Raw genomic sequence first — 57,209 nt, 5'->3', positions numbered from 1 at the left:
AGAAAATAGTCACACTCTCGGTGATAGTGGATTGGTCATTGTCGGTAATGGTGAAAGTGGCACTGGGAGTCTCACCTAATTGATAGTCGGGACTATTCTCAAGGGTAATAATTACAGTTTCTTCCCCTTCTACTATTCCATCGGCGATTGGGGTGAGCTTGAGATCTACTGACTCCTGACCTTCTGGAATAGTAACGGTACCGGTTAGGATGGGCTTGTAATCTGAGGAGCTAGCGGTGCCACTGACCGTGTAAGTTACCTCTAGGCTTTGACTAATGTCTCCGGTACGGGTGATGGTGATACCACCACTTTTTGGCACAGTTTCGGCTAATGTGCCATCAGTAGGGGTAATGGTAAGTTCAGGAAAAGTAATAACTGGGCCAGCTTCCAGTGCTGGTGTTATTTCAATAACGTCTATTCGTGCTAGTTCATAGGTTTGATTCCCCAAACTATCTGCCACGGCAGAGATTTCAATCTGATCCCCTGGAGCCAGTTCTACGTCTTTAAAGACAGGATTAGGATTGGATAAACCATCAAATATAGAACCAGTCAAGCCGATATAATTACCAGAATTGGGTGTGTCTATGGGTGGATTGTCCTGTTCTCCTGGGTTTTTATTGAAAATATATCTACTAATCGGGATATCGTTGACACGAAGTGTCAGGGTAGATCGGCCATCTAATTCATCAAAATAGGCAATCTTAAAATTATAGTTACCAGCAGGACCGTCATCTTCTGTCCAGGTTAAACGAATGAATCCTTGTTCAGTAGTATTGGTTTTGGGAATCTCGATAGCTTGACCACCGGAAGCAATGTCACTATCAAAAACTATGTAGTTTTCTAAACTCAGCCTAGTTGTGTCTTCTGCCTCAAATGTTGGCATAATTACTATTATCCTCTCCTTTTTAGGGAATAGGGAACAGGGAATAGGGAACAGTAGGAAAGAGATCCGAGTAGTTTTTGGTGTTATGGAAAATTAGTATTGGAGTTTATGCTCTATAGCAAAGGGAGTAGGGAGTAGGGAACAGCAGATCTGGATCCAAAAATTATCACAATTACTACAGGAATTGCTAAATCCCAATTACTAGATTGGATCTGAAACTTTGGGTAATCGAAAGAAATCTTATTCACTTTCAATTAAATAAATTAAGAAATTTCTCATGCTTCTTATTGGACAATAGCTAAAACTAGACTTCATAAGAATTATCTAAATTGTCTAAAAAAAAAATTACATTACTATAGATGACATAATTATGATTCCATGTCACTATAAAACTCCTTGCTTAATCAAATCTTTACAGTTTTTTTTACGGATTTATTAAAGTCTTCACTTTTATAGCAGTCGCCAGGGCAGGCGCGGACATGACAAAAGTCTCAAACCTAAGTAAGCGCAAGAGTTTGACTTCTGACTTCTGACTTCTGACTTCTGACTTCTGACTTCTGCTATAGAGCTCTCGTTTACATCTTTATATGTTGGATAGAAGAGAAGGAAAACGGCCAAGAGGCAGAGTTCAGGAAGGGAGGAATAAAATAGAGACTTTGCGGCAGTATTCAATCGGGTTTGTGATCAATCCCAGGCTACCGGAATTGATATAATGGGGTGATGTAAGCTATCAGCTAATGTGCTATGAACACGCTACTTGAGGTGCTATCAGCTGATAGCTTACGTTGTTTACTTGAGGTCTGATCAACAGACGTTTCTTGTGGCCTTCTTAAAGGATAATGTGCTACTTCTGAGTAATGGGCTGCTGGACACAGTTGAGCATGCGCAGAGTAGCAGCAGCGGCATAGTTCCGGCGTGCTTCAGAATTGGGGAAGAAAGCGTTACCCCTTTCGTTTAGGGGAGATGCAACTTGGCAGTAGGCAGACATTTCAGAAATCAGAGCGACAGCCCAGTGACCTTCGGTGTCGGAAAATTGTGTGACTGACCCATTAGAAACGAGTACCCCTGGCTGACCTTGGAGGTTTTTGGCAAATTCAGCAGCTTTTTTTTGTACTGCCATCAATTCGGCACGAGTTACGGACTTATTTGGTCGAAAGGTGCCATCAGGATAGCCACTAACAATATTATTGTCCCTCGCCCATTGAATTTTGGCAGCACTCCAGCGCCCAGCCTCAACATCTTGATAGGGCCTTCCTGATGCTTGAGTGGGGACAGTAATATTAGCACCTGGCAGTTTACCTAAGCCTTCAATGACCATAGACACGAGTTGTTCTCTGGTGAGAAACCCTTGGGGTCTGAAGGTATTGTCCTGAAATCCAGCAATAAATCCCATTGCTACGGCTTTTTCAATTTCTGAGGCATAGACATCAGTAGCAATATCCCGAAATTTAGAGGTTTCTCGTGGCGGAAGTGGAGGAAGCTTGGATGGATCAGTACTTCCTGTGTTACCTAGGGGTGTGTTAGTAGCAAGGTAGACGTGACCTAGCTCTCTGCCATTGAACATTCTCTTGGCAAATTCCCAACCGGGCTGCAGAAAAATTTTCATAAAGCCCTGGCGAATACCACCAGTTCTACCGATGATTACTTCAGGAGCTTTACGATCAAGGCGGTGCTTACCCACTAGCAACAGTTCACCATTACGCTCAACAATGCTAAGGATGTAATCAAGTCCTAAGTCTTCACCCGCCATGCGCATGGAATAGCCATTGCTATCAGTACTGCGTCCGCAAATGCCAGTAAAGTCAAAGTTCAACAGCAGTGGGTCTACGATCACTGGGTTAGTACCACTCTCGCTCCAACAGGCTCGCTTGTTGGATTTTTGCTCTATGATCAGCAATTGATGGGAATTTGCGCCAAAGGGTTGAGCTACAGCAATAAACTTGCCTTGTTCAACTTGTTTTTGCTCAAAGGTAGCGGCGGAGGTTTGGTTGCCAAGACTGATTGCTGAGAAGGCAGTGGCTAGGGCAACGGTGGCGAAGGTGGCTAGTTTTTGTGGTAATTTTTGTTTTAAAGAACTCTTCATGCTACTTACCTCTGTTTTTCAGCATCTGTACTAGGCTTTTAGGATTTGTCAATTTTAAGACGACTGCTTCAAGCTATAATGATTAACTTTCAGATTAAATGTTTCTGGTTCTAATGGTTTAAGTTTTAATTTTGATTAATAAAATTTGAGCAAAAGTAGCTAAGGACACATAAGCTATCAGCTATCAGCGTGTCGCGTATCAGCTCATGGGCTACAGATGGTGCTACTTCAGGTGCTATCAGGGGCTTTAACTGCACGGGGTCGGATGAGTAAAAGGAGCAGGGTGCATCTCCTAAAAGCTGTTTGACCTGGTGGGTGGAATGGGCATCTTGTTGTGGAATGGGCATCTTGCCCGTGACAATTTTCGGAGCGGACTGTCCCAACACTGGCTACCGAGAAAATGAGGGTGAGTCCGTCCCTAAAGCACCACTAGCAACTACCGACCGTTGATTAGCTGACAGCTGACGGCTGATAGCTGAATACTTACCTAATATCAGTGTGAAGCTAGCGAAACTATCACAAGGTTTTCGAGCCTGAGGGTTATCTCTAAGCATGATGGGATCAAGGCTGAAAATCCGTCGGAGGTCGCTAGGATGTTATTTAATATTGCTGGTGTAGGGACTGGGTTAGGAATTCTAACTCTATTGGTGTTTGGGCTGTTGCAATGGTTGCACATTAGTACTGGTCATTTCCTAGATTGGATAATTGGTGTGGCTAGCTTTTGGTGGCTGTTGGTGATTGTGACAGTTCCGTGGAATGTCCACTTGGAAGCTAGGGAAGTTTTAGCAGAGGGGTCGGCTTCCAGGGCAAATGAGATTGCGGTTGACCCGAAGCAATTAAACTATGTGGAAATGATAGCTAAGCGATCGCTAACCGTAGCAATCGCCCTTCACCTGTTATCTGCTGTGGGTCTGTACATCCTTGCTGCCACTGGGATTAGTGCTGTAGGCTACGTCAGTTCGGGAGCAGCTTTGCTTTTAACTGCTTTGCGTCCAGCGGTACGTTTTTACCAGTATTTAGCAGCCCGGTTAAGGATGATCCGGCAAGAGTTTAAGTATCCTCGCCGAGATGTAATGGAACTACAGAATCGTTTTGAAGCTCTCGAAAGAACTGTCAAAGGTCTAGAAGAGAAACTAGACCCAGAAGAACCTTACTCTTGGGTGGCAACCCATCAGCGTTACTGGGAAGAGACTCGCAAAGGCTTAGCCCAACTTGAAGCATCAATGGCACAACTGGAAGCTAATAACAATGCGGAACACCAACGTTTAGCTCGGGATTCTGAAAATGCGATCGCACAATTAACTACAGATAGTCAATTTCTGGATAATGTCCGAGAAATTATCCGGTTTTTCAAGACAGCTTAGTAGTTATAGCGCAAGTCAGAAGTCAGAAGTCAGAAGTCAGAAGTCAGAAGTCAGAAGTAAACTATGACTAAGTTTTGGAGTTTAGGAATGTCAAACATCTAAATGCGTAGTGCGCTTGCAGCGCTGAGTTAGAGGGCTGCTTGAGGTGGAATCGGGAATCGGGAATCGGGAATCGGGAATCGGGAATCGGGAATCGGGATCAAAGCAAGTTAGATGCTTCATATAAACGCCTGACAACGGCGATAATTCGCTTGCCATAATCTAAGTCAGCTGACCAGCGGCCACTGAGCTGTTCAACTAAGGGAGCAATCCCTCGGGTAACGAAGCGAAACCGGGGATCGACCAAGGGTTGGACTAGGGGTTCCTGACTGGCGTAGGCTTTCAAATGTTGGATATGGGCACGTACTCCAATTCTAGCGCTAGGAAAAGTCGCTTCTTCCTCACTAGTCACTGCTCCCAAACCACCAAAATTATTTTGCTCAGGTCTAAGGCGATCGCTAAAGCGTAGGAAGTTAGTTTCTACACAAGCTTGGGCAAAGGCAATGTCATAGTTGACTCCCTCTACCGAGGCTTCTTCTCGATAGAGCCTAGCTAGGTCAGGAAACTCAGTCAGGGCGTTCTGATTATTGTTTTTAAGAAATATCTGTAACTGGACTTCGGAGGTGCTACCATGACCCATGATCCGGTCAATCAGACCTGGACAGATTTTCTGGGAAATTGAGCGCAAAATCACAGTGCGGGTAGGAGCATCCCAACCGACAAAGATGTTATATTCTCTTAGTTCAATGGCCTTAACATAAACGACTCCCCGATATTGCACACGACGGACATTCTCGGCGGTGGTCAAATCCACTCCTAGGCGATCGGCTAGGTCAATGGGAATGTAAGAATTGCTATTGATTAGAACACCTCGATCATCGTAAGTCTGATTATTGATTTTAATATCAATGATGGGATAAACGGGATTGAGTTGATCGGGTGGCTGTTCACCAGATATCAAACTACTCCATTGGGCAAGTCCATCAGCTATGCCTCTGGCCATGTCACGACGTCGATTCTGGAGCAGAGCACGGTCTTGGGGATTAGTCAGAAAGCCAACTTCGAGCAGTAGGGAGGGCAGGATAACATCACGGCAAAAGGCAAGACGCCCAACACCTGATTCCGTATCGGGTTTTGCTCCTCGATTGGGCAGTTCAGGAAGGCGTGTGATCAAATAGCGCAGCATTAGTTCACCATGCTTCTTGCGCTCAGTGTTATTGAAAATGTAAAAAGCAGAGGCACCTCGGATGTTAGGATTGGAAAAGGCATCAGCATGAATCTCTAGCGCTACATCACCAAAACCAGCACGGTCATTAATCCATTGAATTGTCTGCTTTAAACTCAATTCATCAGGAACAGATAATACTTCATACCGACGCGATCGCAATTCTGGCACCACCATATCTCGCAGCCCAATCATTTCTTCGGCTTCCGTTGTCCCACCGGCAATCGCCCCTGGGTCAAGACCACCACGTTCCATGCCACCGTGACCTGCTGAAATAAATATACGTCCCATGTCTTGCTTTTTGCCCTCAGCCCTTAATTGAGCACTTGCTGTTTCCAGGATAAGGATTTACTTTCCCTATGGCTAGGGGAAGTTCGAGATACTCTTAAACCGTAATTAATCGGGATGAACCCGTACAAAACGGTCAAGGTGCAATTTATTGTTGCCTGAGGGAGGAGTGGTCATGCAGTAATTGGAGTTAAACCTGCCACTCGTCTTTCTAGGCGTTCCTCACATCTCGATGAGGAGTTGGTTGAAAGCCTGAGTTTTAGTATGCTTACAGTCAAGCCAACCAAGTTCAACTGCATCAACTAAACTCAGTCCCATTCCTTTCAACCAACGCGCGGTACGACGCAATAACACCGCCTGTACCTCGGTTTTACTCATGTACCGAGTAATTTCGAAGTCGGTACCGCGAGCAAGGATGTTTTTGGCAGCATTATGGTCAGCCTGCAACACGACCCCATCAAATCCGGTAAAATTGTCCCCAGTCCTTTTGCCCAACAGGGTGCCATTCCTGGAGTCAATTTGCGACGTGTAACTAGGCTGAACTTCTGTAACAACCGAGCCAGTCCAATCAGCCCATTTTTGCAAAGAATCACGCATCACTCCTTTCATCCAACTATTGAGTTTGCGGGACACGGCTTTAGACTGGCGCTTATTTCTGATTGGTTGTGTTAAATCTGAGGCCGTAGGCCACGCTACGCGAACAGCAAAGACCTTTAAAGATTCTCCATTGAAAAGAGACTTAGAGGCTGCTCCTATTATCGCCGTCAACTCTGCTTGATTTTTTCTGTAACGGCGATTTTCCGTTTTTCTAGTTAGGTTGTTTTCAAGTATTCGAGCCGATTTAACTGAATCTATTTTCTCTAGCTTTCTGTGAAGTGCCCAAAGTTTCCCTCTGTTGCGGTTCTTGGCACATATGCGATCTGATTTCTTAGTAGAGACTTTTCCCAGATCTTTGCCGTGTGCCTGACCGTCTGAATCATAGAAAGCCTCCGTGTAACCCTTATCTACACCGAGACTTCGACGTTCAGAGGGAATTTCTACGGTTCCATGGTCTACCAGAAAGTGGATTTCAAATTTTTGCAGGAGTTGATTATGGATCAGTCTGATTTGTCCTTTTATTTTTCGATTAGATCTAACAACTATCCTGTTCCTCTTCCCTCTCCTTAATCCCGCCAATTCTAACTGGTAAGTGTTACGGGAAAGCCTTTTACATTTGTAACCCACTTGTTGATAGACGATCTGGTTTTTAATCCAAGAATGTCCTCTTTGGAAAAACCTTCTAACAAGTCTGTGTAGAAGAGGATTGTCCAGAAAAGCAACGGTCTTAAGCTGTTTGCAAAGCTCCTTTCGTTTATTTTGATTTTCCTTTCCAGGGAACCTTCTGTAGATTCTTTTTGCTACTGCATCTATACAGGCTGCCTGCTGAGCCGTAATGGCTTTTGCTACATCATTAATAGCCCAATCCATTAATTTAGCAGGCAGCCCTAAGCTGTCGGGATTCCTGAAACTCTTTACTTCCGGGATGGCCTTTTTCCAGTCCAGTCCCCAGTGATTAATGCTTCCCAGTTTGTTGTAAGACTCAGATCTGACAATGCCCAATTTTTTCATTGTGAACAACAACTCTGTCTTAACCGACTCAGTCATCCCTACTACGGGGACGATTTGAGTCGATATTTTTCTAGTTGCTCCTATTTTCTTGGGCATCGTTAATTCTGAATCGTATACTTTAATCTTACTCTAGCGCTAGCAAAATGTCAATGTCTGTTTTATGGTATTAAATACCGTATTATCCCTATTTATTGGGGTTTAATCGCGAGACTGTACAAATCATCCCACCAATAGGGAACAGCAAGGAATAACCAAAGCAACATGGACTGATGAAAAATTAACGATGAATACTATCATTTAGCAAAGGGAGTAGGGAGTCGGGAGTCGGGAGTAGGGGTAATACCGAGTTGCATTCAAAGAGAGTAGATTGGTTGGATAGGGAGATAGGGAGATAGGGACCCACCCCTAACCCCTCCCAGGAGGGGAATATGGGGAGATGGGGAGATAGGGAGATAGGGAGATTGGCGGAAGAGAAAGTTGTACCTTTGACCGCAACTTGGTATAAGAAACTTGAAGGTACCTCATAAGTATGATCAACGCTATAGATTGAGCAACCTCTGGAAAATAATAGCTTTGAGCAAACTAAATATCAATGGCTAATCAAACCTTTGGACTAGACAAGCAGCTTTACGACTACTTAAAATCTGTTTCTCTAAGAGAGCCAGAAGTTTTGACCCAGCTGAGGCTGGAAACAGCACAGCATTCCATGGGTATGATGCAAATAGCTCCTGAACAGGGGCAGTTTATGGCCTTACTAGTGCAGTTGATGGGAGCCAAGAAAACTCTAGAGGTGGGGGTATTTACGGGCTATAGTGCTTTAGCTGTAGCCTTAGCTTTGCCACCAGACGGCCAGGTGGTTGCTTGTGATATCAGTGAGAAGTATACTGCGATCGCACGTCGCTACTGGCAACAAGCTGGAGTAGCTGACAAAATTGACCTGCAAATTGCCCCAGCACTGGACACTCTGGAGCGGTTGGTGGAAGAAGGACAGGCAGGTACGTTTGATTTTGCCTTCATTGATGCCGATAAACGGAACTACGAAAACTATTACGAGCAGGCACTGAAACTGGTGCGTAATGGTGGAGTTATTGCTGTGGATAATGTCCTCTGGTCGGGGCGAGTAGCAGATCCTGAGGTAGTCGATAGCAAAACTGAGGTAATTCGAGCATTTAATCAAAAGCTATCTCAAGACCAACGGGTCAACCTTAGTTTGGTACCGATTGCTGATGGATTGACCCTAGCGCTAAAGAAGTATGAAGTATGAAGTCAGAAGTATGAAGGTAAGCATTCAGCTTAAGCGCTACGCGCACGCTACTTGAGGTGCTATCAGCTATCAGTTATCAGTTATCAGCTTAAGCGCTACGCGCACGCTACTTGAGGTGCTAATGCGCTACAGATGGTGCTACTTGAGGTGCTTTTGAATCAAACAGGTAAGCATTGGTTTAATCTCTGTTACGTCAGCTGACCGCTGACGGCTGACCGCTGACCGCTGACGGCTGACCGCTGACGGCTGACCGCTGACGGCTGACCGCTGACGGCTGACGGCTGACCGCTGACCGCTGACCGCTGACCACTGACTGCTGACCGCTGACGTTTATGCTTCTTTGCTGAGATCATCAAAACAGTAAGGGCAACAAATACCTTTGATATATTTAGGGGAATTGAGATCAGCTTGGGAAATTGGATTTCCACAACCGTAGCACATATGGTGGGTTCCAGCTTCCAACTTGTGCTTGAGAGCAATTCGTTGATCGAAAACAAAGCACTCCCCTTCCCATAAACTTTCGTCTTCTGGGACTTGTTCTAAATACTTGAGAATGCCACCTTTGAGATGATAGACCTGTTTAAACCCCTGACTCAACATAAAGGATGAGGCTTTTTCACAGCGAATACCCCCTGTACAAAACAGGGCTACTTTTTTATCTTTGGTGGAATCGAGGTGGTGGCGAACATAATCAGGGAATTGTCGGAATGAGTCAGTATGGGGATTTTGCGCACCTTTGAAGCTTCCGATATTTACTTCATAGGTATTGCGAGTATCAATCAGTACTACGTCTGGATCTGAAATTAGAGCATTCCAGTCCTGGGGGTTAACATAGGTACCTACCTGCTGATTGGGGTCAACCTCTGGCAAACCGATGGTAACAATTTCTTTCTTTAACCGGACTTTCAGGCGGTTGAATGGGGGGGAGTCGGTGTAGGATTCTTTATGCTGTAAGTCGGCCAGACGGGGATCGGAACGGAGGAACGCTAGGACTGAATCAATGGCTTGACGGGAGCCTGCGATGGTGCTGTTAATGCCTTCTGCTGCGAGGAGAATGGTTCCTGTGATGCCTTGAGCTTCACAATGGGCTAGTAAGGAGGGTCGTTTATCCGCAAAGTCTGGCAATTTGACAAATTTGTAAAATGTTGCAACTACCTGGGTCATGATCCGGTTAAGGGGTGAAAAGAGTGCTGAGTTTTGAGTCCTGAGTCGGAAAGTGCCTCACTATTTACTATTCTGACGTATGGTAACACCCCGCACTAACCTGCTATGGTCAGATTACTGTTGCGATGTCTATGGGAAAATTTTTTGGCTATCTTGGTTGACTTTCCAGTTGGATGATGTATAATAACAAAAGTGCGGTTAAGACACTAAGCTTAATTTAGCTTAAGCTGTATTGGCCTGGGGGTATAGCTCAGTTGGTAGAGCGCCTGCTTTGCAAGCAGGATGTCAGCGGTTCGAGTCCGCTTACCTCCACTAGTTAGATCTAATCGTAAATTGGTGACTAGGATGGCGTTGCTGAATCAAACGAATGGATCGGAGTAGAGTGGGCATCCTGCCCGCTCCAAAAAATCCCCGAACAGGCAAGATGCCTATTCCACAGGTGCGACCCGTCACGCTTCGCGATTGACCGTAGGTCACGCTACGCGATCGCTTTTTTTGTATCTCGTTGACATGACTAATAACTAATAACCACTAACTCTTATTTCATTCACGAATTGATTTCTAAAAAATAGACGATATAGTTCGCAGCTAGCTGTGGCTCGATTCCCCTGAATTCTGATCAAACCCAAGCTTTCCAATTTATAGGCAGTTAGTGCTTCTAATTCCACACTTTCTGTGGCCATGACTACTTCCTTAAAAGCAGCGACTAGGTCAGGATGGGGTAGCAAAGCGGCTAGATAGTAACGCAAATAGTTACTATAAATTCCAGTTTGAGTTGGTGCTTCCTCTAGTAATTGTTCTAAGCTAACATCCTGTTTAGTGAGATGATAAAGGGCAAGACGAATTAAACTGGGACAACGACCTACCATAGTCACTAAAGGAGCAAGACGTTTCATGGCTTGGTCACCTTTTGCCCAATCCAAACCATGACGCTGGGCTAAGTCTAGCACTTGCTCATTGGTAAATTCTGGGAGTTTAATGGCTAGGCCAACATTAAAGGGCGATTGATTAAGTTTTAGTGGCACATATACATCTGTAGCATGAGCTATCACCCATCTTACGTTTTGCCAAATTTCCAGTTCCCTAGCATCCTCATACCAAGAGCGTAGCAAAGACAGAAAATCCCTAGAAAGTTCTGGATACTCAAAAATTTGATTAACTTCATCTAAAGCAATAACAATTGGCCTATCGACTTGCTCTAGCAAATAGTCTTCAAAGTAAGTGGTACAACTCACCTTAGAGCCAATGTCAGAATCCCAATAGTGATCGAGTTGGAGGGATAAACCCAATTGCCGACTGACGTTGGCACAAAACCAACGTAAGAACTTATCCAGGTTGCTGAAAACTTGGGAGTCAGCTCGGTGTAAACTTAAACTAACAGTACGAAAGCCCTGTTTCTTGGCATAAGCCAAAATCCTTCGCACTAGGGAAGTCTTTCCTTTCTGTCTGGGGCCTTTAATATGAATCAGGCTACCTGGTTTGCTAACTTCTGCGTAGGTGAGCGCTTCAATGGGAGGACGTTCGATGTATAAATTGGAGTTTAGTGGTACCGGACCACTGGGAAAGTCTAGCTCTGGTACCAGAGCAGGGGATAGGGAATTCCCGACGCTGGTTTTTATCCTGTCCTGATAGCCATAAATCCCTAGAGAGGATAGCTGAGCTCGGGAGTACCGCCTCAAAACTGACCGGACATTACTTTTGGTAACTTTTTGTTTGAGAGCCACAGACAGACGTTGCCAAAGTTTGAATCCTACATCTCTAATGTAACTATGCTCATACCCGCAGCTTTCCGCAATCTCAGCGTAAGTCTTCCCTTCCCAAACTTCACAGAAGACGGTCTCTTGAAGGTTACTGAAGGAGTAATCGGGCAAAATTGTGTCCAAAACAGCTAGGGCTTCTTCTGCCATCATTGACTAGGTTGAAAGCCAACACACCAAACACTAGTTTTACTTTGACATAGAATTGCCAAAATTTCCGTCCAATCAAGCAATTTTTTCCAATTTTTTACGAAAATTACCAGCAAATAGCCGATTCCAATCTAGGTCAAATTCCCGATTTTTTCAGGCAGACAATTTCCATAGGTGTTTTTTCAAATCAACTCAACGTTGTTTAAGTCTGGTATCCCAAGACGATTGAGTGATGAAAAAACAAGTTTTCGGAGCAGTTTCAGCCCTAGCATTCGCCGCATCTGTGCTGCCTATAGCCATCCCCAGTCTGGTGCCAGTAGCTCAGGCTCAAGCCGGTTTTGTGCCGAATGCTCCCTATGTTGCCAGTGCTGGAATTGCTGGAGCTGCAGGGGATAGGCATTTTATTACCGTTGCTGTGGCTGCCTTTCCCATTAATGCTCTTGTGATTGAGTGTACCAATCTCGCTGGTGTTCGCAAAGCAAAGGTTACTAATCAGTTTGGTGAGAGAGTGCCAGCAACCACAGCAGTTTCTAAGAGTGCTGAAGGTGGTACCGCTCTTACGGTGACCTTGAATGAACCTGTTAAACCAGGCAATGTTCTGCGCATTGTGATGGATGGGGTAGAACAAAATCGAGAAGGGGGAGCGATGCTTTATCGAGTGTCTGCCCTGACCGAAAATATATCCTATCCCTTTCCTGTCGGTACGGCAATGTTACTTGAGCCAGTCCTGAGTGACTAAATTCAATAGGGTTAAAGGTTGAATGTTGTTTGGTTAAAGGTTGAACGCGATCGCGTGGCCAATAGGCCAAGGTGGTTTGGTTAAAGGTTGAACGCGATCGCGTGGCCAATAGGCCAAGGTGGTTTGGTTAAAGGTTGAATGTTGTTTGGTTGAAGGTTGAATGTTGTTTGGTTGAAGGTTGAATGTTGTTTGGTTGAATGTTGAACGCGCACCCGTGGCCAATAGGCCAAGGTTGGTTGAACGCGATCGCGTGGCCAATAGGCCAAGGTTGTTCGCGAAGCGTGGCCAATAGGCCAAGGTTGAACGCGATCGCGTGGCCAATAGGCCAAGGTTGTTTGGTTAAAGGTTGAAGGTTGTTTGCTTGAAAGTTGAACGCGATCGCGTGGCCAATAGGCCAAGGTTGTTTGCTTAAAGATTGTTTGCTGATACCTTGCAGCATTAGTATTTTTATGATATAAACTGCGTCAATTCTTCTGACCTATGCCCTGTTCCTTGATCCGAAGTTCCTTGATCTGAAGTTCCCGAAGTTCTTTGTCTTTCGATATCCGAGCCAAGTACTCCAGGATTTTTTCAAAGGAGTTAAGCTAGCATCAACCAGATGGACAACTTAAAGGAGAAATTTTATATGGGAAGCGAAGGTAATCTGATCGAGGCAGCTTGGCAAGCCCTGGAAGATTCGATTATCTATTATCAAGGTCATCCCGTGGGCACAGTGGCGTCGAAAGACTCGGATATGGAAGCCCTGAATTATGACCAGTGCTTTACCCGGGATTTCGCGGTGTCGGCTATGGCATTGCTGATGAGGGGCAAGGGAGAAATTGTGCGCAATTTCCTGATCGAAACCCTAGGGCTTCAAAGCCGTGAAAAGCATATGGATTGCTTTAAGGCGGGTCTTGGATTGATGCCAGCGAGCTTTAAAGTGATACATAAGAAGGAACAGGAGTATTTAGGGGCGGATTTTGGGGAACATGCGATCGCACGAGTTGCTCCAGTAGATTCTGGCTTGTGGTGGCTGCTGGTGTTAAGGGCTTATGTCAAGGCAACTGGTGATCAAGCCCTTGCCCACCAGACAAGGTTCCAACGGGGAATCAAATTAGTTCTAGATCTGTGTCTGACTAAACGATTTGATCTGTTTCCCACGATGTTGGTTCCCGATGGTGCCTTCATGATTGACCGACGCATGGGAGTTGATGGGTATCCGTTGGATATTCAAGCCCTATTCTACACTGCGTTGCAGGCGGCGAGTGAGTTATTGTTGCCAGAGGATGATTATGTTCCTGTGGTCAAGGAGCGCTTGGGTCATCTGACTTATCATATTCGGAATTACTATTGGTTGAATTTAGACCGCCTCAAGGAAATCTATCGCTACGATGTGGAAGAGTTCGGTGAAGCGGCAATCAATAAGTTTAATGTCTATGCTGACACTATTCCTGATTGGCTAATGCAATGGTTGCCAGATTCAGGGGGATATTTTGTGGGTAACCTTGGACCAGGGCGGATGGATTTTCGCTTTTTTGCCCAAGGTAATTTAATGGCAATTATTACTTCCCTAGCTACTGAAGAACAATCCCAAGCCATTATGGACTTGATCGAGCAACGCTGGGAGGATTTAGTGGGAGAAATGCCCATGAAAGTTTGTTTTCCGGCTTTGGAAGGTCGCGATTGGCAAATTATCACAGGTTGTGATCCCAAAAATACTCCTTGGTCTTACCATAATGCGGGGAATTGGCCTTTCTTGTTGTGGGAATTGGCAGCAGCAGCACAAAAAACTGGCAAATCTGAACTGGCTCGTAAAGCCTTAACCATTGCTGCCCAATGCCTGCTTAAGGATAACTGGCCAGAGTACTATGATGGTAAAAATGGTCGCCTGATTGGCAAGAAAGCTAGGAAAGTTCAAACCTGGACAATTGCTGGGTTTTTAGCAGCACAACAGTTGATAGATAATCCGGATCATCTTAACTTAGTAAGTTTTGAGGACACTGCTGTGATGATTTGCTCTATGGATATTGCGGAAATTGTTGCCATGAACAAATAATTTTAAACTAATTTAAACTAACTTAAATTAACTTAAATTAACTTAAAATTGGGACTAACCAAGTCCCAATTTTAAGTTAAAAATTCCCAAAATTCCCAATGACTAATGACTATAGTATTTTTTAGTTTAATGAGGTACAAATAATTTGTACCTTCTTCCCTCTTCCCTCTTCCCTCTTCCCTCTTACCTCTTACCTCTTCCCTGCTCCCTGCTCCCTGCTCCCTGCTCCCTGTCCCCTAAAAAATGTATCTCACCTAATTAAAAACAGTTATAATAACTAATGACTAATGACTTGGGACGAGAAATTTTACGAGCAGCAGTTAATCAACCGTTGGGATGCTACCCATGAGCTCAAAACTACCCCCAGTTGGATCCGACAATTAGTATGGGCGGCTGACCAATTTATAGTCAACCGCCCTTTAGCAGATGCACCTGATGATAAAACGATTATCGCAGGCTATCCTTGGTTTGGGGATTGGGGGTCAGATACCATGATTAGTTTGCCAGCATTGACTCTCTCGACCGGTCCTCCTGACGTTGCTTGCACTATTCTTCCCACCTTTGCCCGTTATATAGATCAAGGGATGTTACCCAATCTCTTCCCAGATGTAGGAACGGAAGCAGAATACAACACCGTGGATGCTAAGCTCTGGTATTTCGAGGCAATCCGTGCCTATTACGAAGCGACGCAAGATCAGGCGTTGATAGCGGAATTGTTTCCAATTCTAGAAGAGGTAATTGACTGGCATCGTCGAGGAGCTCGCTACAGCATTCACTTGGATAACGATGGTTTAATTTATGCAGGGGAAGCGGGAGTCCAGCAAAGCCAACTAAGCGTCAACCAACTAATCTTAAACCTACCCTTCACCGAACGCCAAAGGCGAACAACTAACTAACCTTAAACCTTGGCCTGTCGGCCACGCTAAGCGAACCACCAATTAAGCTTAAATAAAATAACCTTCAACCTTCAACTTTCAACTTTAAAAGCGATGCAGCTGGCCTGAGTTATGACTGAAGAACATCAAAGACTCGAAGAAGCTCGAAATCACATTATCCACTGGAAACGCTGGGGTCCTTACCTAAGTGAGCGACAGTGGGGAACAGTACGGGAAGACTATAGCCCAGATGGACAAGCGTGGGATTATTTTACCCATGACCAGGCGCGATCGCGTACTTACCGTTGGGGCGAAGATGGTATTTTGGGTATTTGTGATGATCAACAGTATTTGTGTTTTGCCCTAGCGCTATGGAACGGCAAAGACCCCATCCTTAAAGAACGGATTTATGGTTTAACGGGCACTGAAGGTAATCACGGGGAAGATGTTAAAGAGTATTATTTCTATCTAGATAGTACTCCTACCCACTCCTACATGAAGGGATTATACAAATATCCCCAAGCTGAGTTTCCCTATACTTGGCTAGTGCAGGAAAACCAACGTCGGGGACGGGAAGCACCAGAGTTTGAACTGCTCGATACAGGGATATTCCAGGAAAATCGTTACTATGACGTATTCCTAGAGTATGCCAAAGCCTCGGCGGAGCAAATTTTAATCCAAATTACTGCGATTAATCGAGGACCAGATCCTCAAACCCTCCATATCCTACCTACTCTCTGGTTCCGCAATATTTGGTCTTGGAATCCTAATTCTCCCAAACCCTTAATTAAGGTTGCTAAATCTGATCAGCAATTCAGTGTCCTGGAAGCCTCCCATCCCACATTGGGACAACGGTGGTTTTACTGTGAGGGTTCACCAGAATTATTAGTTACTGATAACGAAACCAATTATCAGCGCTTGTTTGGGGTAGAGAATCAGTCTGCCTATGTTAAAGATGGCATTAATAACTATGTGGTTCAGGGTGACAATAATGCCGTCAATCCTAGCAGAGTCGGCACAAAAGTGGCTCCCCATTACCGATTTACTATTGGTGCTGGGGAGACTCGGGTGATTAAGCTGTGGCTGAGTGATGCTCCCAATATCCCCCAACCCTTTGGCAGTGAGTTTTCACGGATTATTGCCACCCGTCGCTCAGAAGCAGATCAGTTTTACCATGCGATCGCACCACCCGGAATCAATGACGATCAGCTTGACACTCCCCGTCCTGTAAGAACGGGGATTCTTACTTCAACGAGCCGACTTGCTCAGCCAGGTCGGAACCAGAAAGAGTAGAGGCCGATTCTTCATAAGCGTTTTGATCTAAGATCTAGGTTTCGGTGTGCCCCACCGTACCTTTACTTTTTTTTAGAGATAGATACTTTTTTATATCTAAATTTTTCATAGACGTTAAAGTCGTTAGACCAAATTACGCAATATGTATCTTTTACATATTTTTTACGTTGTCTATTTATTTTTTAGATAATATCTATCCTCAATTCATGGGTGTACGTTTATATATCCATACTAGCACACTTAGTACAGAACCGCCAAAAAAGCCGTCCGTTGTTCGCGTTCGCCTTTGGCGTGGCCATAGGCCAAGGGTGGCCATAGGCCAAGTTACCGCTTCGATAGGGTCGCCTTTATAGTTGGCAGGCTATGCGTAAAAGAGGTGCGACCCGTGGCGAATTTAATTCGCCGAACGCGCCCCGCGTCTCCTACGGAGAAACGCGCCCCGCGTCTCCTGCAGAGAACGGAAAGCGCACCTTTGGTTAAAACTTATTGATTAAGGCTCCACAATAAACAGGTTTCTATCCAGCGAAGGACGGGGCTTTAAACCCAAATCTTTTGGTAAACAGTATTACTACTACGATGTAGAAACCTGGCTCAAGGGTGACCCCAATCAACCGCCACCTCCACCAGAACGGCTAAAAGTCAGGAATCAGCAATGGAATCATCTCAACAATGCAGATATTATTTCTATGCCCGATAAATGGGAATATCCCTGGTTTGCGGCCTGGGATTTGGCATTCCACTGCATCCCCTTAGCAATGATTGATCCAGATTTTGCTAAGAATCAACTTGACTTAATGACGCGGGAGTGGTATACGCATCCCAATGGGCAAATTCCCGCTTATGAATGGAACTTTTCAGATGTCAATCCTCCCGTGCATGGGTGGGCAACCTGGCAAGTTTATCAGCTAGAAAAACAGTTCCATGGAACAAGCGATCGCCAGTTTTTAGAACGGGTCTTTCAAAAGCTTCTGCTTAACTTTACCTGGTGGGTTAACCGCAAAGATTTCGACGGCAACAATGTATTTGAAGGGGGATTTTTAGGCTTAGATAATATTGGAGTATTTGACCGCAGTTCAGAGCTTCCAGTCGGCGGGTATATTGAGCAATCTGATGGCACCAGCTGGATGGGAATGTACTGTCTCAATATGCTCACTATTGCCCTAGAATTAGCTTTAGAAAACCCTGTCTATGAAGACATGGCTACTAAGTTTTTTGAACACTTCCTCTACATTGCCGCTGCTATGAATAATATTGGGGAAGATGAGACGCAATTGTGGGATGAAGAGGATGGCTTTTTCTATGATGTGCTACACTTACCTAATCAGGAACAGTTGCGCCTGAAAGTACGCTCCATGGTAGGGTTAATTCCTCTGTTTGCCGTCACTACTATAGAACCAGAGACGCTCAATAAACTTCCGGGTTTTAAAAAACGATTGGAGTGGTTTATTCAACATCGCCCTGATCTCAAACGCAATGTTGCTTGTATGGAAACTAAGGGAGTAGGCGCAAAGCGGATGCTTGCTCTATGTTATATGACTCTTGGCAAAGTGGTAGAAAGTGATAAATTCCGCCGCATTCTGAGCAAGTTGTTGGATGAAAATGAGTTTTTAAGTGACTATGGTATCCGAGCTATTTCTAAGTTTCATAAGGATAATCCTTATCTATTTTATGTCAATGATAATGAACATCGTGTAGACTACGAACCTGCTGAATCTAGTAATGGGTTATTTGGGGGAAATTCTAACTGGCGTGGTCCGATTTGGATGCCCCTTAACTATCTCTTAATTGAATCCTTGCAAACCTTCCATTACTATTTAGGAGATACGTTTAAAGTGGAATGCCCTACAGGGTCAGGTAATCTGATGACCCTTGGGGAAGTCTCTGTAGAACTATCCCGGCGTCTGATTCGGATTTTCCATAAAAATCAATCCAGTCATCGTCCTCTTTATGGCAAAATTAAGGAATTTAAAACTGCTCCGAATTGGCACAATTTAATTCTGTTATATGAATATTTCCATGGCGATAGTGGCTTAGTAATTGGAACAAGTCACCAAAATGGTTGGACTGGATTAATTGCAAAACTGATCCAACAATGTGCTGACTATAGTGATTCTAAATGATTTATGGACAATACTTTTATTTAAGAGGTTGTCTGAGAAGTCTAATTTGCTACATCCAAGCCCCCGTGGGTCCCCCAATTTTGGGGGACTTTTAGAAGCAAATTGACTCTTGTTCCCCCCAAAGTTGGGGGGCTAGGGGGGCAAAATGCAGTATCAAAAAACTTTTCAGATATCCTCTAAGACCTCAGTGGTAGGGTGCGTTATTAACCTATCCTACAGGTATAGTTATTACCTAACTCTGGCTCAATTAAGTAGGTGGGCATAAATAAACGTTAAATTGTGCTACGGTGCTATAGTGCTATAAGATCTCATTGTCTAACTATGAAAACATTAAGTAACTTCATTTGTGTGGTAGTAATTTTTGTATTATTTTTGTTGACTTTCCCTCAAAGCAATCTCGCATCATCATCTTGTCCAGTAGAAGGCCAAACCATGTCTAAGGTTGAACTCTATTTTGGTTTAAACATCCCTGGTGGCGGAAAAGTGGAACCTCTAGTATGGCAAAAGTTCCTTGATAATGTAATAAGCCCTCGATTTCCAGATGGGCTAAGCATTGACAAAATATCAGGACAATGGCGAGATGCTAAAACAGACAAGACAATACAGGAGGAGTCCCGTATGGTGATGATCCTTTATAAGCGCTCTGCAAAGGCAGAGCAAGCTATTGAAGATATCCGTGCCGCCTATAAGTCACAATTCCAACAAGACTCAGTTATGCGTCTTGATGAGATAAACTGTGTCTCATTTTGAATCGATGGTACATCTGGACACGATATAATTCATTGAAACCAGGGTAAGCGCAAGAAAAAATTGCCCATAATGTGGATTGGGTGGATATCGGTTGATCGTGGCTCGAAACCCCTATAATCTAGTAGAACTGTACTCGCAATAGAATTAATTTGTTGAGAATGGCGCGGTTTTTTTATCAATAAGCCTAGGCTTATTGATTCTTGCGCTTACCCTGTCATTTAAACTTTGCTATTGTCAACGTCTATGTCAAGTTTCATTGCTAAAATAACAGATTGGTTGAATCGGATTCCAGGGCGTGGTTACTTATTGATCGCTATCCTAATTTTTGCAGCAGCGAATTCGGTCATTCGTAAGCTCACTGACCTGGGTGCAGATAATTTAATTGATGGTAACAATCCTATTTCCTTCTGTAATGTTTTGTTTGTTGGCAATCTCTGCGCGTTGCTAGCGTTGATTGCTATTTATGGACGACAGTGGAATTTTCGATCCCTCAGACAACTCTCTGGAACAGATTGGTTAGGGTTACTGGGTGTCGCAGTTTTGTCAGGAGCACTGGCACCATCTCTGATATTTATCGCTCTTGAGCGCACTGCTGTTAATAATGTAGTGCTGATTGGACGCATTGAGCCTCCTCTGGCTTTGGCTTTGTCAGTTTTACTTCTCAAAGAACGGGTAAATCGTTGGGTGATAGCTGGTGCGATTATTTCATTTATTGGTGTCATCCTGACTATTTGGCTTCAGCCTCCGCAGGAAAACATGATTACTATGGCGGGAGGCTTTAGGATTGGTGTCGGTGAATTGATGGCAGCAGCAGGTGCGATCGCATTAGCAATTTCTACGATTATTAGTAAAGTGAAGCTGCGCCAAATCCCTCTGGGCATCTTTACGGTGTTCAGAACTGCTACAGGTACAGTCATTTTCTTTGTTGTGGTGATTAAGTTATTTGGAGTAGGTCACTTTATGAATGTTTTCTCACCCTTTGTCTGGCAATGGATGCTCCTCTATGGAGCTGTGATTGTAGTAGGGGGTCAACTCTGTTGGTTTAAGGGTTTGAAGACTACTACTGCATCCGATGTTTCTCTGGCCAGTTCGTTTAGTCCACTAGCGGGCATTTTAGCAGCTTACTTGATTCTATCAGAAGTACCAACAATAGCTCAATATATTGGTGGTGCTGTAATTATTTGCGGCATTGTCCTGAATCAAATTGGTATTTCTCGCAAGCTTCCTAAAACTGATACTCTAATTGTGAGAGAATCGACGAAAGAAATCGAAGTCGGGTTTAAGGGAGTATGAATGTAAGCATTCAGCTAATGCTTACGTATTAACATCTTTATGTTACTAGTTATAGAGATGTCACTATGGAGATGTCACTATGGAGATATCGGCCAAATTTGCTGAAAGAGTTACCGAGCGCTTGATGGCTGGAATATTAACGTTTCCTGATGGTCAAGCTTGGGTAATTGTAGTTATCTTAATTGTGATTTATGGTTTAATTGCTTTACCGATTGGTTTACGCAACGGCTTTTTGCAACTGGATCAAAACTTACTTACTATTGATAATCCCCCATTATCTCCTTTATTCAGGAAAACTGATCTAAATGCTGTTAATGTCAAAACCTCTTGGCATCTAGTGGGAAAGATTATGATAACTGCTCTGTTTACCCCAGCAATAGCTGAGGAGATATTTTTCCGGGTTTTATTATTACCTCATCCCTCAGAAAACCCTTCCTTAATTTCAATATACGCTTGGTCTACAGTAAGTTTATTCATTTTTGTTATCTATCATCCTCTGAATGCTATCACCTTCTATCCGGCGGCACGGGAAACATTTTTTAAACCTATTTTTCTATTCCTAGCTACACTTTTGGGAATTATTTGTACTATTGCTTATATTAAAAGTGGCTCCATCTGGACAGCTGTCGTCATTCACTGGTTGTTTGTTGTGATCTGGCTGATTGGCTTGGGTGGTAAAAGCAGACTTTTGTAACTTAAGCTATCAGCTAATGCGCTACGCGCACGCTACTTGAGGTGCTATCAGCTATCAGCTAATGCGCTACGCGCACGCTAACCGAACAGCTATCAGCGCTTTTCATAACTATGAGGTACACAGGTTTTTTTCCCTATTCCCTATTCCCTGTTCCCTGTTCCCTATTCCCTTTGCTATCGCACTGACGCACTCAGGACTTAGTCAATTTCATGAACACTGAACTATTTGCGATTATTGCCCTATTTATCCTTGGCTTTGGTTTAATTTCTGGGCGCATTGAGAAAAGTGTGATTACTCCACCGATGGCTTTTGTTATCTTTGGAATTTTATTGAGTCCGCCATTGTTGGGTTTATTGAATCTAGACGTAGAGCATGAGTTTGTTCGGATAATTGCTGAATTTACCTTGATTCTGGTTTTGTTCACTGATGCTTCTCGGATTAATCTTAAACTGTTGCGTCGAGAGTACAATTTACCAGTACGTCTGTTAGGTATTGGTCTACCGCTGACAATTATCCTAGGAACAATTTTGGCAGTACTGTTGCTTGGAGGTAGGTTATAATTCTGGGAAGCAGCGGCCTTGGCAACAATTCTGGCTCCCACTGATGCGGCTTTAGGACAAGCGGTGGTCAGCAGTCGGAGTGTTCCGATTTGTATTCGTCAATCCCTCAATGTTGAAAGTGGTTTGAATGATGGTATTTGTTTACCGATTCTATTAATTTTCCTCTCTTTAGCTGGAACAATGGAAGGGACGGGAACAGCAAGCTTTTGGTTTCGCTTTGCTGCTATGCAAGTGATTCTCGGACCAATCGTTGGGGTAGCAGTTGGCTATATTGGCGGTTGGTTGGTGTCAGAGAGTGCTCGCCGCAAGTGGATTACTCATAGTTTTGAAGATTTATCGGTATTAGGACTGTCGTTATTCGCTTATGCGATTGGCCGTAGGCCACGCCAAAGGCGATCGCAGAATTAGTGGGGGGCAATGGTTTTATTGCCGCCTTTTGTGCTGGCTTAACCCTAGGGAATACAGCTCCATCAATTTGTGATTGTTTATATGAGTTTGGAGAAGCAGAGGGACAGTTGCTGGTGCTGCTGATTTTTATGATTTATGGGTCAATGATGGTGTTTCCTGCTCTGGATGAGGTGAATTGGCAGATGGGATTGTACGCCGTTGCTACTCTGACCATTGCTCGGATGGTAGGGGTTGCTATTAGCGTGATTGGTATGAAGTTGCGTTGGTATACTATCTTATTTCTGGGCTGGTTTGGACCGAGGGGAGTGGCTTCAATATTGTATGGTTTACTAATTTTAGAGGGGGATGGAATTCAGGGTAGTGAAGTGATGTTTAGCACTATGGTAGTAACTGTGTTGATCAGTGTGTTTGCTCATGGTTTAACGGCTTTTCCAGGAGCTAACTGGTATGGTAAGCACATGGCAAGATTTAAAGCTACCCATGACATGCCAGAATTGATGCCACGGTCGGAAATGCCTGTTCGTTTGTCTTGGCGTAAATGATAGGGAGTAGGGAGTAGGGAGTAGGGAGTAGGGAGTCGGGAGTAGGCAAGCTAGCAATAGTTTTGGAACTTTGCAAGAGGTCTTCTGAGTAGACTAGTAATCCTAACAGTAGCCGAAGTTATTGTAGCCCTTGAGAAGCACCGAAAATCAGCTAAATAACGTTAAACATTATTTGGAACAGGATAAAGATTATTCAACCAAATAACCTTCAACCTTCAACCAAATAACCTTCAACCAAATAACCTTCAACTTGCTAACCTCCAACCTCACAACCTTCAACCTTGAAAATCAAACATAATTCTAGATTATAACACAAAATTACTAGCATCATGTAGCTCAAAAACATCAACATCTTCGAGAACCATAAATATCTGACTTCCATCTGAATTAGTATTTAAAGAAGGAAACGAAAAATCGTGTTCTAATTCCCTGAAAACCCCTTGATAATTGCTGGCATCCGAGCCATCTTTGTTAAACAAAACAACAGCACTATTGTCCTGTGAACCAAAACTCAGAAAGCCCCGATTAATCGCATCTGCATAATTAGCAACTGTAATTCCGTTATTATTAAATAACTCAGTAAGAACAATTTTGTCACTTCCCACTTCAAAGTCGGTGATCTGATCGCCAGCATCTCGGTGTGAAGTGTAGACAAACTGATCATTACCACCACCACCAGTGAGCAAATCTCGAGCTTGGAAACCAGTGATAATGTCATTGTTATCAGTACCAGTCAGCTGATCACTACCTGCGGTGCCATTGATAATAGTTGGCTCAGGTAAGGTAAAGCGAGCCAAAATTGGGTCATGGTCGCTAGCTTGGTCAGCAAACTCACTGTTGACGTGGACAATGTCATACTCAGCACGAGCATTAACTAGGTTATCACTGACTAAAATGTGGTCAAGTGCCTGAGAGTTCCCTTCAAAAATAAATGTGTAACGCTCATCCTCTGGTAACGTTTCCGTCAGATTGGTCAGCACTGAATTGTGAGCTCCCTTAAGAGTTTCCAGTGGTTTTTCAAAATCAAACGTATTGAAGTCTCCGAGCAATACCACATTGGCATCAGGGTCATTAGTCAGAATGGTATCGACAAAATCGTTAAGGATTTGAGCTTGTTGATTCCGTTTCTCCTCCTGACCGTTGTGTGGTGGTTGATTCTCACCAAAGAGAGGGTCACTACCACCCTTGGAAGAGAAGTGATTATTAATAACAGAGATGGTTTCACCGTTAAACTCAAACTCCGTCAACAAAGACTTGCGGGTATTATCGAAAGCCGTCTCACCAACACCAATACGTTGAGCAGAATCAGTGTTGATGGTAACTCGGTTAGGGTTGTAGAGGTAACCGACGCGGATATTACCACCAGGTTGACCCCCATCCTGACCGTCCACAGGGGGGATATCAAAGAAGGAGTACTGAGGTCCACCAGTAGCAACTATGGCATTAATCAGAGTTTCGTAGGTTTCCCTAGCATCCACATTACCATTGTCTATAGTTCCGTTATTGTCTTGAACCTCTTGCAGAGCAAAATCCCATCAACGACGAGCCAAGAGCCTATTTCGTTTGGGATTTGATTATCTGCGCTCAATTTTCACCAATCTTGACCACCAGTTCCCAGCTTTTCTTAACTCTCTCCATTTTTTGTCCTGTACTTAGGCATAATTGTTCAAAGCAAAGGGACATCGAGTTATGGGTACTCTATTTCATTTGAGCATTTTTTTTGAGTGAAATAGTAATCCTTAAGCTATTATACCTGCATTTAATTATTTTTATTTTTTAATTTTTATTAATCGCTAAGAGAAGGAATTCCCACAAGACTCTGAAGGGGTGACGAAATAGCCTGAAACGCTTTAAATGTAAAGTGTTCACCATTTTGTGGAAAAAAAAAGATAGGTCGATTATTTGCAACAAGACCTACCAATTTAAAATGTTACCTGCATTTTACCAAAACCACTTAAGGTGCGCTTTCCGTAGGCGAATTAAATTCGCCTACGGAAAGCGCACCTTGAGATGACGCAAGTAAAAGTAAAATTAACAATTGTAGTGTTAGATATTGGCCAGGAGTCAGATGAGTCTCCAACACCGTCTGGTAGAATTGTTGAAAAAACTGGCATCCGGGAAGCAGTCACCCTTACTCTAAGTCTGGTAACCATTAGCCTCAAGCTGAAAGCCCATGGGGGAAAGAGCTTTGGTGCTTGCCTGGCACAAATTGCCGGAATTGGATAGAATCAGTGACGGGATTTGCGATCGCACAACTCCTCCAAGGGCTAAACTGTCTTAAGCCTTAATCCTTTATTTTTATGATGCTACCTGGTCAAGAACCCCCAGAACTCCTGAAAAAACACCTATTTTTCCAAGGAAGACGATTTAGCTTCGAGGTGAATAATCTACGTCTTCCTAATCAATCAGAAGGGCAATGGGAATGTATCCGTCACCCTGGTGGTTCCTTGGCGGTACCGGTAACACCCGATGGGAAACTGGTACTCGTACGGCAATATCGCTTTGCTGTTAGTGGGCGTCTTTTGGAATTCCCTGCTGGTACGGTAGAATCCCATGAAAGCCCAGCTGAAACTATTAAACGGGAGATAGAAGAAGAAACTGGCTATCGCGCTCATCGCTGGAAATCTTTGGGTAAATTTCCCCTTGCTCCTGGCTATTCTGATGAGTACATTTATGCGTTTCTGGCGCAGGATTTGGAGAAATTGGAAGCCCCTCCTAAGCAAGATGCTGATGAGGATATAGAGGTGGTTTTAATGACACCAAAGGAGTTAGAACAAGCTATCTTGGAGGGTGAGCCAGTGGATGCTAAATCTATTTCCAGCTTTTTTATGGCTCGCCCGTTCTTGAATGAGTAACCTGATTCTCTTCTGGCATCGCCGTGATTTACGCATTTCTGACAATGTGGGACTAGCTGCTGGTTTTGAGCTCAGTCCCAAGCTTGTTGGTGTTTTCTGCCTTGACCCTACTATTCTAGAGCGGGATGATATTGCGCCAGCAAGAGTAACTTATATGATTGGCTGCTTACAACAATTGCAGCAAAGTTACAGACAAGCTGGTAGCCAACTATTAATATTACATCAAGACCCTAGGCAAGGAATTCCTAATTTAGCTGCTGCTCTGGAGGCTAAAGCTGTTTGTTGGAATTGGGATGTGGAACCTTATTCTAAGGAACGGGATCAAGCTGTAGCAGCAGGGTTGAAGGAAAAGGGTATTGCTGTCTATAACTATTGGGATCAGTTATTACACGCACCAGGAGACATTTTCACTAAGTCTGGCAATCCCTATAGTGTCTACACTCCTTTCTGGAAAAATTGGCAAGGTCAATCTAAGGCACAACCTGTAGCAACATTGAGTAGGGTTGAATCCTTGACGGAAATAGAACAAGACCATGCTTTGGCAGCAGGGGTGATTGATTTACCTAGTGCTAGAGATTTGGGGTATGTCTGGGAGAATGAATTGTTAGTGCCACCAGGGGAAAAGGTAGCCCAAGAGATACTGGAGAAATTTTGCGATCGCACTATTGGGGATTATCAGGAACAACGTAATTTCCCAGGGGTAGATGGTACCTCGAAACTTAGTGCTGCTCTCAAGTTTGGTGTGATTGGGATTCGCACGGTTTGGCAGGCCGCTCAGAATGCTTATAATTTGAGTCGCAGTGATGAAGCTCGTCAAAGTATCCAAACTTGGCAACAGGAACTGGCTTGGCGGGAATTTTACCAACATGCCATGTATTTCTTCCCAGAATTAGCACAAGGGCCTTATCGCCAGAAATTCCAAGATTTTCCCTGGGAGAATAATCCAGAATTCTTTCAAGCTTGGTGTGAGGGCAAGACTGGCTACCCGATCGTTGATGCTGCGATGAGGCAGTTAAATCAAACCGGATGGATGCATAACCGCTGTCGGATGATTGTTGCTAGTTTTCTGACTAAGGATTTGATTATTAATTGGCAGTGGGGGGAAAAGTATTTTATGCAGCGGTTATGGGATGGAGACCTGAGTGCTAATAATGGTGGTTGGCAATGGAGTGCCTCTAGTGGGATGGATCCTAAACCATTGCGAATTTTTAACCCAGCTAGTCAGGCTAAAAAGTTTGACCCGGACGGTGAGTATATTCGGGAATGGTTACCAGAGTTGAGTTCTGTGGATACGGAGTATGTGGTAACTGGGAAAATTCCTGAAAGCGATCGCGAAATGTGTGGGTATCCAGCACCAATTGTCGATCATAATCAGCAGCAGCGTCGGTTTAAGGAGTTGTATAAGGAATTGCAGTGATGCCAAGGCGTTGCTTAATAATGGAATGATTTTAAGAGTGAGGTGGAACTGGCATCAGGCGTGGAACTGGCATCTTGTGTAGAACTGGCATCTTGTGTAGAACTGGCATCTTGCCAGTTTCCTCCTTATTTTCGAGCGGGCAGGATGCCCACTCTACTCCTATTGATTCCAAGATTCAGCAATGCCGATGCCAAAGATGGTGCGTTACGGGGCGGGCTGTCCCAACAATGGCGCTCGGAGTTGAACATGAGGGCAAACCCGCCCCTAAGGCACCCTACGTACTCTCTTCTTGCTCCATGGGCAGGAAAGCTTAGGAGGCTTAATCCCTGGTAATTACCGGTAGTTATTTGCAAAAACCGTAGATGTATCCATCTTTCCGGTGTATCGCCGAAATATCTTGAGGCTTGCAACTTTTGTATCCTTTCATCCCCAGAGGGTTGAATCCAAAGCTGCCCTTACTCCTAGGGGTGACTTTGCCTATGCCCAGTTTCTGGTGTCTCGCTATATCCCCAGTCATCCATCCTTTAACAGGCTTCAGTGGGTTGTGCCTAATAGGGTAACCGTACTTGTTGAGAGCCGCTTTCTGTCGTCCTCCCTGCCCTTTACAGGTAACAAATAGAGGTTGTAACGTCTTGAGATCTAAGTTTTCAATATTTCCTACACAAGCGGCGTCAATCCAGTGCTGCTTAGGTAGTCCTAGCCAAGTCCTGTTGTACTTAGTCTGCGCTCCTGTTCCAGTGACGACTACTTTAGTATCTTTCAATACCTTGACCAATTTGTTCCGAGTTGCGTTTACCGCTGCTGCATCCAATAATGGTTGTTTGGCTTTGGTTTTGATTTTTTGTAGTAGGCTGGGTTTCTTTTTTAGAAACTCTTCTATGGGCTTGTTTCCTTTGCGCTGATTACACTTTTCGCAAGCCAAACAGAGATTACTTACTCTGTTACTACCACCCTTTGATCTTGGGTGAATGTGCTCGATCTGTAGAGGGACATTTTGCCTCCCGCAATAAGTACATTCTCTCCCCCACTTTTCGAGTAAATACTCTCTGACTTCGTAGCCAGCTAACTCGCCTTGTTGGTACTCTACTCCACTGATTTCAGGGTTTAGCATTTTTTGAGTGTCAAACTTAACTCGTTCAATCCAGATTTCACAGACTGGGCAGAATTTAATTAATCGCTTAACCCAAGTTTCAGTTGTCAAAATCCTGTGTTCTAAACTAGGAGGAAGCCAGCCCTGTGGTCGTTTGCGGTTAAGGAATCTGGGCTTTCGGTAACGAGTGTTGCGATTACGTCTTCCGCGTCTGACAGCTCTTCTAGATTCCAGTTTTTTCTTGATCAATCCTCCTCTGTGTTCTAATTCCATTCCCCAAATAACTTGCCCGTCTCGAACCAGGGCGAACCCAGTAGTCTTGCTACCCGGGTCAATTTTTATTTGGCAAGGTGAGATAACTGGATTAGCGATCGCAGTCTTCAAGATGATTGTAAATGGATACATTCTAAAGACAGCTGCTTTTCCTTTTTCTAGCAGGCGGCGAGCCTTCTTTGGGTGAATAGGATTTAATGGTTGCTTGTTCACGTCAATAACAAAAACATAATTTTGCATCGTTAAATGCCTCAAGTTGGTAAGGTGTGCCTCGACAATGTTGTAAAAGCTTGTTGAGCTAACTACACGGTTGCCTTCGTCTTAATAGTTAGCGATAGAGCTACAAACTGGCGTTCATTTGTAGGTATCATGGCTTGAACAACGTAGTAAATGAATACTTAGTCTGCATCCTGGTTGGCAATTCCTGGAGTTACCGGAAATTACCAAGGCTTAGGCCAGGAGTCTATCATCAAAATCAACCAACCTATGCTAGGGTAACATTCCATCATGAAGACTCATTTCTTCAAGAAGTAATAATTCCCTATTACGAAGAACTAGGCTTAGTACCCAGACCAACAAGTTTGGATGAATTTGCTACCAAGCCAATTCCCGAACTGCCTAGTGATGCTGCCACAAAAAAAGCCATGTACCAACGGCTGCGCAACGAATATTATGCTCATTTCAATCAGTATCGCCATCTACTGGAAGCAAACTCCCCTCGGGTATTAGATCGGGTTCCCAAGGAAGAAATACGAAACTATGTAGTTCACCAACAAGATGCCAATAGTGACTTCGCGGTTTTGGCAGTCAGAGAAGTAGAGATATTCTGTCCTTTCAGTAGATCCGAAGTTGAAAAGATCGCCTTAGTAGACATACCCGGTTTAGGGGACCTCAGAGTAGGGGATGAAAACCTGATGCTACAAACCCTAGGGGAGCGAGTGGATGTAGTTCTTTTTGTGCGGAGACCAGACTCTGTACGCTACGGCTGGGAAGCAAGAGATACAAAACTTTATGACACAGCCCATAAAGCCCTCAATGACCTGCCAGAGCGGTCTTTCATGGTACTCAACAAAATGAGCAGTGCTGATAAATACAACTCTAAAGGCTGTGAAACCCTTAAAAGAACGATTCGGGAAAACCACATAGAGGTGGTTAATTGTGTAATCGCTGACTGTTCTAATCCTGACCAAGCAAATCAAGTTCTGGAGTTAATTCTAGATTACCTAGTTGACAACATTGAAGACCTCGACAGTAAATATGCCAAAGCTTACCAAGACCATATAGATATCCTCCACAAAGACTTAGAAACTGATTTACAGAAAGCCAGTAAAGCCCTAGCTGGATTTGGGGATGAAGACCAGTTATTTGTGGACCGATTCAAGGAATTTAAAGAAGAACTATCTGACAGTCTTGAAAAATTCCTCAAAAAACTCAGAAAAGACCGGGAAACAGTTGATCCTTACTTTAAAGCAAAAGTCGATACTGTAATGAAAGCCTGCCAAAGTGACCCGGGAATTCCAGCACTAGAAGAAATTGAAAGACAACGCACAGACCGATTCGGAGGCTCTTACAGGGTAAGAATTCAGGTGAGAGGGGTTGACAAAATCAAGAAATCCGGTATGGTGACGGCATGAGCGAAAAACCGAAACCCGAAAAACTAGCTCCCCCCCAACTCAAGCAACTGACAACGGAGCAGTTGGTGGTCATGATACTAGAGCAGCAAAAGCTGATTGACCAACTGGAGCGAGGAAGTAGCCCTGCTCAAGCTCAGACTCAGACCCAACAGCCAAATTACCTCACAACCGCCATAGCGCGGACTTAATTCAGAAATCGGAAAAACCCAAACCGCCAGAGTCAATAGCCCCTCAAGCCAAAAGAAAACCTGGAGGGCAGCCGGGACATCAAGGAAAAACCAGAAAAGGTATGGCGCGAGTAGACCGCTACCAAATTGTCAGACCATCAGTGTGTCCCAACTGTGGCGGCTGTTGAATTCCTTGATGCACCTTTATCTGTAAGCCGTAAACAAGTCGCCCAACTCGTAGAGCGTCCCGTAGAAATAGTCGAATATCAGTATCACACTTGCAAATGTGTCCATTGCCACAGGCTTTGTCATTGAAGCCAAAGCCCCTGGAGTCATCCCAGGACTTGACTTGGGCATCTCCAACAGCGCGATGCTGGCAAGGATTGGAAATCACGGAAACCTATCCGAAGAAAAACAACAAGAATGGCTACTAGAGTTGACAGGACTCAAAATTGGAGTGGGAACTAATGCCGCCACCAATCGACGACTGGCGCAGTCGGTAGCTATACCTATTCAAGAACTTTGGCAGTGGGCGCAACAACAGCAACACCTGCACGTTGATGAAACCCCGTGGGGAGTGGCTGGAGTAAAAGAATGGTTGTGGACTGTTGCCGGAGCCAAATTTTCGGGCGTTCCATGCCGCAGATACCCGAGGGCGGGTGGAACTCGAACAAATTGTGGGTTCCGAATTTGCATAAGTCCTCAGTTGAGATGACAGAGCGTGTCTATAACGGTTACAAAGTCGCTCACCAGCAGAAGTGTTTAGCTCATCAGCAGACGGCACTTCAAACAAGTACACCGCTTGGGTCATGGCAATAACCCGAAATTGGGACAACGGTTCTTGGATTTAATTGATGAGGCCAACGATTAGCATCAAAAATGGCTCCAGACTCAATAGGAGATCTGCCTATCGAGGGTGGGTAGCTCAGTTCAAACCCAAGGAACGAGAAAGCTTTGGAGCAATGGAGTTCTCAAGCCGGAGCTGCAGCTGGGCGAATGCTGCGAACTCTACGAAACAAAGCTGCCCAATGGTGGTATTTCCGTATAGCACCGATGAAGTTCCACCCGATAATAATCGAGCGGAAAGAGCATTGCGTCCAGCCGTGACCAAACGTAAAGTCTGTGGCGGTTCCCGTTCCATGGAACGGTTTCGGGAAACAGCCGATTTACTCAGCGTCATCCAAACCTGCCGTGTCCAGGGTCGAGAGGCTGTGGAATTTTTCCGACAAGCTCTTGAGGCTACCGTTTCCCCAACGGTTTCTTATCCTTCCCTGATTCCAATGACCTGAATTCTTACATCAAATCTAACGATTTTTTGAGAAAGATCTGACAAAGGATCAGCACTTAAAATGGTCCGTACACTTGCCCTTGATTTTGATCAACCCGATCACGCACCCGAAAACTCCAGCCATTGGTACTGTTGTATTCGGCTACGATGCTCACACCATGCTGAGAATTATAGATACTATTGACAATGTCATCATTAGCACCAGCACTCATGTGAAACAGATATGCTGGGTTTTGATTTTGGATCTCCTTTAGGCGAACTACATATTTAGTACGGTCGTTTATAAAGTTGTTGTGTTCCACAGTTACATGCTGACGATCAGGTCCATAGGCGATAAACTGGCAACCATTCATTTGATCGGTGAACATATAATATGGTTTTTGGTTCTGAGTGGGCAGGATATATTTGTTTTCGTTATTGGCGATTGGGTGAACGTAGTATCCTGGGATTTTTGTTCCAGAGCTAGCACTTTGAAGGAGCGCAGCGTGACTTCCCTGCTCTTTAAATTGGAAGGTTCCGTTTTTGGGAGGAAGCTGAGCCGGGATCAAAATAGCGTACTTCCCCATAAAACTCTTAAAGTCATTTAAAAATTCCTGAGTTAGTAACATTTACGGTGTCCTCTATCATTGATATTGATTTCAACAAAAACCGATCCTCTTTACTTCAATTATATCATGTCCGGATAATTAGTTATCGTAAGCATTCAGGTGGTGGGGTTGACGTAAGGATTCAGGTAGGGGCTTGACAAAGTCCGGGATGGAGCTGGAGAATCATCTGAAGAATGTTTAGCTTCTCACTAACCCCAGACACAGCTGCTGTATAACCAGAAGTCCTACGGAAGAACTGGTGCAGCTGGTAGTGGAGCAAAAAAAACTGCGATTAGCAACAGCACTCAGTGATCGAAAGTCTGGTTGAAGAAATAGAAAGACTCAAACTCAGCCCTTGCCTAGACTCGAAAAACTCATCTAATCCACCATCAACGGACTTGCTCAAAAAGTCCGAAAAGAAGCAGGACTTGCAGGATTAATCTGAGAGTCCAGGCAAAAAGAAACCCGGAGGGCAGCCTGGACACAAAGGAAAGACCCGCTTTGGGTTTGGACGAGTAGACCGCGCTCGTTATACTTAGTCCCCAGCAATGCCCTTCCTGCGGTGGGAGTCTGATCGAAACCCCTTGCGTCAAAGTCGAAACTCAACAAGTAGCTCAGCTGGTGGAGCGACCCATAGAAATCGTAGAATATCAACGCCACTATTGTCAGTGTATTGAATGTGGGGTAAGAGCTACGGTACCGTGGCCTGATTCGCTCATCCCGGAGATGAAACCTTAGAATAGTGGAGCCTTACTAACAAACCTTTAACCCTATGCCGCATAACCTAACAACTTGCTTTGGCTCCACTATTCTTACGGTAACTTCTGACCCCTGGACTTGATTTGGGGGTGCGGTTGCAAGGATTACTGGGATGGCTGGGAAACTACGGACATCTGCCTTACTCCAAACAACTTCAGATGTTGTGGGAACTCGGTGGGATCAATATTGGAGTGGGAACGTTGGTGAACACCAACCAACGACTAGCATTAAGCTTGCCAAGGGAGCGTTGAGGCTCTCTTGACCTGGGTGGCTGTTGAACAACCCAATGTGCATGTGGATGAAACGCCGTGGGCGGTCAAGGGCATTAAAGAAGCGATGCAGCGCGGTCTTGGGGGTTTCCCCCACTCGCTATTGCATCAAGACATGGCTCTGGGTACTGAGCCATCCCGAGTTCTGTCTATAACATGGCTGGAGATACACGCTCGCGAGGGGAACTGATTAGCCAGTTGGGACAGACCTATGACGGGGTTCTGATTACGGATGATTACAGTGTCTACAATGGCTATTATCGGTCAATGATCAACAGAAGTGAAAGCGCCCATCTGCGCCGTCACTTTCTCAGGTTAATCAAACAACCATTACTTCACAACCGAGCCATTGGGGAAGCCAAAGTTGAACTGATTGATGAAGCATGCAAGCCGTTATCGTCTCTGGCAACAAACTGGAGATTCAACCGTAACCCATCAGTGGGTAAGAGAATTTAAAACGAAGATACAGACAACGGTTCAAACCTGGAGTTGTTGCTGCTGGGGCAGCAAGCGGGGAAACTCTTGCGCTCCCTCAAAGAAAAAGCCTCCCAATGGTGGTATTTTTTAGACCATCCCCAAGTCCCACCGGATAATAAAAAGCGCCGAAAGGTCTCTACGCTTGGCGGTAACTAAGCGTAAGGGAACGTGGTGGCTGAAGTTCCCTCCAACGATTCGAGCAGACTGCTAATTTACTACACGACCAGTCCAAACTTGTCGTTTTCAGGGACGTTCGGTGATGGATTTCTTTGAGCAAGCTCTCATGGCTGTTGCTGGTCACTTGCCCGAAGCTCCTTCCCAAATCCCTTCTCCCCACACCTGAATCCTTACCTTACAGGTCTACCTACTACGGGTCGATTGCACCGATGCGAGCCAACCTCTCAAAGCATTTCCTTTCCTTAAATGAAGGGCTACAGCAGTCGGTGGATCAGCTCAAATCAGAAGTAACAAATGTGCTGGTAAACCTGAAAAAGGGTCACTTGGGGAATCTAACCAAAGAGCGTGATGCCAAGTTTCTAGGGGTGATAACCGAGTTACTAGATAAGTATAACAATCAATTAGAGCTAGGGTTCCGAACCCTTTGGGAGTCTCAAGTTTCCTATGAAGGATTAATTCCTAGCAGGGGGACAACGAAGCTTGTAACATAGACATGGCTTGCTCTCTAGCCCGCTTACCTTTTTTATAATGCTTGACCCAACGGCGATTAATTTGCAAAAGTTCGTCTACAATTTTTTCGCATATTTGCCCTAAGCACAGCCAATGATACTGATGTTGACCAACATAAAAAGCACTATGTCGGCGACCATATTTCGATTTTGTTTCTGGTCGTACAACATATTTCTGTATTCCCATTTTCTTGATTACCCGTCCTTGAAGGGTTGCACTCGTATAGGCAATTGCTATTACAATAATCAACTTAGTCAGGGATTCGGCTCCCAGCTTGGAGCCTTCTAGACTGTAACCTCCTGATTTAAAATCTCGAAACATTTCTTCAATAGAAAATCGCTTTTTATAGGAGATGATAGCGGTATCTATATCCTCAAAAGTTGTCAGAATATACCACGGGTCTTTTGTCTTAAATTCTCGGTAATTTCGTTTCCATTTACAAGCTACATTAAAGGTTCCAAATCCTGTTTTTTTCGTTACCTGACGGTCATTAATAAACAATTTAATCCCTGGCTTTAAACCATAGTCCCGCAACTCTTGATAAACCTCATTTTCTGACAAAATTTTGGTGTCACATTTTTGCCGTAAACAAAAGTATACCTTACGTTCAGCCAGCCAGTTACCCAGTTTGGTAGAGCAAAATTCTCGGTCTCCCAGCACCACGACATCATAGGCTGATAGTAACTCTAGACTTTTACTCAATACTGCCTTTTGTTCGGATAAGTTACTATTTCCTTTTTTATCTAATGATGTCCAGTAAATTGGGAGCATCCCATTTTGGAAAACACATTACCAAAAGAAGGACATGGCAAGGGTTTCAGCCATATTAAATCAGACAACTCGCCAAAATGGGATGCTCCCAGTAAATTGGCCAGGCTCGATGATCATAAACTACACTCACCATCAAGATATTAATCACACTCCAACTTGTTCGATCAATAACCAGATAAATCCTATCTTTAGGGTTAAACATCTCCTCTAAAAGAGCTCTGATGCAGGGAAACCAGATAGTTTCAATAGTAAAGTTTTTGAGTCTCAACAATCGCCTTACTTTCCGACGACGGCTCTCTAATAAAATAGGTAAAGGTATCGATTCGGCTAAAACATCTAACTTCACCTGTTTGATCAATTGTAAACTAATTACCATCAAGTTTAGGAATAGATATGCTGTGTGACGCAGCTGATTTTGGAGAATTTTCTGGTATAGTTTAGCTATCATTTTTTTGAGATAGGTCAGGGCGACTACTTTTGACCTATCTTTTTTTATCTCTTTCTGCTGTATCGCTGACTACATAAGGCTTCCATGCCTCGTTGTCCCCCCGTCAGGATTAATTCTACACAGTATTCGACAGCATTTTGATGAAGAACTTGAACCTGATATGCTCACGAACAACACCCTGAGCAGTACAACTTCCGAGTCAGAAAAATCCCAAGTTGAAGAGTTTAATCAACAAGAAGTAAAAAATCGTCTAGAAGCGCTTCATCAGAAAGTGGTCATTAAATGTAAGCAAACCTTAGATCAGTGGTTAACTGAGCCAAGCCAAGTCAGATACTTCATCATCGGAGAGTTTTTTGATCGCATTCACTATGCCAAAGATATAGGAGACCAGTGGCGGACTTTTCTAAGAAAGGAAGAAATTCGCTCGAAAGTATGGCCTGAGTTCCAAAGGCTCAAAGAACATAAACAAATTCAGCAGGAGTGGCAAAATTTGCTCCAAAAAGCAATCAGCAGCAACACATTGGAATCTATGCAGTTTTTGAATTAACTTTGCGTAAGCTATCAGCCTGCTTAACTGACAAAAGTTGAAGTGGAAAGATCGAAAATTCAGAGTAGTCAGGGTGTGCATAAGGTTGACAAAAGTACAGAGGTGATGAGTTAAAATTAAAATACAGAAAAAACTATTGAGCAAGCAAACCCAAATGCAGATTAAGGTCGCAATACATCCAGCAGAAGAAGGTGGTTTTTGGGCAGAAGTACCCGCACTACCTGGCTGCATTACTGAGGGAGACACAATGGAAGAGGTTTTAGCAAATCTTCAAGATGCCATTGAAGGTTGGTTAGAAGTTGCCAGCAATTCCTATATTCCTGAACCAAACAGCAAAATTGTGGAAGTTACAGTATGAAATCTGTTTCTGGCAAAAAATTCTGTAAAATTGTTGAGAAAAAAGGATGGGTTTTGAGAAAAATTACAGGAAGCCATCATATTTATGAAAAGCCAGGAGCTCAAAAAATCCTATCCGTTCCAGTTCACAAAAATCAAGATTTGAAGAGAGGAACCCTAAAAGCATTGATGAAAATAGCAGAATTGGAAGAATCAGATCTCCAGTAACACCTCTGATCACAACCCCAACTTTTGCACCGCCAAGCGCTTCGTCTCCTCCCCCCGTCTATCATACTTGGCAGTGGTCACAGGAGACCCATGACCCGCCAACTTCTGAACCGTAACGATATCCACTCCCGCATCCAATAGATCACTACAAAACGTCCGAAGCTATGAGGTACAAAGGATTTTTTCCCTATTGCCTATTGCCTCTTGCCTATTGCCTCTTGCCTATTGCCTCTTGCCTATTGCCTCTTGCCTATTGCCTCTTGCCTTCCTAAAATTGTAGAAACCTACAATGTCTATTACCTGTATAGTATGCGGTCATATCAATACTGGCAGTAACAACTACTGCACTAGTTGTGGTGCGGCTCTTGAGTTTGAAGACACTGTTAGTTCATCAGCCTACCATTTGCCTGCTGGCACACTCCTAAGGCAGAGTCATTATCGGATAGAAAAAGTCCTAGGAGAAGGGGGATTTGGCATTACCTACCAAGGAATTTACCTACCTAACTCTGCCAAGGTTGCCATCAAAGAACTCTGGCCAGAAAAAGCAGCTAGGATTGGGAAAACCATTACTTGGCCCCCTTCTATTGCTCCGATTGACCGACAACGACAACTCCACAAATTTCAGTTAGAAGCCAGTTACTTACAAAAATGCCCCCACCCTAATATTGCTCAGGTTTATGATTGGTTTGAGGAGAATAATACTGCCTATTTAGTCATGGAGTTTATCTCTGGTAAGTCCTTATACAAAATCTTACAACAAGAAGGTGTTCTTTCGGAAGAGAAGCTCAAGGGCTATTTTATCCAAGTAGCAGAAGCGTTAAAAGTTGTTCACTCTAATCAACTATTACACAGAGATATTAAACCAGATAATATTCTAATTGATCACCAAGATCGAGCCGTATTGATTGATTTCGGTGCTACCAAAGAATTCATGGCCGGTCAAACCCGTGAAATGAGTGTAACCTTGTCACCAGGATACGCTCCTCTTGAGCAATACAGTTACCGGAGTAAGCGTTGGCCAGCTACGGACATCTATGCTCTATGTGCGTCAATGTATGAATTACTCACTGGTCAATTACCCGCTCAAGCTACGGAAAGGGCTGGATCAGAAACGTTAATTCCACCACGACAGTTAGCTGCTCAGATTACACCCCAAACTGAGCAGGTAATCTTAACTGGAATGAGAATGAAGGTAGAGGAGCGATTTCAGACAGCCGAGGAACTGATTGATGCCCTCAAAGGCAAGTTTGTTTCTCCCAGTCAAAGGAAAGCGTGGGGATTAGTTAAGCAAGGAAAGTTAGCAGAGGCGGTTCAAGCTTATCAACAGTGTCTAACTAATCAGCCCAACCATGGTGAAGCTGCGGTTGAACTAGCCCTAGTTCAGATCCATCTCAATGATGCTCAGGCTGAGGTAGCAGCACAAACAGCGATTCAACTACAACCAAATGATGGCAGGAGCTATGGGGTTTTAGGACTAGTCAACTGCCGTAAATCAAATTGGTCAACAGCGGTAAAACAGTTGCAAAAAGCAGCAGACTTAGCTCCCCAAGAGGTTTGGATACAAGCTAATCTAGCTTGGGCATGGGGAAAGCTTGGCAATTGGCAACAGGCAGAATCTGCTGTTTCCAAGGCACTGCAAATTGATAGTAACTGTACCTTTGCCCTAGGGTTACAAGCTTGGATTTATGTCAATCAACAGCAATGGAAACGAGCAATTCGTACTGCTACCCAGGCACTGTTCAAGTCAAAACAGGCTCAGTCTAGGGAATCCCAACAACTACAACAATGGATATATCCCTATTTAATCATTGCTTTGGAAAAGGCAGTTGTTACCAGACAGTCTAGGGACGTGGAGCGCCGGATTATAGAGTTTACCACTCAAGTCCCCGATAGTGCAGTTGCTTGGGGATTGAAAGGTTGGAAGCAAGCTGTGCAAGGGTTGTGGCCTGAGGCTCTTGCCAATTTTGAGCAAGCCAGCCAGAAAGCAGACGTTCCTAGCTGGGTATCCCTGAATCAAGGAATCACTCAGGAACACTTGCAGAATTCTCAGGGTGCTATCCAAACCTATCAAGCCTACATTCAGAAATTTCCATCTGATGCCTTTGCTTTATTCCGTCTAGGCACTTTACTAGGAAAAGTGGGACAATGGGCACAAGCACGCTCCTATCTGGAAAAAGCAGTGCAGTTAAAACCAGACTATGCTGAGGCTTACCACAACTTAGGTTGGGTTTTACTTAATATCAGAACTGTGGATGGTCAGGTTGAGAATTTTCGTCCCCTGTTGTCCGCCTATCGTCAAGCATCTGAGTTTTACCTGCAACAGTACCAATCGGAATTAGCTGGTGCAATTAGACAAGCCTTTCAAATAGCTGGGGTTGAGCTTTAGATAGGGTTTGCTGAAAAAGTCTTTTGGTAAAGGTAGGAGTCAGGAGTCAGGAGTCAGGAGTTAGGAGAAATGAGAATTATATAGAAGGTAGTCGGAAGAATTCTCCCTTAATTTTTCTGCCCTTGTATGCCCAAAATCCTAACTTTTTGAGCTTTTTGGACCGAAAAGCTTTCACTTTTTTCGACCCAAAAAGGCGAAAACCTTTATCTGTCAATGCTTTGAGAGTTAATCAGCAAGCCCTAGATAATTTCTATACAGCACTACGCATTAAGGTGTTTGACATTGATACAAGCAGCAAAAGCTGTTTTAGTCAACTTTTGCCGTCTTGATGCAGTCGCTCATGGGGGAAACCCCCAAGACCGCGCTGCATCGCTTTTGCCTTTTGCCTTTTGCCTTTTGCCCTTGCCCGTAGCGCTATACAGGAGCGTACAAATTTTGTATCCATTCCCATTCTTGGGCTAAACCTTCGGATAGGGATACCTGAGGTTGATAACTTAGCAAGGTTTTGGCCTTGGTAATGTCTGCTGCCGTGTGACGTGCATCTCCTTTGGCTTTTTCGATGTAGTTTTTCTTAATGGGATGTCCAACAATTTGTTCAATGGTGTCGAGAACATCCGCTAGCACCACTCGGCTACCACCACCAATGTTAAACACTTCCCCAACAGCAGCTGGTTTAGTACCTGCAGCCAGATTCGCCGCTATGATGTCTTTGATAAACGTGAAGTCTCGGGTTTGCTTTCCGTCACCATATATGCTAATGGGTTCATCGGTGAGAATGGCTTTTAGGAATTTGTGAAATGCCATGTCTGGGCGCTGCCTGGGTCCATATACGGTGAAATAGCGTAAGGCAGTAACGGGTACACCAAAGTTATGGTAATACAGTAAGCATAGGTGTTCTGCAGCTAGCTTGGTTACCCCATAGGGGGAAACCGGTTGGGGAAGAATTGTTTCAGATGTCGGTAGGGCTTCCGCATTACCATAAACTGAAGAGCTGGAAGCATAGACTAATCGGGTCAGATGCTTGGCATCTTTGGCGGCTTCGAGTAGGATTTGGGTAGCGTTAATATTGCGCTCGGTATAATCCCGAAAACCATCCCCCCAACTGGCACGAACTCCAGCTTGTGCTGCTTGATGATAAACTACCTCTACATCAGTTAGGAGCGATCGCCAATCCAAGGTCTGAATATCACTTTCGATTAACTCAAAAGCGGGATGCTCTTTAAAATTTTCAATATTCCGGCGCTTGAGGTTGGGATCGTAGTAATCGTTAAATTGATCAATACCAATCACTCGTTCACCTTGATTCAAAAGGGTTTCTACTAGGTGAGAACCGACAAAACCCGCAGCACCCGTAACGATATTAAGAGCCATAAATTTAAGATTTCAAACTATTGCCTAAGCTTTAGTTAGACTAGTTGATATGTAGATGTATATTAAATCTAGTCTGGCATACTATTTTAAATAGTTACAAATTTTTTTTTGGTAAAAATGGATTCAATACTTTGGTAAGCTCATAGAATAAGATAGACTATTCACCACAGAGTGTACAAAAAACGTGAAGATTTTGGTAATCGGCAATGGGGGAAGGGAGTACGCCCTTGCTTGGAAGCTACTGCAATCTCAAAGTATTCAGCAGGTCATATGTGTTCCTGGTAATGGTGGCACCGCTACACTAAGAGGTTGCCAAAATCTTTTATTAAACGTTCAAGATTTTGAAGCAATTGCTGAGTTTGCTCTGGTTAACGATATATCTCTAGTGGTGGTTGGTCCAGAACTGCCACTGTCATTAGGTATTACAGACTATCTCCAAAGTAAAGATATCCCTGTGTTTGGTCCCACCCAGGAGGGAGCGCAAATTGAGTCGAGTAAGTCTTGGGCAAAGGATTTGATGCAGTCGGCTGGTGTTCCTACCCCAAGTTTTGCTGTGTTTACGGAACCAGAACCAGCATTGGCTTATGTCAAAACCCAGGTAGCACCAATTGTGGTTAAAGCGGATGGCTTAGCAGCCGGTAAGGGAGTAACTGTTGCGGCTACGATAGACGAAGCCGAAACGGCTGTGGAGTCACTCTTTCAGAATGGGTTTGAGACGGTGGTCATTGAAGAGTGTGTCACCGGTCAAGAAGTTTCGGTTTTGGCTGTTACGGATGGCTTGACGGTTCGTCCCTTAGTACCAGCTCAAGACCATAAGCGAATTGGGGAAGGGGATACCGGTCCGAATACCGGAGGGATGGGAGCTTATGCTCCTGCACCGATTATTACCCCAGAGCTAAGCATACGGATTGAAAAGGAAATTCTTAATCCTACCCTTGAAGCTTTAAAGGTCAGAGGAATTGATTATCGAGGGGTTCTCTATGCAGGATTGATGATTACTCCAGAAGGAAACCCAACGGTTCTGGAATTTAATTGTCGCTTTGGGGATCCAGAAACTCAAGCTATCCTACCCTTGCTAGAAACTCCCCTAGATCAGGTGCTTCTGGCTTGTACCCAACAGCGACTGGCGGAATTACCAACTATTACCTGGAAACAAGGGGCTGCGGCTTGTGTGATTGCTGCCTCGAAAGGGTATCCGGGAGCTTACGAAAAGGGTAAGGTAATTACTGGTATTGAACAAGCTGAACAACATGGAGCAATAGTTTGCAGTGCTGGTACTACCCTGAAACAGAAGGAGCTAGTTACCAGTGGTGGTCGGGTTTTGGGGGTTACCGGCACCGGTAAAACAATAGCGCAAGCTTTATCAGTTGCTTATAGCGCTATGGATTGTATCCAGTTTGAAGGGATGTATTACCGTCGGGATATTGGTTATCGGGTTTTGCAGGATGAAGGCTGACTTGTATTGGTTGATTGTATGGGTTTTATTGATGCGATTAGCCCGAAGGGCTACGCTACGCGAACGCATTCGTAAGTTCTTGCTCCCATTGAGACCAGCAACAGGAGACCAGCAACAATCCCTCAACGGCTATTAATCATGGTCAACCCATTAAGGAATACTAATATCGCACACCACCCGAAAACCAATGTTGGCTTCGATATTGTCTGCCGGGATATAGCTGAAGCGGCAAGCCGAGCGGCATATCCCAGGAATGATATCCCAGGAACCACCGCGCAGAAGCCGGGAATGATGATCATACTCATTGATACTACTTAGCCAAGCACTACCATCAACGGGAGCGCTTAGGTAGTTTGGGTACCAATGGTCAGCACACCACTCCCAAACATTCCCATGCATGTCATACAAACCAAAGGAATTGGCTACACCAAAGCTACCTACACGAGTAGTTTGTTTTCGATATACCCCTTCTGGCTCAGAGCTGTATGTACAGTTGCCATCGTAATTGGCCACATTGGTAGTAATGGTTTCACCGAAGTGGAATGGCGTACTGGTACCAGCTCGACAGGCATATTCCCATTCCGCCTCACTCGGAAGCCGATAGTTTCGTCCAGTCAGCCTAGATAGTATAGCACAAAATTTCATCGCCTCATACCAAGATACCTTTTCCACTGGCAGAGTATCGCCTTTGAACTTAGAGGGCTGGGGGTTTAGGGAAGGGGAGACTTGGAATAAGGTTGCTACAGCCCGCCACTGGGCCTGGGTAACCGCAAACTTTCCCATGAAGAAGGGAGAGACTCTGACCCAATGCTGTGGACTTTCATCGTCGCTATGTCCCTTCTCAGTTTCTGGTGAACCCATGAGGAATCTTCCCCCAGGGATGTACACCATATCTAGCCCTACACCATTGCCTAAGTCTTCTGTGAAATATTGGGCTTGGTGACGGCGGCGCTTTTTAATTTCACTGTATTTATCTAGAGTTACCACATCGAAGTCAAAAGATTTTAGGGTGACTCCCTCGACTGCTGAGGGGTCGGAATTTTGGAATTGGTTAAAAAATCCAGCTACAGCTATTCCTAAACTGCCAAACCCCCCCACTTGACTTGATTGCGGTCTATTAACAGTAGAATCATCTGGTTTCTGGGATCGCCGTGGAGGATTAAGTTCGGAGTTGATTGCTTGTAACTTTTCCCAAAGAACCTGAGTATCCTTAGGACGTTGATAAACTCGCACCATCAAACTATCAAGAAAATCCGCTAACTCCGAAGAAATCTGTGGTGCATGGGATCGCCACATCAAGATATCATTGCCAGCATCATACAAATCTGAGGGTTCTTGCCCTGTCAGCAAATAAACAAATGTCCGTCCTAGAGCGTAGAAATCCGACTGGGGTACCGCTTGACCATGGATTTGTTCTAGGGGAGTATACCCAGGGGAAATCATACTGGTAACATTCCCAGCAGATTGTTTGAACATATAAGTGTCGGTAACTTGGCGCACTGTGCCAAAATCAATTAATACTAGTTGTCCATCTGGACGCAGGATAATATTAGAAGGTTTGATATCGCGATGGAAAAAGTTTTCCTGATGAACTGCTTGGAGAATATCAACGATTTGAAATAACCAATCCAAGGCTAATTTTTCATCAATGGGGCGATTTCCTCGCTTTTTTTGATACTCCTCTAAATTAAGCCCAGAGATTTTTTCCATGATCAAACAGTATAGGGGGGTTTGGTGGTTTCTGGGAAAGAAGGTGAAATTTTCCTCTCCTTTAGGAATACCTGGGTGATTGAGCTGAGTCAGAACTCTGGCTTCTTGCTCAAAAAGTTCCACAGCTTTCGGTTCATCGTTAATCAAAATTTTGAGAACCTTGGCAATTCCCTTGTGAGTCACCTCATAGATTCGTCCAAAGCCACCTTCTCCGAGTAACCGGCTGACCCGATAACGTCCCGCCAGCAATAACTCAGAACCGCAGCTTGAGCAGAATAGGTCCGTATCAGGGTTACCAGGCTGAGGACACTCAGGATTTATGCACAGGCTCATTGGGGTCAAAGATGGGTCGATCTACTTGAAAGTTTAGCTTTAAGTTTGTGAATTACAAGTGTGAAGTAGAAATGTGTTCGCGTAGCGTGGCCTAAGCGGTATCAATACAGCGCGATCGCACTCCCATCCAATTGGTGATGAACCCTATATATAAAAACAATAGCGATAGAGCTATCCTAGCAATGCTTTAGGTCTAGGATAGACAAGGAGTGATTGGGTGATGGGGAGAAATTAAGCTGTCAAGTATATACTAGACACTGAAGTTCTCAAAAAATCTTAATAAAGAAACTTCTAGCCACTGATACCAGCGGTATCGATGGTCTCAATCATAACGTTTATCGGAAAACATGAATCAAGGAATTGACCTCCAAAGCCGTTTTATTCAATCGCTGAGTGATCTAGGCATCCCCGCTGGTGCAGCCAAAGCCATTTGGATGCCATTACCCCTATTTCTGATGATTACCGTTGCCACCGTAGGGGTTTTGGTAGTGGTTTGGTTAGAACGAAAAATTTCTGCTGCTGCTCAACAGCGCATTGGTCCAGAATACGCTGGACCTCTAGGGGTACTCCAGCCTGTAGCAGATGGAATCAAACTCGTCTTCAAAGAAGATGTTATTCCAGCCAAATCGGACTCTTTATTATTCACCCTCGGACCAATCCTGGTTGTGCTGCCGGTATTTATCTCCTACCTGATTGTACCGTTTGGACAGAACTTGGTAATTACCAATGTCGGCACAGGCATATTCCTGTGGATTGCCCTGTCGAGCATTCAGCCGATTGGTCTGTTAATGTCTGGCTACGCCTCTAATAATAAGTATTCCTTACTCGGAGGCTTAAGAGCTGCAGCTCAGTCTATCAGTTACGAGATTCCTCTAGCATTAGCGGTGCTAGCTGTTGTCATGATGTCCAACAGCCTCAGCACCATTGACATCGTTGATCAGCAATCGGGATACGGCATTCTAGGTTGGAATGTCTGGCGTCAACCAGTGGGTTTCCTAATTTTTTGGATTTCGGCCTTGGCAGAATGCGAGCGACTCCCCTTTGACTTACCCGAAGCAGAAGAAGAACTGGTAGCTGGGTATCAGACAGAATACGCCGGGATGAAATTTGGTTTGTTCTATGTCGGTTCCTACGTCAATCTCGTGTTGTCAGCCTTGCTAGTAGCAGTGCTCTATCTGGGTGGGTGGGAATTCCCCATTCCTCTGGATAAGCTTGCGGGCTGGCTAGGGGTGAGTGAAACCAGTTCCTGGTTGCAGGTGATTACTGCCTCTTTAGGGATTACCATGACCCTGCTCAAGGCTTACTTCCTGATCTTTACAGCTATTCTGTTACGCTGGACACTGCCTCGGGTTCGGATTGACCAATTGCTTAACTTAGGCTGGAAGTTTCTACTACCAGTAGCTTTGGTAAATCTTCTATTAACTGCTGCTCTTAAATTGGCATTTCCAATTGCCTTTGGTGGTTAGTTATTAGTTATATCAAGTCCGTTTAATTTATAATTTTTGAGTAAAAAAAACAGGATAAATCCATACTCATAAGTATTAAAACGGACAGGATATAATTAGTAAAAAGTCCATAATTGAGAATTCATAAATCAGTACCACAATACTCAGCAATACAATCAAGACAAGAGAGAGACACTAAACTATTATTATGCTGAAGTTCCTCAAACAGGTTGGCGACTACGCTAAAGAAACTGTGCAGGCTGCTCGCTACATTGGTCAAGGGATATCGGTGACTTTTGATCACATGCAACGGCGTCCCATTACAGTACAATACCCTTACGAAAAACTAATCCCCTCTGAGCGCTATCGCGGTCGGATTCATTTTGAATTTGATAAGTGTATTTCCTGCGAAGTCTGTGTGCGGGTTTGTCCGATTAACTTGCCAGTGGTAGATTACGAGTTTGATAAAGCTACTAAGAAAAAAAATCTCAAGCACTACAGTATAGATTTCGGAGTTTGTATTTTCTGTGCTAACTGCATTGAATACTGCCCCACTAACTGTCTATCAGCGACGGAAGAGTATGAAATTTCTACCTACGACCGTCATGAGTTGAACTATGATAATGTAGCCCTGGGACGCCTCCCCTATAAAGTTACCCAAGACCCGATGGTAACTCCTCTACGGGAATTGGCTTATCTACCGAAGGGGGTTATGGATCCTCATGATTTGCCAGCAGGTTCTAAACGGGCTGGTATGCGCCCAGAGGAAATTCTCGAGCAAATGGAATCAAAGGAAGAAGACCTTAAGAGTTAGTTGTTAGTCATTGGTCTTTTCAAGGTTGAAGGTTGAAGGTTAAAGGTCGAAAGTTAAAGATTGAAGGTTAAAGGTTGAAGGTTAAAGGTTGAAGGGTGAAGGTTAACTATCAAATAGTTAATACTAACTGTTAACTAGTGAAGGTTAACTAGTGACTGTTGACTGTGACCAATGACTTATCACTAATAACGATTAGCCAAAAATACATCACGAGGAGATAAGTTAAGCATGAATCTAGCGGAAGGGGTTCAGTTAATTTCCGTTGCCATACTATCGGTGATCATGATTGGGGCGGCTTTAGGGGTTGTCCTTCTTTCCAATATTGTATACTCAGCGTTTTTACTGGCTGGTGTTTTCATCGGTATTTCTGGATTGTATATTCTGCTAAATGCTGACTTTGTAGCAGCAGCACAGATATTAATCTATGTTGGGGCGGTCAATGTTCTAATTTTATTTGCCATCATGTTGGTGAATAAGCGAGAGGATTTTCAACCAATGACTAAGCGCTGGGTGCGCACTGGATCCACTGCTATAGTGTGTATTGGTTTGTTTGCGCTTCTGAGTACAATGGTTTTGGTAACGCCATGGTCCGTCGAAACTGAGCCAGCTATGGTTGTTACTAATACTGCTGTGGAGATTGGTCAGCATTTTTTCAGTGACTTTTTATTGCCGTTTGAGCTAGCTTCTGTACTTTTGTTAATGGCAATGGTAGGGGCAATTATCATAGCTCGTCGGGATTATATTCCTGAGGAATTGGTTTCTAGAGATCAGGAAATTGCTACAGCTTTGACCTTGCCTGAGCGTCCTCGGGAACTTGCTTCTGTGCCAGGGGATTCTAAATAAGACAACAGTTTAGTGTTTGTTAGTGTTTGGTTGACGGTTGACAGTCAACGCTCAATGGTAAACAACCAACCACTAATTACCCATTGAAAAACTACTCTTCCCTACATAAAACATCATAATTTATGGAACTTCAACTCCAATACTTTTTACTACTTGCTGCTGCTTTATTCTGCATCGGTATTTATGGTCTAGTAACTAGCCGCAATGCCGTGCGAGTGCTGATGTCTATTGAGCTAATGCTGAATGCGGTGAACCTTAATTTAATGGGGTTCTCTAATTTTATGGACTCAGCAGGGATTAAGGGTCAAGTGTTTACCGTGTTTGTAATTACGGTAGCAGCTGCAGAAGCAGCGGTGGGTTTAGCTATTGTGCTGTCGATATATCGTAATCGGGATACGGTGGATATGGAACAATTTAATCTGCTGAAGTGGTAGATTCACCAAAAGCTAAATAGAATATGGCGTTGCTCAATTGTGGCATGATTGAGGGTAACTGGTAACTGGTAACTGGTAACTGGTAACTGACACTGATTTAGGGGGGCTTGGGTAGATTCCTACTCCCTACTCCGTTCGCGTTTGGCCGTAGGCAAGTAAGCGCAGCTTACGGCCTTAGCTCCCTACTCCCTAAGCTCGACTCCTAGTAAGTACCTCAACTAATTGAAATTAATTGAGAACTGCTATCAAAGATGCAAGTCTGGTGTTAATATTTCGGTGAACTCATAGAAACTACTTATGGTACCCCTAAGAGACGAAAACCCAATCACAATCACGCCATATATTACTATACTTCTGATTGCTATCAATATTTTAGTCTTTATCTATGAACTTAGCTTAAATCAACTAGAACTCGACACGTTTTTTAGGCTTTATGCTGTGGTACCTAAGGAGTTAACTGCCAGCTTCGAGGGTTTTCCTGTGGGCCAGCCTGTGCCAGAACCCTTGACTCTGATCACATCCCAATTTCTCCATGCTGGCTTTATTCATGTTGGCTCCAATATGTTATTTTTGTGGATTTTTGGTAACAACATTGAAGAAAAACTTGGGGGAATTAAGTTCTTAATTTTTTATCTCACTTGTGGGGCTTTAGCCGCGTTAGCGCAATGGTTTTTCTCTGCTCTATCTGTGATTCCGGCTTTAGGAGCTAGTGGAGCAATTGCTGGAGTTATGGGTTCCTATATTCTCAGGTTTCCTAATGCCAAAATCCTGACTCTAGTGCCCCTATTTTTCATATTTTTCGTGGCTAGAATACCAGCTGTATTTTATCTAGGGTTTTGGTTTTTACAGCAAGCGTTTAATGGCATAGCCAGTCTGGGAGCTCAGGCTCAGGTGGGAATGGAGGGTGGGGGAATTGCTTACTGGGCCCATGCTGGTGGATTTGTATTTGGAGCTATCCTTGGTCCAATTTTAGGTTTATTTGATGATTAGTCATTGGTGGGGAGGCGTAAGCATTCAGCGGTCAGCAGTCAGCAGTCAGCAGTCAGCGGTCAGCGGTCAGCAGTCAGCAGTCAGCTTTCCGTAACACAGATTAAACAAATGCTTACCGGTTTTATTCACTGGTTTTATTCAAAAGCTGTTATCGTAGGTTGCCCATAGCCCATAAGCTAAATGCTGATCGCTAATGGCACCTCAAGTACCGTGGCACAGGCCACAAGCGCTGTGATGTAGCCCATAAGCTGATAGCTGATAGCTGAATACTTATGGGGACGCTGTTAATTTTTTTACCAAGATTGTCAAATATGTGTTTAAAATAACATATTTTAGAATAAAATGTAGAATCTGGGGATAAAATACATTACCCCTGTCTTGGATTCCAGGTAAGAAGCCTTTTCTAAATGAGCGCGAGAACACTGTTTGACAAAGTTTGGGATTTACATAGTGTTGGCACGTTGCCTTCGGGTCAGACTCAACTATTTATTGGTTTACACTTAATTCACGAGGTTACCAGTCCCCAAGCCTTTGCGATGCTGCGGGAACGGGGATTGAAGGTGCTGTTTCCAGAACGAACCGTGGCAACGGTAGACCATATTGTTCCGACGGAAAACCAAGCTCGTCCGTTTGCTGATGTCTTGGCAGAGGAGATGATGCAAGCTTTGGAAAACAGTAGTAAGGAGTTTGGGATTCGATTTTATAATATCGGCTCTGGCAATCAGGGCATTGTCCATGTGATTGCTCCAGAACAAGGGTTGACTCAGCCAGGCATGACGGTGGCCTGTGGAGATTCCCATACTTCTACTCATGGTGCGTTTGGTGCGATCGCATTTGGCATTGGGACTTCTCAAGTCCGTGATGTCTTAGCTTCCCAAACCTTGGCCTTGTCTAAGCTTAAGGTTCGCAAAATAGAAGTTAATGGTAGTTTACGCCCAGGAGTTTACCCGAAAGATGTAATCTTACACATCATCCGGACGTTGGGGGTCAAAGGTGGAGTTGGCTATGCCTATGAATATGCTGGTACTACCTTTGATCAGATGTCGATGGAAGGACGGATGACTGTGTGTAATATGTCGATCGAGGGGGGAGCTCGGTGCGGCTACGTTAACCCGGATCAGGTAACGTTTGATTATCTTAAGGGCAAAGATTTTGCTCCCAAGGGCGCAGATTGGGATCAGGCGGTGGCTTGGTGGAACAGTATCCGGTCCGATCAAGATGCGGTATATGATGATGTGGTTAGGTTTGAGGCGGCGGACATTGCGCCTACAGTGACCTGGGGGATTACACCGGGTCAAGGAATTGCCGTTAATGAAACTATTCCGATACCGGAGAATTTGCCAGAAACAGAAAGAGCGATCGCACAACAAGCCTATGAGTACATGCAGCTAACTCCAGGCACAGAGATTCAAGGCACAAAGGTGGATGTGTGTTTTATCGGTAGCTGCACCAATGGTAGACTGACTGACCTGCGAGAAGCCGCTAAATTTGCTCAAGGTCATCATGTGGCTGAGGGAGTCAAAGCCTTTGTGGTTCCAGGTTCGGAACGGGTCAAGCAAGAAGCGGAAGCAGAAGGACTCGATCAAGTCTTTGTGGAGGCTGGGTTTGAGTGGCGAGAGCCGGGATGCTCGATGTGTTTGGCAATGAATCCTGATAAACTCCAAGGGAGTCAGATTAGCGCTTCCTCTTCTAACCGTAATTTTAAAGGTCGTCAGGGGTCTGCCACAGGACGGACGTTGTTGATGAGTCCAGCAATGGTTGTAGCCGCAGCGGTTAAAGGGGAAGTGGCTGATGTTCGGGAGTTGATGGTATAGGAGCAGGTCTGATGAGTAGTGAAGTAAAGATGATTACCGGAACAGGAATTCCTGTAGTAGGGAATGATATCGACACCGACCGGATTATCCCAGCTCGATTTTTGCGCTGTGTGACCTTTGATGGTCTCGGACAACAGGTTTTTGTTGATGACCGCGCTCAAGCTAACGGACAACATCCCTTTGACCAACCCCAGTATCAAGGTGCAACGGTTTTAGTAGTAAATGGTAACTTTGGCTGTGGGTCTTCACGGGAACATGCCCCTCAAGCGATCGCGAGATGGGGGATTCAAGGAATTGTCGGAGAGAGTTTTGCCGAAATCTTTTTTGGTAACTGCTTGGCGATGGGGCTTCCCTGTGTGACCGCTGATTCGGAAACCGTGAAGCAATTACAGACAAGCCTCCATGAGAATCCTGAAATCCCGATGACCTTGGATTTGGAAGAGATGCAAGTCTATTGTGGTGAGTTGCAGGCTTCTGTGTTTATGGAGGATGGACCAAGAAACATGCTGCTGACTGGAACTTGGGATACTTGTGGACAACTGGTTGCTCAAGTAGAAGCGATTCGGGCGACAACCGCTAGGTTGCCTTATATGGATTGGGGAGTTGTTTCTTAAGCAAAGGGAACAGGGAATAGGGAACAGGGAACAGGCAGTAGGGAGTAGGGAATATGGCATCAAAAATTATCACAATTCATCTAGGATTCCTATAGAAACAATAATTAGCGTTTTTGACATTACCCAAAATCCTTCTATGTCTTGATGCAGCGCTAGTTGATTAACTCTTGCCTGTTGCCTGTTGCCTTTGCTTTAAATAGATTGGGTTAAAGGTTTTAGGTTGAATAATGAAAGAAAGCTTGAGGCTAGCTGCGGTTTTGTATATACTCACGTGTTGTGTGGCTTCTGGTTTAGAATCTCAAGCTACTGTTGAGTCCGAATCTGGTCAACTAGGCGATAAACGATTAATTACTAGCAAATTAATTACTAGCACTATATCCGAATCATTAAAGGATAGGGCTGAGTCACTGATGATAGCCCAATTTCCCCCACCAGAAATTAGTGACCCAGCCGAGAAAAAGCGTTTCGAGCAGGTGATGGAGTATGCGATCGCAAACCACTTGTCTGAGCGTCCGCTCCCAGAGATCATGCAAGCGATCGCACAGCAATTTCTGGGCGCAAGCTACAAAGCTCACTTATTAGACCAATCCAGCCAAGAAACCCTAGTTATCACTCTCAATGAATTTGACTGCGTCCTGTTTGTCGAAACAATTCTAGCCCTAGCGCGAGGGATAGCCCTAAAAGATTATTCTCAGCAGACCTTTGTCAATCACCTTCGTGACCAGCGTTATGGGAATGGTAATCTAAATGGCTATTGCAGCCGATTACACTATTTCTCTCAATGGATTGATGACAATCAGAGAAGGGGCACAGTTAAAAACATAGCGCTAAAGTTAGGAGGAGTATCCCGCCAGAAAACCCTCAACTACATGAGTAAACACAGGGGTAAGTACCCATCTTTGGCCAGGGATGAGGCCAATTACCAGTGTATTGTAGCCATGGAAGCTAATCTCAAGCAGACAACTATTAATTTCATTCCCCATGATCAGATTAGGAAAGCCTACAATCAACTGCAACCAGGGGATATCATTGGCATTGCTACTACTATTCCTGGTATAGATGTCACCCACACTGGCTTAGTCTATCGTACTGCTGAGGGGAATATGGGTTTTATTCATGCATCACCTGCTGGTAGAGTCACCATTGCCCGTGATTTACAACGGTATGCCAGACATGTTAGACATTCCCTCGGGATTGTAGTGGCTCGACCCATTAATCCAGCAATTCCAAGCACTGACAATATCCTCCATTAACAAGCGTCGAGAAAACCAGAACTTACCCAGTAAATCTACCTTTAGCTTGCCTTAATAACTCACCCTACTACCTATATTTGATGCCCATTTTTGCGTAAGTCCTGGCGAATAGGCTCTCAGTCGTGATTACTGGTAGGAATACCTTGCTGCTACCGATTGGGTCAGGCTCTTTGTGTAGTAGATTCAAGCTATAGTCTGTTTATTCAGCGGGAACCCTAACATCTCCCGTTGTTCCAAATAGAGTTGAGCCACTCGCCTTGCTAGATTGCGAATTCTACCGATATAACGAGTGCGCTCAGTCACTGAAATCACACCCCTAGCGTCCAGTAAGTTGAAAGTGTGAGAACACTTCAGAACGTAGTCTAGTGTAGGCATAACGAGTCCTCGTGTGCTTAGTTGTTCTGCCTCTTGCTCATAAAGACCAAATAGCGTGAACAGTAAATCTGGGTTAGAGGATTCAAAATTATAAGTACATTGTTCAACTTCTCCCTGAAGGTGAACATCTCCATAGCTAATTTGGTCATTCCACTGGATTTTAGTAAAGGCCTCTACTTCCTGGAGATACATAGCTAATCGTTCCAAACCATAGGTGATCTCAATGGGTACAGGACGACAATCAATGCCACCACACTGTTGGAAGTAGGTAAATTGGGTAATTTCCATGCCATCTAACCAGACTTCCCAGCCAACTCCCCAAGCCCCCAGGGTAGGAGATTCCCAATTGTCTTCAACAAAGCGAATGTCATGGTCTTCAGGGCAAATACCTAAAGCTTTGAGGGAATCTAGGTAAATGTCTTGAATATTATTCAGTGACGGCTTGATCAGTACTTGGTATTGGTAGTAGTGCTGGTAGCGATTCGGGTTTTCGCCGTAGCGTCCATCGGTGGGTCTTCGGCATGGTTCAACATAAGCAACTGACCAGGGTTCTGGACCAATAGCTCTCAAGAATGTATGAGGACTCATGGTCCCTGCTCCTTTCTCGGTATCGTAGGACTGGGCAATCAAGCAACCATGTTTTGCCCAGAATTGATTCAATGTTGCAATTACTGATTGAAAATTCACTTACACCTCCAGTGTTTGTTGACACTCCCCGTCTTGAAAGAACGGGGATTCTTAGATCAACGAGCTGCCTTAAACCACTACGTTTCAATCTTTGACGCCGTCAAAAATTGAGCAATACCTAAACCAAAAACCCGTCAAGACAAAGACTTCAGTTTAGTTCATAGTAGACCCAGCGGGCAATTCTCCTTAAGCGTTTGGCTACTTATTAGGAGTGCATGTGCATAGTCTGTTTCCTCCCTTTTCACCCGGTTCCGGTGTGCCCCACCGTACCATGTTTTTTTTTAAAGTGTGATTCTGCTAGGTTTACACACCGATTGTTAGTCGATAGTTGGGTTTTTAAGGAGGACTTTCCCTACCCTCCGAGCATTACTACTTTCAGGTCGGTAAGTTACGGGTCTCTCTCCCGGCTCAGCCTGCGGTTTCTCAGCCTGTACTCATTTTTCCAGTTTATCTACTCCTACTTGATGTATCAAGTACTTTAGACATCTCCAAAAATTAACCTCAAACCCTTGTAAGGTCTGGCTCAAGCCGATTTTATGGAGATGTCTTTTTGAGAAATTACAATGACTGCGACGCTTTCTCGCTACTCACTTTCATCCCCGGTCTTTAGACGCGGGGCTTTCAGTGTTGGGTTTTATAGTAAACGCACCTTGTAAGCCCCGTGGAAACCACGCCAGTTGCTAATGGGTTAAACCCTATAATAAACCCATGTTTTCCCTAACAGCACCCTGCATCCCTATAGTTTATTCTGGCGCACATGCCTTGTCAGAGCGAGGTTAGTAAGTTGTTCAACAATGGATTTCATGGTGGCAGTGCAAAGGGCTCTTCATTAATGTTGCCTCTGAATGGGAACAGCCACTACTTACCGATTAATCCTGGACAGTTACCGTAAATCCAGGTTAATTTCCCGTTTCACTCAGGAGCATCGGAGCTGTTATCCCAATACGCACTTACAGCCACGATCGACAGACAAGCCCGTCACCAGGTATGTATCTAAAGATATACAGGAATTACCCAAATAATTCTCCCGACTCCCAGGGCGTGCGCTTATACTCGTCTAATTAAATTGGTCACGGGTCGCAGCGCTCCCGACTCCCGACTCCCGACCCAAATCTAAAGAACCCACCCCTGTGACCTGAGAGCTTCCCCCTCTTCCCCTGATCAGAACCTGGGAAACGGATTGAAAAATTTTTTAATTCCACAACCCTTGCCATATCTAGGCTTCAAGGATTCATCACCAAAAAACTTTCGGGTTTAGGTTGACAAACGCTTTTTTACCCTTTACATTAGTAAATGGCGATGAGGAAAGCCAAGCGCACCGCACCGCCCCGAACCAAGAAAAATCTATAGTTTGAGAGCCAATATACGGTCGCTACTCGTCAAGAAATTTTCAGGTTAATCTGACCTCATTATAGGACAGATTGGCCAAAACTAAAACCTAAAATTCCGAACCGGGTCAAAGTTGACAGTTAATGTTGACTAAGAGTCCGGTGAAGAGAAAAAAAACAACTTGAGTACCATGGAGAGTTTGATCCTGGCTCAGGATGAACGCTGGCGGTATGCTTAACACATGCAAGTCGAACGCCCCTTCGGGGGAGTGGCGGACGGGTGAGTAACGCGTGAGAATCTGCCTTAGGGTCGGGGACAACCACCGGAAACAGTGGCTAATACCGGATGTGCCGAGAGGTGAAAGATTTATTGCCATAAGAGGAGCTCGCGTCTGATTAGCTAGTTGGTAGGGTAAAGGCCTACCAAGGCAACGATCAGTAGCTGGTCTGAGAGGATGAGCAGCCACACTGGGACTGAGACACGGCCCAGACTCCTACGGGAGGCAGCAGTGGGGAATTTTCCGCAATGGGCGAAAGCCTGACGGAGCAATACCGCGTGAGGGAGGAAGGCTTTTGGGTTGTAAACCTCTTTTATCAGGGAAGAAGAAAGTGACGGTACCTGAGGAAAAAGCATCGGCTAACTCCGTGCCAGCAGCCGCGGTAATACGGAGGATGCAAGCGTTATCCGGAATTATTGGGCGTAAAGCGTCCGTAGGTGGTACCTCAAGTCGGCTGTTAAAGACCAGGGCTTAACTCTGGGCAGGCAGTGGAAACTGAGGAACTAGAGGGCAGTAGGGGTAGAGGGAATTCCCGGTGTAGCGGTGAAATGCGTAGATTTCGGGAAGAACATCGGTGGCGAAGGCGCTCTACTGGACTGAACCTGACACTGAGGGACGAAAGCTAGGGGAGCGAATGGGATTAGATACCCCAGTAGTCCTAGCTGTAAACGATGGATACTAGGTGTAGCTTGTATCGACCCAAGCTGTGCCGAAGCCAACGCGTTAAGTATCCCGCCTGGGGAGTACGCACGCAAGTGTGAAACTCAAAGGAATTGACGGGGGCCCGCACAAGCGGTGGAGTATGTGGTTTAATTCGATGCAACGCGAAGAACCTTACCAGGGCTTGACATGTCGCGAATCCCGGTGAAAGCTGGGAGTGCCTTCGGGAGCGCGAACACAGGTGGTGCATGGCTGTCGTCAGCTCGTGTCGTGAGATGTTGGGTTAAGTCCCGCAACGAGCGCAACCCTCGTCTTTAGTTGCCAGCACTTCAGGTGGGCACTCTAGAGAGACTGCCGGTGACAAACCGGAGGAAGGTGGGGATGACGTCAAGTCAGCATGCCCCTTACGCCCTGGGCGACACACGTACTACAATGGTCAGGACAATGGGCAGCCAACTCGCAAGGGGGAGCTAATCTCATCAAACCTGGCCTCAGTTCAGATTGCCGGCTGCAACTCGCCGGCATGAAGGAGGAATCGCTAGTAATCGCCGGTCAGAATACGGCGGTGAATCCGTTCCCGGGCCTTGTACACACCGCCCGTCACACCATGGAAGCTGGCCACGCCCGAAGTCGTTACCCTAACCCTTTTGGGAGGGGGATGCCGAAGGCAGGGTTGGTGACTGGGGTGAAGTCGTAACAAGGTAGCCGTACCGGAAGGTGTGGCTGGATCACCTCCTTTTCAGGGAGACCCACTGAGACCGACTCTGAGCCAAAGTGGCGAGAGGGGGAATCAGGTCAACCGAGGTCGAAGGGTAGAAGACCAGGCTCTCAAACTATTTTAGGTTCGGTTATGGGCTATTAGCTCAGGTGGTTAGAGCGCACCCCTGATAAGGGTGAGGTCCCTGGTTCGAGTCCAGGATGGCCCACATCTTAATTAAAGTTCAGGTGGATAGCAATCAAAGCCAAGAAAAAGAGGGCGGTAAACAAGAACAGCACCGGAACTAGGGAAAAAAGCCAGTTCAGGATGCTGGGCTTTAAGTCCAGTAAAGAACCAAGAAAATTGCATAGCGAAGTGTAGAAAAGCCAAAAAGTCGAGCCGCGAGCAAAACTGTGGAACAGGCTGACCGCCTGTAACATAAGCGGTAAAAAAGAACAAAAATGGTCAAGCTACAAAAGGCTAACGGTGGATACCTAGGCACACAGAGGCGAAGAAGGACGTGGTGACCGACGATAAGCTTCGGGGAGCTGGAAACGAGCAGAGATCCGGAGATTTCCGAATGGGGCAACCCAAAAACGGCTGACTGAATCAATAGGTCAGAACGAGCGAACCCAGCGAACTGAAACATCTTAGTAGCTGGAGGAAAAGAAAGCAAAAGCGATACCCTCAGTAGCGGCGAGCGAAAGGGGCACAGCCTAAACCACCAGCGATGCTGGTGGGGTAGTGGGACAGC

At 44.7% G+C, this 57,209-nt stretch carries 56 protein-coding genes, 2 tRNA genes, 2 rRNA genes and 4 pseudogenes (2 of these 64 running past the window's edge); 44 read left to right on the top strand and 20 right to left on the bottom strand.

Going from position 1 to position 57,209, the window contains the following annotated elements; translation table 11 throughout:
• The 3 genes from F6K51_RS07935 to F6K51_RS07925 all read right to left on the bottom strand — a co-directional run.
• Positions 1-883 carry the 5' portion of an FG-GAP-like repeat-containing protein gene (locus tag F6K51_RS07935; RefSeq protein ID WP_293019394.1) on the bottom strand. 728 nt of this gene lie to the left of the window's left edge, so the window shows 883 of its 1,611 coding nt (coding positions 1-883); the start codon lies at positions 881-883; its stop codon lies off the left edge, out of view.
• 113 nt (positions 884-996) lie between these two features.
• Positions 997-1,131 carry a hypothetical protein gene (locus tag F6K51_RS07930; protein WP_293019392.1) on the bottom strand — a complete coding sequence of 45 codons (135 nt, stop codon included), beginning with the start codon at positions 1,129-1,131 and terminating at the stop codon, positions 997-999.
• A 596-nt stretch (positions 1,132-1,727) separates the two neighbouring features.
• Complete coding sequence (locus tag F6K51_RS07925) at positions 1,728-2,966, bottom strand: DUF3747 domain-containing protein (protein ID WP_293019390.1); 1,239 nt, start codon at positions 2,964-2,966, stop codon at positions 1,728-1,730.
• Positions 2,967-3,269: 303 nt separating this feature from the next.
• On the opposite strand from F6K51_RS07925, the gene F6K51_RS07920 reads away from it, so the two are divergent.
• Entirely contained in the window at positions 3,270-3,416 is a 147-nt protein-coding gene (locus tag F6K51_RS07920; RefSeq protein ID WP_293019389.1) for a hypothetical protein, read from the top strand.
• Between the two features lie 143 nt (positions 3,417-3,559).
• On the top strand, positions 3,560-4,330 hold the full coding sequence (locus F6K51_RS07915) for a hypothetical protein (protein ID WP_293019387.1): 771 nt from the start codon (positions 3,560-3,562) through the stop codon (positions 4,328-4,330).
• A 90-nt stretch (positions 4,331-4,420) separates the two neighbouring features.
• Here the strand turns inward: F6K51_RS07915 and F6K51_RS07910 are convergent, their stop codons facing one another.
• From F6K51_RS07910 to F6K51_RS07895, 4 genes are all read right to left on the bottom strand, one after another.
• A complete protein-coding gene (locus F6K51_RS07910; protein ID WP_293019385.1) occupies positions 4,421-4,552 on the bottom strand; it encodes a hypothetical protein in 132 nt (43 codons plus the stop codon).
• Positions 4,530-5,885: an N-acetylmuramoyl-L-alanine amidase gene (locus F6K51_RS07905; protein WP_293019383.1), complete on the bottom strand. Its 1,356-nt coding sequence runs from the start codon at positions 5,883-5,885 to the stop codon at positions 4,530-4,532. The genes F6K51_RS07910 and F6K51_RS07905 overlap by 23 nt, the downstream gene beginning before the upstream one ends.
• A gap of 219 nt (positions 5,886-6,104) precedes the next feature.
• Entirely contained in the window at positions 6,105-7,586 is a 1,482-nt protein-coding gene (locus F6K51_RS07900) for a zinc ribbon domain-containing protein (RefSeq protein ID WP_293019382.1), read from the bottom strand.
• Positions 7,587-7,767: 181 nt separating this feature from the next.
• Positions 7,768-7,893, bottom strand: a complete 126-nt coding sequence (locus tag F6K51_RS07895; protein WP_293019380.1) for a hypothetical protein — start codon at positions 7,891-7,893, stop codon at positions 7,768-7,770.
• Between the two features lie 189 nt (positions 7,894-8,082).
• Between F6K51_RS07895 and F6K51_RS07890 the strand changes: the two genes are divergently transcribed.
• The gene (locus F6K51_RS07890; RefSeq protein ID WP_293019378.1) at positions 8,083-8,754 is read left to right on the top strand and encodes a class I SAM-dependent methyltransferase; all 672 of its coding nucleotides are present in this window, start codon (positions 8,083-8,085) and stop codon (positions 8,752-8,754) included.
• 188 nt (positions 8,755-8,942) lie between these two features.
• Here the strand turns inward: F6K51_RS07890 and F6K51_RS07885 are convergent, their stop codons facing one another.
• Positions 8,943-9,110, bottom strand: a complete 168-nt coding sequence (locus F6K51_RS07885) for a hypothetical protein (RefSeq protein WP_293019376.1) — start codon at positions 9,108-9,110, stop codon at positions 8,943-8,945.
• On the bottom strand, positions 9,085-9,918 hold the full coding sequence (locus F6K51_RS07880; protein WP_293019374.1) for a rhodanese-related sulfurtransferase: 834 nt from the start codon (positions 9,916-9,918) through the stop codon (positions 9,085-9,087). The genes F6K51_RS07885 and F6K51_RS07880 overlap by 26 nt, the downstream gene beginning before the upstream one ends.
• A gap of 239 nt (positions 9,919-10,157) precedes the next feature.
• On the opposite strand from F6K51_RS07880, the gene F6K51_RS07875 reads away from it, so the two are divergent.
• Positions 10,158-10,230 (top strand) — tRNA-Ala (locus F6K51_RS07875).
• A 209-nt stretch (positions 10,231-10,439) separates the two neighbouring features.
• Here F6K51_RS07875 and F6K51_RS07870 read toward each other — a convergent pair.
• Complete coding sequence (locus tag F6K51_RS07870) at positions 10,440-11,828, bottom strand: AAA-like domain-containing protein (protein ID WP_293019373.1); 1,389 nt, start codon at positions 11,826-11,828, stop codon at positions 10,440-10,442.
• 229 nt (positions 11,829-12,057) lie between these two features.
• Between F6K51_RS07870 and F6K51_RS07865 the strand changes: the two genes are divergently transcribed.
• Positions 12,058-12,564 (top strand): DUF2808 domain-containing protein, encoded by a 507-nt coding sequence (locus F6K51_RS07865; protein ID WP_293019371.1) that lies wholly within the window; start codon positions 12,058-12,060, stop codon positions 12,562-12,564.
• A gap of 80 nt (positions 12,565-12,644) precedes the next feature.
• Here the strand turns inward: F6K51_RS07865 and F6K51_RS07860 are convergent, their stop codons facing one another.
• Positions 12,645-12,962 (bottom strand): hypothetical protein, encoded by a 318-nt coding sequence (locus F6K51_RS07860; protein WP_293019370.1) that lies wholly within the window; start codon positions 12,960-12,962, stop codon positions 12,645-12,647.
• Between the two features lie 227 nt (positions 12,963-13,189).
• On the opposite strand from F6K51_RS07860, the gene F6K51_RS07855 reads away from it, so the two are divergent.
• The 10 genes and pseudogenes from F6K51_RS07855 to F6K51_RS07810 all read left to right on the top strand — a co-directional run bounded on the left by F6K51_RS07855 (position 13,190) and on the right by F6K51_RS07810 (position 23,134).
• Positions 13,190-14,599 carry a glycoside hydrolase 100 family protein gene (locus F6K51_RS07855; protein ID WP_293019368.1) on the top strand — a complete coding sequence of 470 codons (1,410 nt, stop codon included), beginning with the start codon at positions 13,190-13,192 and terminating at the stop codon, positions 14,597-14,599.
• A gap of 359 nt (positions 14,600-14,958) precedes the next feature.
• Positions 14,959-15,420 (top strand): annotated as a pseudogene (locus F6K51_RS07850) (amylo-alpha-1,6-glucosidase); the annotation flags it as partial.
• A gap of 186 nt (positions 15,421-15,606) precedes the next feature.
• Positions 15,607-16,767 (top strand): hypothetical protein, encoded by a 1,161-nt coding sequence (locus F6K51_RS07845; protein ID WP_293019366.1) that lies wholly within the window; start codon positions 15,607-15,609, stop codon positions 16,765-16,767.
• 686 nt (positions 16,768-17,453) lie between these two features.
• Positions 17,454-18,887 carry a hypothetical protein gene (locus F6K51_RS07840; protein ID WP_293019365.1) on the top strand — a complete coding sequence of 478 codons (1,434 nt, stop codon included), beginning with the start codon at positions 17,454-17,456 and terminating at the stop codon, positions 18,885-18,887.
• A gap of 321 nt (positions 18,888-19,208) precedes the next feature.
• Entirely contained in the window at positions 19,209-19,637 is a 429-nt protein-coding gene (locus F6K51_RS07835; protein ID WP_083305243.1) for a DUF3574 domain-containing protein, read from the top strand.
• A gap of 243 nt (positions 19,638-19,880) precedes the next feature.
• Complete coding sequence (locus tag F6K51_RS07830; protein ID WP_293019363.1) at positions 19,881-20,930, top strand: DMT family transporter; 1,050 nt, start codon at positions 19,881-19,883, stop codon at positions 20,928-20,930.
• A 79-nt stretch (positions 20,931-21,009) separates the two neighbouring features.
• Positions 21,010-21,624, top strand: a complete 615-nt coding sequence (locus F6K51_RS07825; protein WP_293019362.1) for a CPBP family glutamic-type intramembrane protease — start codon at positions 21,010-21,012, stop codon at positions 21,622-21,624.
• 61 nt (positions 21,625-21,685) lie between these two features.
• The gene (locus tag F6K51_RS07820) at positions 21,686-21,844 is read left to right on the top strand and encodes a hypothetical protein (RefSeq protein WP_293019360.1); all 159 of its coding nucleotides are present in this window, start codon (positions 21,686-21,688) and stop codon (positions 21,842-21,844) included.
• A pseudogene (locus tag F6K51_RS07815) lies at positions 21,834-22,592 on the top strand (cation:proton antiporter). Before F6K51_RS07820 ends, F6K51_RS07815 begins: the two are co-directional and overlap by 11 nt.
• A complete protein-coding gene (locus F6K51_RS07810) occupies positions 22,592-23,134 on the top strand; it encodes a cation:proton antiporter (RefSeq protein WP_293019359.1) in 543 nt (180 codons plus the stop codon). The pseudogene F6K51_RS07815 and the gene F6K51_RS07810 overlap by 1 nt, the downstream one beginning before the upstream one ends.
• On the opposite strand, the gene F6K51_RS07805 is transcribed toward F6K51_RS07810, so the two are convergent.
• Together F6K51_RS07805 and F6K51_RS07800 are read right to left on the bottom strand one after the other, a co-directional pair.
• On the bottom strand, positions 23,067-23,210 hold the full coding sequence (locus F6K51_RS07805) for a hypothetical protein (protein WP_293019357.1): 144 nt from the start codon (positions 23,208-23,210) through the stop codon (positions 23,067-23,069). The two genes, F6K51_RS07810 and F6K51_RS07805, sit on opposite strands and share 68 nt — an antisense overlap.
• Positions 23,211-23,439: 229 nt before the next feature.
• The gene (locus tag F6K51_RS07800; RefSeq protein ID WP_293019403.1) at positions 23,440-24,657 is read right to left on the bottom strand and encodes an endonuclease/exonuclease/phosphatase family protein; all 1,218 of its coding nucleotides are present in this window, start codon (positions 24,655-24,657) and stop codon (positions 23,440-23,442) included.
• A gap of 4 nt (positions 24,658-24,661) precedes the next feature.
• Here F6K51_RS07800 and F6K51_RS07795 point away from each other — a divergent pair.
• The 5 genes and pseudogenes from F6K51_RS07795 to F6K51_RS07775 all read left to right on the top strand — a co-directional run.
• A pseudogene (locus F6K51_RS07795) lies at positions 24,662-24,790 on the top strand (IS4 family transposase); the annotation flags it as partial.
• A 354-nt stretch (positions 24,791-25,144) separates the two neighbouring features.
• On the top strand, positions 25,145-25,360 hold the full coding sequence (locus F6K51_RS07790) for a hypothetical protein (protein WP_293019356.1): 216 nt from the start codon (positions 25,145-25,147) through the stop codon (positions 25,358-25,360).
• A gap of 77 nt (positions 25,361-25,437) precedes the next feature.
• The gene (locus F6K51_RS07785; RefSeq protein ID WP_293019401.1) at positions 25,438-25,989 is read left to right on the top strand and encodes an NUDIX hydrolase; all 552 of its coding nucleotides are present in this window, start codon (positions 25,438-25,440) and stop codon (positions 25,987-25,989) included.
• Entirely contained in the window at positions 25,982-27,406 is a 1,425-nt protein-coding gene (locus F6K51_RS07780) for an FAD-binding domain-containing protein (protein ID WP_293019354.1), read from the top strand. The genes F6K51_RS07785 and F6K51_RS07780 overlap by 8 nt, the downstream gene beginning before the upstream one ends.
• Positions 27,407-27,448: 42 nt before the next feature.
• Entirely contained in the window at positions 27,449-27,739 is a 291-nt protein-coding gene (locus F6K51_RS07775) for a hypothetical protein (protein WP_293019352.1), read from the top strand.
• A 10-nt stretch (positions 27,740-27,749) separates the two neighbouring features.
• Here F6K51_RS07775 and iscB read toward each other — a convergent pair whose 3' ends face one another.
• Positions 27,750-29,009 (bottom strand): RNA-guided endonuclease IscB, encoded by a 1,260-nt coding sequence (gene iscB, locus F6K51_RS07770; protein WP_070391698.1) that lies wholly within the window; start codon positions 29,007-29,009, stop codon positions 27,750-27,752.
• 134 nt (positions 29,010-29,143) lie between these two features.
• Between iscB and F6K51_RS07765 the strand changes: the two genes are divergently transcribed.
• The 4 genes from F6K51_RS07765 to F6K51_RS07750 all read left to right on the top strand — a co-directional run bounded on the left by F6K51_RS07765 (position 29,144) and on the right by F6K51_RS07750 (position 31,859).
• Positions 29,144-30,403, top strand: a complete 1,260-nt coding sequence (locus tag F6K51_RS07765) for a GTPase domain-containing protein (protein ID WP_293019348.1) — start codon at positions 29,144-29,146, stop codon at positions 30,401-30,403.
• Complete coding sequence (locus tag F6K51_RS07760; RefSeq protein ID WP_293019346.1) at positions 30,400-30,591, top strand: hypothetical protein; 192 nt, start codon at positions 30,400-30,402, stop codon at positions 30,589-30,591. Before F6K51_RS07765 ends, F6K51_RS07760 begins: the two co-directional genes overlap by 4 nt.
• Before the next feature lie 265 nt (positions 30,592-30,856).
• Positions 30,857-31,285 (top strand): transposase, encoded by a 429-nt coding sequence (locus F6K51_RS07755; protein ID WP_293019344.1) that lies wholly within the window; start codon positions 30,857-30,859, stop codon positions 31,283-31,285.
• A 313-nt stretch (positions 31,286-31,598) separates the two neighbouring features.
• Positions 31,599-31,859: a transposase gene (locus tag F6K51_RS07750; RefSeq protein WP_293019342.1), complete on the top strand. Its 261-nt coding sequence runs from the start codon at positions 31,599-31,601 to the stop codon at positions 31,857-31,859.
• Between the two features lie 55 nt (positions 31,860-31,914).
• On the opposite strand, the gene F6K51_RS07745 is transcribed toward F6K51_RS07750, so the two are convergent.
• Positions 31,915-32,466, bottom strand: coding sequence for a hypothetical protein (locus F6K51_RS07745; RefSeq protein WP_293019340.1), 552 nt, complete (start codon positions 32,464-32,466; stop codon positions 31,915-31,917).
• A gap of 803 nt (positions 32,467-33,269) precedes the next feature.
• Here F6K51_RS07745 and F6K51_RS07740 point away from each other — a divergent pair.
• Both F6K51_RS07740 and F6K51_RS07735 read left to right on the top strand, forming a co-directional pair.
• Positions 33,270-34,293 (top strand): annotated as a pseudogene (locus F6K51_RS07740) (transposase); the annotation flags it as partial.
• The gene (locus F6K51_RS07735; protein WP_293019404.1) at positions 34,220-34,618 is read left to right on the top strand and encodes a hypothetical protein; all 399 of its coding nucleotides are present in this window, start codon (positions 34,220-34,222) and stop codon (positions 34,616-34,618) included. The pseudogene F6K51_RS07740 and the gene F6K51_RS07735, both read left to right, overlap by 74 nt.
• On the opposite strand, the gene F6K51_RS07730 is transcribed toward F6K51_RS07735, so the two are convergent.
• Together F6K51_RS07730 and F6K51_RS07725 are read right to left on the bottom strand one after the other, a co-directional pair.
• Positions 34,587-35,408, bottom strand: a complete 822-nt coding sequence (locus F6K51_RS07730) for an IS4 family transposase (protein ID WP_293019338.1) — start codon at positions 35,406-35,408, stop codon at positions 34,587-34,589. The genes F6K51_RS07735 and F6K51_RS07730 overlap by 32 nt on opposite strands.
• Positions 35,409-35,463: 55 nt before the next feature.
• Complete coding sequence (locus F6K51_RS07725; RefSeq protein WP_293019337.1) at positions 35,464-35,856, bottom strand: hypothetical protein; 393 nt, start codon at positions 35,854-35,856, stop codon at positions 35,464-35,466.
• A 160-nt stretch (positions 35,857-36,016) separates the two neighbouring features.
• Between F6K51_RS07725 and F6K51_RS07720 the strand changes: the two genes are divergently transcribed.
• The 5 genes from F6K51_RS07720 to F6K51_RS07700 all read left to right on the top strand — a co-directional run bounded on the left by F6K51_RS07720 (position 36,017) and on the right by F6K51_RS07700 (position 39,682).
• Positions 36,017-36,403, top strand: a complete 387-nt coding sequence (locus F6K51_RS07720; protein ID WP_293019335.1) for a hypothetical protein — start codon at positions 36,017-36,019, stop codon at positions 36,401-36,403.
• A 154-nt stretch (positions 36,404-36,557) separates the two neighbouring features.
• Entirely contained in the window at positions 36,558-36,761 is a 204-nt protein-coding gene (locus F6K51_RS07715) for a type II toxin-antitoxin system HicB family antitoxin (protein ID WP_008182203.1), read from the top strand.
• The gene (locus F6K51_RS07710; protein WP_293019333.1) at positions 36,758-36,967 is read left to right on the top strand and encodes a type II toxin-antitoxin system HicA family toxin; all 210 of its coding nucleotides are present in this window, start codon (positions 36,758-36,760) and stop codon (positions 36,965-36,967) included. The genes F6K51_RS07715 and F6K51_RS07710 overlap by 4 nt, the downstream gene beginning before the upstream one ends.
• Before the next feature lie 289 nt (positions 36,968-37,256).
• Entirely contained in the window at positions 37,257-39,353 is a 2,097-nt protein-coding gene (locus F6K51_RS07705; protein ID WP_293019331.1) for a serine/threonine-protein kinase, read from the top strand.
• A gap of 23 nt (positions 39,354-39,376) precedes the next feature.
• Positions 39,377-39,682, top strand: a complete 306-nt coding sequence (locus F6K51_RS07700) for a hypothetical protein (RefSeq protein ID WP_293019329.1) — start codon at positions 39,377-39,379, stop codon at positions 39,680-39,682.
• 85 nt (positions 39,683-39,767) lie between these two features.
• Here the strand turns inward: F6K51_RS07700 and F6K51_RS07695 are convergent, their stop codons facing one another.
• Positions 39,768-40,724, bottom strand: coding sequence for an NAD-dependent epimerase/dehydratase family protein (locus tag F6K51_RS07695; RefSeq protein WP_293019328.1), 957 nt, complete (start codon positions 40,722-40,724; stop codon positions 39,768-39,770).
• A 184-nt stretch (positions 40,725-40,908) separates the two neighbouring features.
• On the opposite strand from F6K51_RS07695, the gene purD reads away from it, so the two are divergent.
• Positions 40,909-42,180, top strand: coding sequence for a phosphoribosylamine--glycine ligase (gene purD, locus F6K51_RS07690; RefSeq protein ID WP_293019326.1), 1,272 nt, complete (start codon positions 40,909-40,911; stop codon positions 42,178-42,180).
• Positions 42,170-42,316, top strand: coding sequence for a hypothetical protein (locus F6K51_RS07685; RefSeq protein WP_293019325.1), 147 nt, complete (start codon positions 42,170-42,172; stop codon positions 42,314-42,316). The genes purD and F6K51_RS07685 overlap by 11 nt, the downstream gene beginning before the upstream one ends.
• 14 nt (positions 42,317-42,330) lie before the next feature.
• Here F6K51_RS07685 and F6K51_RS07680 read toward each other — a convergent pair whose 3' ends face one another.
• A complete protein-coding gene (locus F6K51_RS07680; protein ID WP_293019323.1) occupies positions 42,331-44,223 on the bottom strand; it encodes a bifunctional serine/threonine-protein kinase/formylglycine-generating enzyme family protein in 1,893 nt (630 codons plus the stop codon).
• Between the two features lie 347 nt (positions 44,224-44,570).
• Here F6K51_RS07680 and nuoH point away from each other — a divergent pair, with 347 nt between their 5' ends.
• The 8 genes from nuoH (at position 44,571) to F6K51_RS07640 (ending at position 52,430) form a co-directional block, all read left to right on the top strand.
• Positions 44,571-45,689: an NADH-quinone oxidoreductase subunit NuoH gene (nuoH, locus tag F6K51_RS07675; RefSeq protein WP_293019321.1), complete on the top strand. Its 1,119-nt coding sequence runs from the start codon at positions 44,571-44,573 to the stop codon at positions 45,687-45,689.
• A 190-nt stretch (positions 45,690-45,879) separates the two neighbouring features.
• Positions 45,880-46,482, top strand: coding sequence for an NAD(P)H-quinone oxidoreductase subunit I (gene ndhI, locus F6K51_RS07670; RefSeq protein WP_293019398.1), 603 nt, complete (start codon positions 45,880-45,882; stop codon positions 46,480-46,482).
• A gap of 228 nt (positions 46,483-46,710) precedes the next feature.
• Positions 46,711-47,325, top strand: coding sequence for an NADH-quinone oxidoreductase subunit J (locus tag F6K51_RS07665; RefSeq protein WP_293019320.1), 615 nt, complete (start codon positions 46,711-46,713; stop codon positions 47,323-47,325).
• Positions 47,326-47,447: 122 nt separating this feature from the next.
• Entirely contained in the window at positions 47,448-47,759 is a 312-nt protein-coding gene (gene nuoK / locus F6K51_RS07660) for an NADH-quinone oxidoreductase subunit NuoK (RefSeq protein ID WP_008185025.1), read from the top strand.
• Positions 47,760-48,056: 297 nt separating this feature from the next.
• Positions 48,057-48,749 (top strand): rhomboid family intramembrane serine protease, encoded by a 693-nt coding sequence (locus F6K51_RS07655; RefSeq protein ID WP_293019318.1) that lies wholly within the window; start codon positions 48,057-48,059, stop codon positions 48,747-48,749.
• Positions 48,750-49,156: 407 nt separating this feature from the next.
• On the top strand, positions 49,157-50,563 hold the full coding sequence (gene leuC, locus F6K51_RS07650) for a 3-isopropylmalate dehydratase large subunit (protein ID WP_293019316.1): 1,407 nt from the start codon (positions 49,157-49,159) through the stop codon (positions 50,561-50,563).
• Positions 50,564-50,574: 11 nt separating this feature from the next.
• Positions 50,575-51,177, top strand: coding sequence for a 3-isopropylmalate dehydratase small subunit (gene leuD / locus F6K51_RS07645; protein WP_293019315.1), 603 nt, complete (start codon positions 50,575-50,577; stop codon positions 51,175-51,177).
• Positions 51,178-51,404: 227 nt separating this feature from the next.
• The gene (locus F6K51_RS07640) at positions 51,405-52,430 is read left to right on the top strand and encodes an N-acetylmuramoyl-L-alanine amidase-like domain-containing protein (protein WP_293019313.1); all 1,026 of its coding nucleotides are present in this window, start codon (positions 51,405-51,407) and stop codon (positions 52,428-52,430) included.
• A 183-nt stretch (positions 52,431-52,613) separates the two neighbouring features.
• On the opposite strand, the gene glyQ is transcribed toward F6K51_RS07640, so the two are convergent.
• Complete coding sequence (gene glyQ, locus F6K51_RS07635; RefSeq protein WP_293019311.1) at positions 52,614-53,492, bottom strand: glycine--tRNA ligase subunit alpha; 879 nt, start codon at positions 53,490-53,492, stop codon at positions 52,614-52,616.
• Between the two features lie 1,516 nt (positions 53,493-55,008).
• Between glyQ and F6K51_RS07630 the strand changes: the two genes are divergently transcribed.
• From F6K51_RS07630 to F6K51_RS07620, 3 genes are all read left to right on the top strand, one after another.
• Positions 55,009-56,497, top strand: a 16S ribosomal RNA gene (locus tag F6K51_RS07630).
• Between the two features lie 113 nt (positions 56,498-56,610).
• Positions 56,611-56,684 (top strand) — tRNA-Ile (locus tag F6K51_RS07625).
• A gap of 234 nt (positions 56,685-56,918) precedes the next feature.
• Positions 56,919-57,209: ribosomal RNA gene (locus F6K51_RS07620) — 23S ribosomal RNA — on the top strand; its annotated part runs 2,500 nt beyond the window's last position; the annotation flags it as partial.

The sequence above is a fragment of the Moorena sp. SIO3I8 genome (genome assembly GCF_010692325.1).
Taxonomy (GTDB): domain Bacteria; phylum Cyanobacteriota; class Cyanobacteriia; order Cyanobacteriales; family Coleofasciculaceae; genus Moorena.
Note: the sequence above shows the minus strand (reverse complement) of the source record. Positions and strands in the feature narration are given on the sequence as shown.

Coding starts and splice junctions, on each gene's coding strand:
- F6K51_RS07830 (WP_293019363.1), top strand. CDS start 19,881: ATGTCAAGTTTCATTGCTAAAATAACAGATTGGTTGAATCGGATTCCA.
- F6K51_RS07855 (WP_293019368.1), top strand. CDS start 13,190: ATGGGAAGCGAAGGTAATCTGATCGAGGCAGCTTGGCAAGCCCTGGAA.
- iscB (WP_070391698.1), bottom strand. CDS start 29,009: ATGCAAAATTATGTTTTTGTTATTGACGTGAACAAGCAACCATTAAAT.
- F6K51_RS07695 (WP_293019328.1), bottom strand. CDS start 40,724: ATGGCTCTTAATATCGTTACGGGTGCTGCGGGTTTTGTCGGTTCTCAC.
- F6K51_RS07705 (WP_293019331.1), top strand. CDS start 37,257: ATGTCTATTACCTGTATAGTATGCGGTCATATCAATACTGGCAGTAAC.
- F6K51_RS07750 (WP_293019342.1), top strand. CDS start 31,599: ATGGTGGTATTTCCGTATAGCACCGATGAAGTTCCACCCGATAATAAT.
- F6K51_RS07905 (WP_293019383.1), bottom strand. CDS start 5,885: ATGGGACGTATATTTATTTCAGCAGGTCACGGTGGCATGGAACGTGGT.
- F6K51_RS07790 (WP_293019356.1), top strand. CDS start 25,145: ATGACGCAAGTAAAAGTAAAATTAACAATTGTAGTGTTAGATATTGGC.
- F6K51_RS07820 (WP_293019360.1), top strand. CDS start 21,686: ATGCGCTACGCGCACGCTAACCGAACAGCTATCAGCGCTTTTCATAAC.
- F6K51_RS07760 (WP_293019346.1), top strand. CDS start 30,400: ATGAGCGAAAAACCGAAACCCGAAAAACTAGCTCCCCCCCAACTCAAG.
- F6K51_RS07785 (WP_293019401.1), top strand. CDS start 25,438: ATGCTACCTGGTCAAGAACCCCCAGAACTCCTGAAAAAACACCTATTT.
- F6K51_RS07910 (WP_293019385.1), bottom strand. CDS start 4,552: ATGAAGCATCTAACTTGCTTTGATCCCGATTCCCGATTCCCGATTCCC.
- F6K51_RS07685 (WP_293019325.1), top strand. CDS start 42,170: ATGAAGGCTGACTTGTATTGGTTGATTGTATGGGTTTTATTGATGCGA.
- F6K51_RS07835 (WP_083305243.1), top strand. CDS start 19,209: ATGAAAACATTAAGTAACTTCATTTGTGTGGTAGTAATTTTTGTATTA.
- F6K51_RS07865 (WP_293019371.1), top strand. CDS start 12,058: ATGAAAAAACAAGTTTTCGGAGCAGTTTCAGCCCTAGCATTCGCCGCA.
- nuoH (WP_293019321.1), top strand. CDS start 44,571: ATGAATCAAGGAATTGACCTCCAAAGCCGTTTTATTCAATCGCTGAGT.
- F6K51_RS07665 (WP_293019320.1), top strand. CDS start 46,711: ATGAATCTAGCGGAAGGGGTTCAGTTAATTTCCGTTGCCATACTATCG.
- leuD (WP_293019315.1), top strand. CDS start 50,575: ATGAGTAGTGAAGTAAAGATGATTACCGGAACAGGAATTCCTGTAGTA.
- F6K51_RS07680 (WP_293019323.1), bottom strand. CDS start 44,223: ATGAGCCTGTGCATAAATCCTGAGTGTCCTCAGCCTGGTAACCCTGAT.
- F6K51_RS07915 (WP_293019387.1), top strand. CDS start 3,560: ATGTTATTTAATATTGCTGGTGTAGGGACTGGGTTAGGAATTCTAACT.
- F6K51_RS07780 (WP_293019354.1), top strand. CDS start 25,982: ATGAGTAACCTGATTCTCTTCTGGCATCGCCGTGATTTACGCATTTCT.
- F6K51_RS07890 (WP_293019378.1), top strand. CDS start 8,083: ATGGCTAATCAAACCTTTGGACTAGACAAGCAGCTTTACGACTACTTA.
- F6K51_RS07640 (WP_293019313.1), top strand. CDS start 51,405: ATGAAAGAAAGCTTGAGGCTAGCTGCGGTTTTGTATATACTCACGTGT.
- F6K51_RS07900 (WP_293019382.1), bottom strand. CDS start 7,586: ATGCCCAAGAAAATAGGAGCAACTAGAAAAATATCGACTCAAATCGTC.
- F6K51_RS07720 (WP_293019335.1), top strand. CDS start 36,017: ATGCTCACGAACAACACCCTGAGCAGTACAACTTCCGAGTCAGAAAAA.
- leuC (WP_293019316.1), top strand. CDS start 49,157: ATGAGCGCGAGAACACTGTTTGACAAAGTTTGGGATTTACATAGTGTT.
- F6K51_RS07845 (WP_293019366.1), top strand. CDS start 15,607: ATGACTGAAGAACATCAAAGACTCGAAGAAGCTCGAAATCACATTATC.
- F6K51_RS07880 (WP_293019374.1), bottom strand. CDS start 9,918: ATGACCCAGGTAGTTGCAACATTTTACAAATTTGTCAAATTGCCAGAC.
- F6K51_RS07925 (WP_293019390.1), bottom strand. CDS start 2,966: ATGAAGAGTTCTTTAAAACAAAAATTACCACAAAAACTAGCCACCTTC.
- F6K51_RS07710 (WP_293019333.1), top strand. CDS start 36,758: ATGAAATCTGTTTCTGGCAAAAAATTCTGTAAAATTGTTGAGAAAAAA.
- F6K51_RS07730 (WP_293019338.1), bottom strand. CDS start 35,408: ATGCTCCCAATTTACTGGACATCATTAGATAAAAAAGGAAATAGTAAC.
- F6K51_RS07825 (WP_293019362.1), top strand. CDS start 21,010: ATGGAGATATCGGCCAAATTTGCTGAAAGAGTTACCGAGCGCTTGATG.
- F6K51_RS07745 (WP_293019340.1), bottom strand. CDS start 32,466: ATGTTACTAACTCAGGAATTTTTAAATGACTTTAAGAGTTTTATGGGG.
- F6K51_RS07715 (WP_008182203.1), top strand. CDS start 36,558: ATGCAGATTAAGGTCGCAATACATCCAGCAGAAGAAGGTGGTTTTTGG.
- F6K51_RS07840 (WP_293019365.1), top strand. CDS start 17,454: ATGCCCGATAAATGGGAATATCCCTGGTTTGCGGCCTGGGATTTGGCA.
- nuoK (WP_008185025.1), top strand. CDS start 47,448: ATGGAACTTCAACTCCAATACTTTTTACTACTTGCTGCTGCTTTATTC.
- F6K51_RS07655 (WP_293019318.1), top strand. CDS start 48,057: ATGGTACCCCTAAGAGACGAAAACCCAATCACAATCACGCCATATATT.
- F6K51_RS07725 (WP_293019337.1), bottom strand. CDS start 35,856: ATGATAGCTAAACTATACCAGAAAATTCTCCAAAATCAGCTGCGTCAC.
- F6K51_RS07870 (WP_293019373.1), bottom strand. CDS start 11,828: ATGATGGCAGAAGAAGCCCTAGCTGTTTTGGACACAATTTTGCCCGAT.